Below are 57671 nucleotides of genomic sequence, written 5' to 3' on the forward strand. Positions count from 1 at the left end.
TGGTTGCCCTATAGATAGGGGGTAGGCACGGGGGCACTACCCCTACAAATTTATCTGAATCATTTAGGATTGCTATATAGCAATCCTAAATCAGTTGTACAAATAAGTAGGGGTAGTGCTACCCCTACTCCCCGTGCCTACCCCCCACGGATCGGGGCAACCACGGGGGGTTTGCCCCTACAAAAATTACACAATTCATACGGATCGGGGCAACCACGGGGGTTTGCCCCTACAAAAATTACACAATTCATTTAGAATTGCTATATATCTCAACCTATAATCTGCATTCAAAATTTTGAGGACTGCCACAAAATCTTCCTCGCGTCCTACCAACCTACAGTCTTTAGATAGAACTTAATCGAGCTAGATTCTACTACTATCGACAACGACTGATAGGCGAGGAAACTTCATGAAGGCAGAGATATCCATAGTCTGGAAAAAGATTCAGAGCATGATCGACGGCTTTATGATCATGCTGCCTAATATTGTGCTGGCGTTAATTGTCTTTGCAATTTTTTACTTTGTGGGTAGGCAAATTAAGAGAGTGGTCAGGCGAGTTACCCGCCACCACCACCAAGCTCGAAATTTGGGGCTGGTGTTAGGACGGTTAGCCCAGAGTGCGATCGTTCTAGTTGGTCTATTTATTTCTCTTTCGATTATAATTCCCACATTTAAAGCTGGGGATTTGATTCAATTGCTAGGAATTAGCGGGGTGGCGATTGGTTTTGCCTTTCGCGATATCTTGCAAAACTTCTTAGCCGGTATCCTAATTCTGTTGACGGAACCGTTCCGAATCGATGACCAGATTGTGTTTAAAAACTTTGAGGGAACGGTAGAAAATATTGAGACGCGCGCTACAACAATCCTCACCTATGATGGTCGCCGGATTGTCATTCCCAATGCCGAATTGTTTACCAATTCGGTGACAGTGAATACCGCTTTCGATAAACGCCGCACGGAATACGATTTTAGTATTGGTTACGGCGACGATATTGATTGCGCCAAGCAGTTAATGCTGGAAGCATTGTACAGCATAAAGGAGGTGTTGAAAGATCCTGCACCCGATGTGCTGGTGCTTGAGCTAGCAGAAAGTACCGTCAAGATCCGCGTTCGGTGGTGGATTGCTCCGCCGCGCCGCATTGACGATATGCGATCGCGCGACAAGGTAATTTGTGCTATTAAAAAAAAGCTTGTGGAAAACGGCATCGATTTGCCTTATCCCACGCGACAAATTTTGTTTCATGACCAAACCGAAGAAACCGATGGCGATCGCTCCCAGCAGCGCGAAGGATGGCCCGCAGGCAAAAGTAATGTTCCGAAACCTCGTCGTATGGGCCGCTCTTTGCGAAAATTTACCCAAGGGCGATCGCAACTTGACGGCAACGGGCAATCTTAACCCCATCACAAGTCATGAAAAATATCAAGTTGAGAAAACTTTGGGATTCGCTGCACTTCGCTCGTGCAACCGGAATTGATATAACTCGCCGAGTGATCCAAGGAGTAACAAACCAGAATTGATATGATGCCTAATTTTCAAGCAAAAACCACAGTCCGATTGCCATAAACTAAAACACGATTTTGTAAATGATATCGCACGGATCTTGCTAAGACAACCCTTTCTAAATCTTTACCTTTGCGAATCAAATCAGAGACTTCATCGCGGTGACTCACGCGCACAACATCTTGTTCGATAATCGGGCCCGCATCTAAATCGGGTGTAACATAGTGGGCTGTTGCACCGATAATTTTTACCCCTCTTTCATAAGCCCTTTCGTAGGGATTTGCACCCACAAACGCGGGTAAAAATGAATGGTGAATATTAATCACATTGGGAAATTTTCTGATAAAGTCTTGACTCAAAATTTGCATATATTTAGCCAAAACTACTAAATCAATCTTATATTTTTTAAGAAGTTCTAACTGTTGTGCTTCTTGAAGAGCTTTATTGTCTTTAGTAATGGGAATATACTCAAAGTCGATACCGTATTGTGCGGCAATGGGCTTTAAATTTTCATGGTTGCTGATTATCAGCGGAATTTCACCTCGGATTTCTTGCGCTCGCTGTCGCCAAATCAAGTCTAATAAACAGTGATCTTGACGGCTTACCCAGATTGCGATGCGTCGAATTTTATGAGAGAAATGCAATTGCCAATTGGCTTGTAAGTCCTTGGCAATTTCACTAAAAGTCGGTGTTATTTGTTCGGTGGTTAAGTCAAAATCATCTAATTGCCATTCTAGCCTGCTCAGAAATAATCCGGCCGTAAAATCTGTATGGTGATCTGCGTGGATGATATTGCCGTTGTGGGAGGCGATAAAATTGGCAAGTAAGGCGACAAGTCCCTTGCGATCGGGACAGGAAATTAACAGGGTTGCTGTAGGGCTAGTCATAATATAATGACAAAAGTGTCTTGCTGAGTTTATTGAGAAAAAAGTGATATCACAGGAGTTTATTGATACTGAGATGTTGCACCATTCTCCATTAGCCTTTTATGAACAGGCAAGATGCCTGTTCCACAAGAAAATTTATATTTTGTGGAACAGGCATCTTGCCTGTTTCGATGGGCTTACGGGCGGGCTCTTCGGCCCAACCCCTACTCCCCACAAAAGATTTTAACTAAGAGTGGAACAGGCCGAAAAGCCTGTTTCTTATATTGGTGCAAGATGTGAATTTAAACTGATATCTTACAACAATATCAATCAAGGACTTTCGCGCGGGGTGGGGGCGGGTTTTTTAGTCTTTTGGTATCCTTGAAAGCTATTGAGTAAGCAGCCCCTTGTATGTTAAAAGAGGTAGATTGCGATTTACTGTTGGGTGGGGGCGGGTTTATTCAGATTGTTGGTAATTGTTAGATATTGTTGGTGAACCCGCCCCTACAGGTTGTTGACCGCCGGTGCAATATCTTAGTTTAATTGACACTCAAGCGGGCTAAAGCCACTGAGATTCTGCTGACAGAATAGCTTTAGTTATTACTAAAGTTTGATTCTCGCTACGGTGGTCAAATACCGTCTACTTAGTCACCCAAATCAAGTTTAGGTTTCTAGCTACTTTTGTCGTTTTAACGTTTTCTGAACCATCACGCTTGCCAAAATGCGGTACGCTCAACAACCTGCTATTGCTTGCCCTTTACTGTCATACTGTCATCAAGCTTGCACTTGACCGTTGTTTCCAGGGGCGGGAATTTCTCGCCTTCTAGGATGTCTCAACACGTAGATGCTCGTTCTTACTCACTTCTCGAACATAATACAATATTTCAACCAAAATAGAAACAAAGAAAAACACGGGGACTGAAGTCCCCGCGTCGCTTACCTCTCAGGGCTGAAGCCGCTGAGTTTCCCGCATCCGGTATGAATTTTTATGAATCACAGAGGACACAAAGAACACAACTGACAACTGACAACTGACAACTGCCAACTAACTTCTTAAAATCCCATCGCCCCAGCTACTGCATCCAAAGTCGGAGCAATGCCGCTTTTAAATTGATTGTTGCTGTGATTAATTGCGGTATCCGGGTCTTTCAAACCGTTACCAGTTAGCACGCAAACCACCGTCGCCCCAGTCGGAACTTGGTCTTTTACCTTCAGCAAACCGGCCACAGAAGCTGCACTCGCCGGTTCGCAGAAAATTCCTTCCTGTGATGCTAACAAACGGTAAGCGTCGAGAATTTCGGCGTCGGTGACTGCTGCAAAACTGCCGCGGCTGGCTTCGGAAGCTGCGATCGCCTGTTTCCAGCTAGCAGGGTTGCCGATCCGAATTGCTGTCGCCAGGGTTTCTGGGTGCGCCACAGCTTGGCCCGTTACCAACGGCGCAGCCCCCGCGGCTTGAAATCCCATCATCTGCGGCAAGCGCGAACATTTTTTGGCTTGGTGGTATTGACAAAAACCCATCCAGTATGCTGTGATGTTTCCCGCATTTCCGACGGGAATGCAGAGCCAGTCTGGGGCGTCGCCTAAAGCGTCCACCACTTCAAAAGCGCCGGTTTTCTGACCTTCCAAGCGGTAAGGATTGACGGAGTTGACCAATGTCACCGGATAATGGACAGCCATTTCGCGGACAATTTCTAAGGCTCGATCGAAATTTCCCCCAATCGAAATTACTTCCGCACCGTAAAGCAAAGCTTGCGCCAGCTTGCCCAAAGCCACGTAACCTTCGGGAATCAACACGAAAGCTCGCATTCCCCCGCGTCTGGCGTAGGCGGCGGCCGAGGCCGAAGTATTGCCGGTACTGGCGCAAATTACAGCTTCGGCACCAGCTTCCTTCGCCTTGGAAATCGCCATTGTCATCCCCCGGTCTTTGAAACTACCAGTGGGGTTGAGGCCGTCGTATTTCACCAAGACGCGCACGTCTCGACCGATGAGAGAGGCGATCGCAGGTGCTGGAATCAGGGGAGTATTGCCCTCTTGGAGGGTCACTACCGGCGTGGTTTCCGTCACCGGCAGGTAGGGGCGATAAGCTTCGATCAAGCCGGGCCAGCCGTAGCGTTTCGGCTCGGCTGCGCGGGCAGCGGAGTTAGCAGCAGAGTTAACAGCAGAGTCAGTAGCAGGTAGAATCAGGGTCACGATGTCAATGGTTTTAGGCAATGGCCAAGGAATTTACACTAATTTTAGCTCGATCGGTTAATTTGATGTTTAATACGATCGGTTCAGGTTAAAGTAACTTAATGGTGTGAATGTGTAGATATGTCTACTCAATTACTAATGTCAAATAATTCATCCACTCTTTCCCGGCCTCAAGTCGCCGCGAGCAACCCCGAAATGGCTAGTTCTTCTACCCTATCGACCAGTTTTGCCCGCAAAGTAGATTTGGTGAAGTGCCCCTACCAAGCCGATCAGCAAGTTAAGTTCCTGCACTTGCAAGCAGAAATCGAATCCTTGCTGCTGGAAGTGCAAAGCCTCAAACAGCAACGCTCGATCGCTGGCTTGCGGGCTCTCGACCCGATTTCTGGCAGCAAGAGCAATTAGCAGACAATAGCGCCTAATGCTAATTGTCCTGCCCCTGTGTTATAAAAACGAATGTTTTGCTACCCGCAGTGTTTTTTGCCAAAAGTGCTAGAAATTCCTAACTGCGGATAGCGATCGCTAGCATTTGCTAAAACGCGCTTGCCTACAGCTCAACTCGTCTGCTGCTTGCTGGCAACGAGCTGACATTTTACTGCGCTTTTTTATGCGCTAATTTTGTTAAGCCATGCTCATGGCATACGGAGAATCGAAATCAATTTATGACAGCATCGATCGAAAAACCACTAAATTTGACATCCGCAAGTGACACCTCCAACCTGCGCCTCAAAGATATTCTCAAAACCCTGCCGCGGGAAGTATTCGTCAAAAACCCCCGCAAAGCTTGGACAAAAGTCATCGTCAACGTTTTGCTAGTTGCTGTCGGTTACTTGGGCTTAGCAGTATCGCCTTGGTATCTACTGCCCCTAATGTGGATTTTCACAGGAACCGGATTAACCGGTTTTTTTGTGATCGGCCACGACTGCGGTCATCGGTCATTTGCTAACCGCCGCTGGGTCAACGATTTAGTCGGACATCTCGCATTTCTGCCGTTAATTTTTCCGTTTCACGCATGGCGGCATGGACACAATTACCACCACAAGCACACCAATAAACTTGGTGAGGATAATGCTTGGCAGCCGATGACAGCAGAAGACTACGCTGCCGCGCCCAAGGCTTTACAAATAGCTTATAGTTTAATATTCGGTCGGATGTGGTGGATTGGCTCGATCGCCCACTGGGCAAAAGTGCACTTCATGTGGTGGCGCTTCAAAGGCCAACAGAAACAAGAACAAGTTCGGTTTTCAGTTTTTGTCGTTTTAATCGGTGCTGCGATCGGATTCCCGCTTTTAATTGCAACCACAGGCATTTGGGGATTTGTCAAATTTTGGTTAGTGCCCTGGCTGGTTTACCATTTCTGGATGAGCACTTTTACGATCGTCCACCACACAGCCCCAGATATTTCCTTTAAAGAACCCGAAGAATGGGACGAAGCCCAAGCGCAACTATCGGGAACAGTTCACTGCGATTATCCCCGCTGGGTAGAGTTTCTGTGCCACGACATTAACGTGCACGTTCCCCACCACCTTTCAACTGCTATTCCCTGGTACAATTTGCGCCTCGCCCACAGCAGCTTAAAGGAAAATTGGCAAGATCATCTCTACGAAACAGAATTTTCTTGGTCTTTAATGAAGCGGATTGCCGACAACTGTCACTTGTACAATCCCGCTGGCGGCTATCAAACATTGCAGGAATTTAACGCTAAAACAAAGTAAGTTTTAAACGCGATAAATGCCAGAAAAACCCGGTTTGTCAAATACAACCGGGTTTTTCGATATTACAATCCGTAGCCTTTGTCAGGGGAGGAATGCGCGCCCTACTGTCAATATCACAATCCCTACCATTATTAAATCAGTCATTCCCAATCTAAAATCTAAAATCTAAAATCTAAAATCGAATGACTTTCAATCCTAATAACTGTCGCAACGAAAGCGAAGTAGAAAGCAAACTCATTGTCAGCTATCTGCTACCCAAACTAGGCTATACGCCCGACACTTGGCACCAAGAAATAGCATTTGGGAATATTCGTCTCGACTTCCTCTCATTTGCCACCCAAGTTATCCCCATAGTCATCGAGACAGACTCACCGATGAGTGTAGTCATGGAGGCTAAACATCCGAAGGAAAATTTAGACCGCCACCGGCGAAAACTAACTCGCTATTTAACAAGTTTGAGCATCCGCTACGGACTAATAACTAACGGTAAAGAAATTAGAATTTACGAAAGAATCGCCGATGATATTGAGCTAGTCTTTAAGTGTGCTGGACAAGACATTGAAAATAGAATTGATGAAATTATCGCTTTAATTGGCAGAGATAGTTTAAATTTTATAAAAAATCCCGATAATCTCAAACTGGAAGATAGTAAAATTAATTGGGTTAGTCCTGAGTTAATGAGCGAAGTCCCAGTACAGCCCAACAATCCCGCCCCCGCAGAACCTGAGCCAAGTCAAATCTCTGAACCACAACAAATACCTGAAAATTATCCAGTTAAGCCTCAAGTTAAATCCGATGTAACCGTTATCCCAACAACTCAAAATACGATGAAAATCATTGCAGTTTACCACAATAAAGGCGGCGTTGGCAAAACTACAACAGTAATCAATTTAGCCGCAGCGCTGAGCAAGAAAGGTAAGAGAGTCTTGGTGATAGACTTAGACAGTCAGGCTAATACAACCTTTGCGACAGGTTTAGTTAAATTTGAGGATGAAGAACAAGACGATTTGAAAGATAATAATATCCTTCAAGTTTTGCAATCAGAAGACTTTTTCTCGATTGCACAAGTAGCTCGCAAGTCTAATTTTTGCCATCCAGAAATAGATGTGGTTCCTTCCCACATTGATTTAATGCAATATGAAATGGAACTCAATCAACTAGATTACAGCCGAATGATTTTAATTCAGAAACTAGCAGAAGTACAGAATAAATATGATATTGTACTGATCGATACGCCGCCATCTTTGAATTTTTATGCTAGAGTTGCCCTAATTGCGGCGGATTATTTAATTATTCCTTCTGACTTAAAACCTTTTGCCAATCAAGGACTGATTAATGTCAAGGACTTTATCAAAAAAGTTAATGGATTCAAAAAACAAATTGGCAAGAAACCACTAGAAGTTTTAGGCGTACTCTCTTGCAAAATTTCAACTAATAGTAAATTTGTACAGTACAGTTTGCCCAAGCGGAGGGAGGCAATTCCCAAACGCTACGGCTTTGAAATCATGGACAGCGTAATTTACGAGAGAGACGATTTAGCAAAGTGTGCAGAACAATTTCAAATCGTGGGAAATATGGAAATCGCCGATCCCATTTCAGTGCTAGACTTTAAGCCAGATTCCATCGCATCTCAAGAATTTGAAATGCTAGCACTCGAAGTTTTGGAAAAAATAGGTAAAAACTAATGAAAAAATTATCTCCGTCACTGGTTGCAGTTAAAAAAATTACATCCGCAGTTCCCCGTTCCAATTTTGCCGAGGCTGATTTGGACAAATTAGCGCGACTGATTTTAGAGTCAGGAGGATTGATTAATCCGATAATTGTCCGCCGAAACGGTATGGATGCTTACGAAATAGTAGACGGAGACTTTGAATACTATGGGGCGGCGAGAGCAAAGGAAATAGAACCTCAAAAAGGCGAGACAATCGGAGCATTTATCCTGGAAGAAGAAAATGAAGAGCTTCTACTGGAACAACTTAAAATTCTCAGAAAAACCGCAATCAATGAGAATCAAAGTGTAAGTGTGGTTCCGCAACAGTCCTCCAGTTTTGAACAGCGACTGACAAATATTGAAACTCGATTGGAAAACAGAATCACGGAATTAAAAGCCGAGTATACGCGGGAAAAACAGGCGCTGATAGAGAGGGTTAAAGATGTTGAAAGCCGGATTCCCAAGCCAGTTCCGCTGTTGGAAGCACTCAACACTCAAGATAAATTCAAATTGGCTACAAATTTGAAAAATGCTGGCATAAAAGCTCAAACAATAGAACAAATCATCAAAGAGCGAGATTTGGAGCACTTTGCATCTTTTGAAAATGTGTTGGAACGCATGAAAGGTAAAGGGTTAGGCGAGAAAACAATGATTAAGCTTATTGACAAGTGGCAAAAATATTTATAAGCTTTCAGCCATCTCAATTGCATTTTTGGGGCGATCAAAGCCCGCCCGACAAAAGTTGAAAAACCCGATATGACTCGGCGGTTGAAACCGATCCTACACAAACTTTCGTCCCTCTCGGTTGAGACTAAAGAATAAGGGCGATATTAAAGGTGGCTTTCGTATAAATCGAAATTGCGATCGCAACTCGCAACGTCAGCCCGATCACCCGGACGGCCAAAAAAAGTAAAGATGAGTAAAGCAGTGTATCATTGGTGTCCCGCAGGCAGTTAAACTCATCACAGTTGCTTTTTTTAGGAATTGCAGTAACTTTTGCCGATCGCCCGGGCTGTCACCGCACAGCCAGCCGCACAGGTACAGCAGCAAAGCGATATCTCCCCCAGATAACCGAGTTCGATCGCAGAGTTGGAAGACTCAGCCCAAGAAACCCTTTAACTTACCACAGTCTGGGTAAGGTGTTTGTCTCGCACCCTACAATTAGAGTTCTTGGGTTAGTCCTGCAGCACTTAAAACGCAGGCTGTAAAGTGCAAATATACATAAACACCTACACACCCGAATTTAATGAGAAAAGAGGAATTGTAACAAGATGGAGCGATCGTCCGATCAAAACCGAATAGTTGAATATTTGCGAATTAAGCCAATTAGTCACAGCCAGATTTACACTTCCCAAATTGCAGTACCAGAGCCTCAGATGGGAGAGATTCCCCGCGAACGCCGCGAAGCTATCAGGAGAAGTCTCATCGAGCAAGGCAGCAACTTGATTCCTTTAATTGTGCGCCCCACTGAAGCTTACAGCAATGAAGAAGAATATGAAGTTGTCTGCGGATCAGATTGGTGTATTCTTGCTAAAGAACTCGGCATCGAGCAAATGTGGGCGTGGGTATTTGAAATGACCGACGAGGAGGTAGCTGTTGCTCAAGCAGAAATGGAACATTTAGCTCCGCAACCGACTCAGAAACCTGCACAAATTGAGACTCTACTGCAACAATTTGAGCTATCATTTCAAAAAAAGGTAGATAGTCTAACAAAACAAATAGAACAATCTGTTAAAAAAAATGAAGAGCTGCTAAAAAAACACGTAAACGCTCTCACTGAGCAGAACTTTGAGCGTAACCAAATAGAACAGATTAAGCATTTGCTCGAACAAGTGGAAAAAGCATTTCATGAAAAGGTAGATAAAATGGCTAAAAAAGTTGAACAATCGAGCAGCAACCGTCCGCCAACCTCTGCTGTTATTTCGGAGGTAAATCTTGCAGGCGCTTTGAGACAGTTGGATGAACTGGAAAAACTGCTGTCAATAAAATTAGAACGCACAGTCCAAACAATTAATCAGTTTGTTTCCGACGCCATTGAAGACGTAGAAAATGACCTGAAAAATCAAATTGAAACGCTCCGTCGCCAACTGGGAGCCGCAGCGACTCACTCAGAAAGACAGCCAGAGGCACCGCCGAAGAAGCAGTCAAAAATGCAGCCGAAGAAGCAGTCGAAAGCACAGCAGAAACCTCAGTTACCGCAGTTGCAGTTAGAGTTGCCGTTTCCGTCCCCGTCCCCAGAGGATGACTACGAAAGTCTTTCGCTGAGACGGTTGAAGGCGATCGGCAAAGACCGGAAAGTGCGGGGCTACGCGCGCATGAAACGACCGGAAATTCTGGCGGCTCTCAGGGAAGCTGACGGTCAATAAAACGATAATTGCTAATAGTTAAAGACTAATTATTCGGTGTTCGATCGCATTTTTGGGCAAAAAGTGCGATCGGGCTTTCAGAATAGTCCTCGGCAGAGATATGAAAAGCTTGCTAAAATAGACACACAACCTCTTACTCCTCACCCAGCAGCCATGTCCGCAACCGCAGAATTAGCTACTACCCAAGAGATACCAGAACAAGAGATACCGGAAAACTTTATCTTTCCTCCCGGCGATTTATACAGTGATGAACATTCCGTAGAAACAGAACTGCACCTGCGACAAATAATCCTACTCCTCCAATGCCTAGAATGGCTGTGGCGAGATAGAAACAATTTCTATGCTGCTGCCAACCTCACCATTTATTACTGTTCCAATCAACTTAAATCCAAGGACTTCCGAGGCTCAGACTTTTTTGTGGTACTCGGAACTGAACGCAAAACTCGGAAAAGCTGGGTAGTTTGGGATGAAGAAGGAAAGTACCCCAATATTATCATTGAAATCCTGTCTCCCAAAACAGCGGATATAGACAAAAACTTTAAAAAACAACTCTATCAAGATACTTTTCGCACTCATGATTACTTTTGGTTTGACCCAGAAACTTTAGAATTAGCTGGGTTTCATTTAGTTGACGGGGAATATGAAGCAATCGCACCGAACGAATTCGGGCATCTGCGGAGTCAACAACTCGATTTGAGTCTCGGAATTTGTGGCGGAAAATTGCGTTTCTTTACAGCAGAAGGAGAGCTTGTCCCGACTCCTCAAGAATTTGCAGAATGCGAGACTCAACGGGCCGACGAAGAGGCTCAACGAGCAGGACAAGAAGCTCAACGAGCCGATCGTCTGACCGCGAAACTGCGAGAATTAAATATTGATCCCGATACAATTTAGCGATCGTCCTTTCATTCAATTTTCCTGTATTGTAAGCTGGTTTAGGCGATCGCATATCCCGTATGTTGCCGAACATGATAGGGATGAAACCCTAAAACTATCTTGTCTTTAGGCACTCCTAATTCTACAAGTTCTGGGGTAATTCCCGTTTCTATACCATCTTGTTGAATCCAAATTTGGCCGTCCCTAATTTCCACATGAACGATACACCCGTGAATTCTTTGAGGCCCTTGCCAACCTTCGTGGATCAGTAAAAAATTGTTTTGTTCGCGGTCAACAATAACGCTGCTTTTAATTTCTCCGTTGCCGTAAGAAATCTGGGCATAACTATCTAAAACATTGCGACAATTTGGCGATATTCATCTAGTCTATCCATCTGACAATTGTCTCGTTTAATGAATCAAAAACTATTAGTTTAAATCTCTTGTTCTCTAACAAAATCTGCCCGATAGGTTCAGAAAAGATTTCTGCATAAACTTCTGCACGAATTGCCAGATATATGATCCGTTCTGGTTCCGAAAGCTCTAGGATATCTTCGTAGACAATATACTGTCCAACAGCTTCTTCTAAGTCATGAACGGGTGAAACACTCACGAAACTTTTTAATTTTACAGCAATTTTGCGACCTTGCTTTTCGGCAGCAAATAGTTTCTCTGCACCCAAATCGACGTTGAGAGTTCGTTTGCCAATTTTTAAGGGTAGCGGATCGTTTGTTATCGTCCACCCGTCCTTTTCCAGGGCTGTTCTAACATTATTGTGGTAGATGTCTTTTGCTGGCATATTCTATTCTAAGCTGAACCATCAAATGTCACCCTAATTATAGAATAACACAAGACTTTTGAAAACTGATAAATCATCTATTCAAACTACTTATTGCCGCGTGTATCTGTGCTTCACCCCAATCGGAAAATACTCCGCATCACCCGTCTCCGTTAATGTCACCACAGGTAACTGATATTCGGGCGGCACATAATTAGCAAATTCGCTGTTAAGCCGCCGCAATTGCGCGAGAATTGAAGATGCGATCGCCTGTTTCATCTCCTCGTCGCCCTCCACACCCGCTGCTAATTCCACAACCACCGATAAAAACCGATTTTGATCCGAATCCTCCTTGACTTGCAGCACAAATTTTCCCGTCACCCATTCCCGGATGGTGGGAACTTCTAAACCTACGGTGACATTTTCCGGGTAAATGTTAGCACCGAAGTAGGAAACGGTAAAGTGCGTTAGCGAAGCCATCGAAGAGGATCGCCCAAATACATAGACAAAGGGCAAGCAGCGAATTCCTCTGGGGAAATCAGAAACTTTCATACCGGCTGCTTGCTGCAAACTTGCCACAGGGTTAAATCCCCATTCAGCCAAAAAATTGAGCATTGCTTCGTAAGAAATTAAACCGCCATTATCGGAGATGTGATAGCGTATTAGCGGGATACCGTTGTCGCCCGAAAATAACAGGGTGCCGTCATTATTCACTTCAAAAAAGCGGCTTTTCGGATCGTACTGCACCAGCGTTGGCAACCGTGATTCCCCGAATAAATTTCGTGCTGCTTCGGGATTGTTTGCTAAAAAGCGACGGATGCAAATGCTCAGCGGTGTCTCGTTGCCTAAAACGCCCGCATCCGCAGTACCGTAAAGGCTCGCAGAGTTGTAATATAGATTGTCAGAATTAGTGCGATCGCTCACCAAACTCCGCCATTCCTCGCTAAACACTTCCCCCGCAAACACCATCTTAATTCGATATTTTTGCCACTCCACACCCCCAGCAATTCCGCTATCAATCACATCCTTGATAAACGGCGGATATCCCAACAAAACTACTTGCTCAAAATGCTCCCCCAGTTCCTGCACAACTCGAAATATTTCAGTCTTATTATTCCCAGGCGTCACAACTGTAACGGGATAGCCCTTACTCGCTAGATAGCGGCAGCAATTTGCCGTGTACATTCCGCCTACCCAAGTTCCCAACGCAAAGCAAATCACAGCTAAAGTTGAGCGAGTGTCGGCGTAAAAACTGTCGTGAAATATTTGTTCAAAACGAGCAGCAATTTGCAACTCGTCGCTGATAAAACGCGGCCAAAAGGTCGGGTTTCCTGTCGAACCAGATGAAACAGCAATGAAATCGCAAGTTTCTAATTTGCCCTGGTAGCACAACTGAGGTAGCGGGTGACAGCGTAAATAATTCTCTTTGGTAATTAGCGGCAATTTTTGGAAGTCTTCAAAGGTTTGAATTGAGGCGGGATTGATGTTAAGTTCAGCTAGGAAAGTCTGGTAAGCTGGTACTGTGGCAGCGACTTTTTGAAAAAGCGCGATCGCCCCGGATTCGGCAACTCGATTCTGCTGGTGTTGCAATCGTTCCTCAAGCGGCGCCCTCAAAAACTCTTCAAACGCCCCAATTGCTCGCTGACGCTGTTCTGGCTGCATGATTTGCTCCTTAAAATGGGTATTTTGCACCTCGATCGCTCAAAATTCAATTAGTAGCGCTAACACCCGATCGCACATTGGGCTGGACGCTAAAAATTTGAACACATTTTGAGGTCGATCGAAAAAATGGCGCAGTAGATAAACTTCCATAGCACGAAACCGCTGTTTTCACAGTGACATCCTCCTGCACCAAATCAAAGATTATGGTGTAGGCTTCCCAAGAATCACTTCCTAGGTTTCCTGGTTGCTTTCTTGCGAGATTTCGCCACTTGCCTAGACTGAGTTGCCTCAGTCCCCGGTAGATCGGCTGCACAGGCGCTTTCGATTCCCGTCTGTCCAACGGTACTAATGAGGCATATTCCTCGGTTTCTAATATTCTGACCTGCTGCCACATCTCTATTCGTTGTGTATCCACAGTGAGGACAGCTATGAACTCTAACACTCAGGTCTTTTTTGACGAACCCGCCACACTCAGGACATTCTTGAGAAGTCCCTCTAGCATCAACTTCGGCAAAGAATTTCCCACGCTTCCAGCACACATACTTAACGATGGTTCTGAATTGTCCAAAAGCAGCGTCAAGCATATGCTTCCCAAACATCCCTTTGGCACTGATGCGGTAATCCAAGTCTTCCATGAAAACCATATCACCAACATCACAAAGGGCATGGGCTTGCTTGAAGTGGAAGTCTTTCCTCGTGTTGTCAATTTGATGGTGAAGTCGGGCAACTTTAAGGCGTTGTTTTTCGTAGTTTTTAGACCGCTTACTTTTTCTCTTCAGTCTGCGTTGCAGCACTTTCAGCCTACCTTGCAGACTTTTAAAGAACTTTGGCGGTTTTACAAGAACACCGTCACTTGTTGCCAAAAATTTCTCCAACCCAATATCAACTCCAATGGGATGACCGTAGGGTGTTGGGTCGGGAACGTTGACATCACATTGCAGCGAAATAGATGCGTACCATTTATCGGCTTTCCTCAAGATTCGCACTTGTTTGACCACAAACCCTGTCGGGATAGGTCGATGCAAGTTGATGGGAATCGCCCCAGTCTTGGGCAGTTTAATGTGCAAATTCGTCACCGGATTCTCTTTAAATTGAGGAAACAGCAACGACTTAAACTGCCCATACTTCTTGAATCTGGGGAAGCCGAACCCTCTCTCCTGGAAATATTCCCACCCTCTATGCAACTGCTTAATAGCTTGCTGGAGAACTTGAGAAGGAACCTCACTCAACTTGGGAAATTCTTTCTTAGCTTTCGGCAAGTTGTTAAGCTGTTGAATTTCGCCTGGGAACTTCAGCTCCGAAGAAATGATGTACTCTTTCTCCAGAGAGCATCTGTCAATCGGACACTTACGACTGTCACACCAATCTTTTATCTCTCTCAGTGCATAGTTAAATGCGCCTCGACAGATTTCCATCCACTCAATGAGTTGTTGCTCTTGAGCGGAGTCTGGATAGATTCGGTAGCGGTGTGTAAGTGTCAGCATTCCAGTATTATAAAGTGTTTACTGGTGAGTCGTGTAGCGTTAAATGTTAATTTAAGGGATATCGAGTCCCATAAAATTAACTTGGGGGAGTCCATGTATCCCACATCAAATCAGAGATTATGGTGTGGGTCTTATAGCTCACCCCCTACTCCCCCAACCCCCACGAAAAAATAAACACTCACACACTATGGCAAGATTAATTCAGCGATCGCCCAAAACTCCCAGTCTCAGTCAAGCGTGAAAATCCGACGCAGCAAGTTCCCATGAACAATCCCATCTACCCCGGCATAACTCTCAACAACCACTACCGAATCGTCCGCGAATTGGGACACGGAGGCTTCGGGCGCACCTACCTCGCTGAAGACGCCCACCGATTTAACGAACCCTGCGTTTTAAAAGAATTTGCGCCCCAAGTACACGGAAGTTACGCTTTACAAAAATCCGAGGAACTGTTCGAGCGGGAAGCGGGAGTGCTCTACAAGCTGCAACACAATCAAATCCCGCGCTTTCGCGAACTCTTCCGCGTCAGTATCAGCGATCGAGGCTACCTATTTCTCGTCCAAGACTACGTGCCCGGCCAAACCTACCGCTTTCTGCTCGACGCCCGCAAGCGTCAGGGTTTGCGGTTCATAGAAGCAGAAATCAATCAATTGCTGCTGCAGATTTTGCCCCTGCTCGAATACATTCACTCTTTGGGAGTGATTCACCGCGACATCTCCCCGGACAACCTGATTCTGCGGAGTTCTGACGGGATGCCCGTGCTCATCGACTTTGGCGGAGTAAAACAAGTCGCCGCCACCGTAGAGTCTCTTTTCGCTGAGGCTAACGGCACTCCCGCCCCCGCGACTCGCATCGGCAAGCTCGGCTATGCTCCCGTCGAACAGATGCAGATGGGCATCGTCTCTCCCCACAGCGATTTGTACGCTCTGGCGGCCACGGTTTTGGTGTTGCTGACGGGGAAGGAACCCCATCAGTTGCTCGACAGCCAGACGCTGAATTGGAACTGGCGGGCGGAATGTTCTCTGTCTCCGAATTTGTCCCTGGTGCTGGATAAAATGCTTGCTCAACAGCCGAGCCAGCGTTACTCCTCGGCTCGCGAGGTAATGCTCGCTCTCTCCGGCAATCCGCCTTTACAGCCTTTGCCGCCAGCCCCGCAGCCAGGGTATTTTGCGCCCACGCAGCCGCCGGATCTCTCGCCTATACCCGTACCCGCCCCCACGCCAAAACTGCCGGGAACTCCGGTGCGAGTTGCTGCTATTGGCCATCAGCAAAAGATGCCTGCTTGGAAAATGGTTTTGTTCGTGGTGGCGGTGCTCTCAAGTATGGGGGGAGTTGGCTGGTTTGCGGGCAATTCTTTGTTAAATCTGCAATCAAAAGTGCAGAAAGTTCCCCAGCCTTCAAGCCCGAAGCAGCAGCAAGAAGATGCTTTGCAAGATCGCTTTGTCAAGCTCAAAATTGACGATCGATTTTATAACGGTTACGTCAACCTTGTGGACGAGACTTTCTATGCCAAATACCCGGAATTGGGGGGACGATTGTTAAAAGAAGGCGAGGAAGATCGCCAATGGCGCGAAAGGTGGCAGAAAATCGGCGACGAGTTGCTCGACAAGCTGGAAAATCTCAGCAGCGACGCTAGAGCGCGGTTGGGCACTTACGACACCACTGATATCGATCGCTGGAAAACTGAGGTTAACAAGCTGAATTTGAGCAGTCGGGCTTTGTACGATTTGGCTGATGCTAGGTTTTTTTATTGGTTTCCACAACAGCCGCGCGATCGCAATATCATCGGTTTGCCGATCGGACAAATTTGGCAAGCAATTACCGCCGACGAACTCGAAGCCTTACAAGCTGGAGCAACTGTCGAAAGCGTTGAATTTGACCGCCTATCGAACAGCAAACGCCTCACAGGCAATCTCAAACCCGGAGAAGGGAAAGCTTACATTGCCAGGTTCGCTCTCAATCAAACTTTGCGCGTGAATTTGCAAGCACCGCGCAAATCTACTCTACTGTCAATTTATACTCCGGGGCGGACAAAGGGCGCGCGAGCTTTGCTGGAAGATGCAGAGGGGCTTAGTTGGTCTGGATTGCTGGATGATACGGGTTTTTATGAATTCGTGGTAGTTTCTCAAGCATCTGAGCCGATCGCTTACCAGTTGAATCTGACCGCCGAATAACTGCTATTGACAATCAAGCATCCAGGATACAAGCCCCCGCATTCATCCGTCCAGAAATAAAAAACCTGTATCCGATAAAGGAGCCCCCGAATTTATCCGTGGGGTCGCCTCTAAAATCTAAAATCTAAAATCTAAAATCTAAAATCGATTGACGCTCTCTATCCACCCGCGTAATAATAAGGTAATACCGATCAGGTAAGTTTTCCTGTTCAAACAAAGAATATGCTGAGATTCGCGATCGTAGCTTTAGTGACTTTTGGATTAGTATTAGTGACTGCACTAGGTTTACATCCGGCCAATGCGACAGTCAGCACTCCCGAATTTTATGCTTGGAACTTTGCCTCTGTAGGCAGTAGCGAGCTGGTTTGTAAAAAGACCGTGGTAGTTCCGCAAGACCAGATAATTCCGTCATCATCCATGCACGCTGTCAGTATCACTTCTGCAATTGTAGATGAAAAGTTTTGCGCGAATTCCACTAAGCCTGTAAATTAAGGCCGTGGATAATAGGATTTCGGGTTAGAGAACCATAATTAAGTTCTCCGTTAGTCGATTTTAGATGTTAGATTTACTTCACAGATGAATCTGGCAGGTTGAACCTTAATCTAAAATTTTTCTTTCTCCAGGACTGTTGTCTGAAAGCAAGTATCCTTTTTTGGATGAATCAGAACGCAGCGTCCTGATTCATCCATTGAGCGAAAACTCTAATTGTCAGTAAAAACACGGACTAATTATGAACAATTAACCGGACATTATATAAGTGATAGCCTGAGTAATTTCCCCCCTCGGCGCATTGAAACTCTTGGCTATTTTCTTTTATGAGAAATATTGGGTCTTTTGTAATAAAAGTTTATCAAACGAGTCGGGCGCAGCAGTTTTCGGCTCTTGAAAGAGAGCGAAATCTTCCCAATTTGGGCAGTTCTTTGATTGTGACTTAACAACCGAGGGGAAATATTCAGCCATTTGGCTAATGGTTTATTGGCTAATTAGCTGAATCATTAATTTGCTAGTTTGAGTATGCTAGAGTTAGTCAGGTTCAGATATATAGTGGCATCTGTTATCTAATTATCATGCTCAAAATTTTGGTGATTGAAGACGACGAATTAATCCGGGAAACTCTTCTGCAACTCCTGGAATCTCACAGCTACCGGGTCATTGCGGCCGAAAACGGTCGAGCTGGGGTGCAGATGGCACTTTCGGAGATACCGGATTTAATTTTGTGCGACGTGCAGATGCCGGAACTAGACGGTTATGACGTGTTGCGGACGCTGCGGCAAAACTCGCTAGCTGCAACAATTCCATTTATTTTCCTCACGGCTCAAAGTGACAAAACCGATTTTCGTCGGGGGATGGAATTGGGGGCCGACGATTACCTGACAAAGCCGTTTACCAAGGCTGAATTGCTGGGAGCCATTGCTTCTCGCGTCTTGAAGCGGCAAACTATTACTCAACCGCTGACAGTCGCGCTTCACCAAGCAGAAGCCAGACTCAAAGATTTAGTTAACGACTCCACCAAGGTTACAACCCTCTCTCCTGAAAAGTTTGCTCTCGAAGCTTTGCTGCGCCACGCTTTGGAACAAGGTGAGTTTCAGGTATACTATCAGCCGCAGGTGAATATTGCTACCGGCCAAGTTATCGGCGCGGAAGCTTTAGTGCGCTGGCAAAATCCCGATCGAGGTATAATTTCTCCCTGCGAATTTATTCCCTTAGCAGAAGAAACAGGTTTAATTATTCAGATTGGCGAGTGGGTACTGCTTTCAGCTTGCGCTCAAGCCGCTAGTTGGCTGGCGGCGGGGTTTTCGCCCTTTACAATATCAGTAAACTTGTCGGCCCGGCAGTTGTCCGACCCGGAACTCAAGGCGCGAATAGTGCAAATATTGGAAACTACAGGCTTGGAGCCTGCGAATTTAGAATTAGAAATGACCGAAAGCGCTTTGGTGGAAAATGCGACAGTAGCAGGCGCTACTTTAAACGAACTAAAAGCTCTAGGAATTCGGATTGCTATTGACGACTTCGGCACCGGTTACGCTACTTTAGGATATCTCAAGCAATTTGCTTTTGACAGCTTAAAGATCGATCGAATTTTCGTCCGTAATGCCAACGAAGATACTCAAAATGCTGCTATTACTACAGCAGTAATTTTACTGGGTCACAGTTTGAATATGACTGTAATTGCTGAGGGAGTGGAAACAGAAGCAGAACTAGATTTTTTGAAACAACATCAGTGCGATATCATACAGGGGTATCTGTTCAGTCGCCCCGAACCAGCAGCGATAATTGAAAGTATGTTGGTTGCCGACCCTAGTTTGTTCGCGCCGCCCCCAGCAGCACCTAGTCGCGTTGTCCCTTTTGTACCTGTGTCCGAACCAGAAAAATCTAAAAACCTTTCAATGTCGCGTCTAGGAATAGTGTAAGTGTCACCAATATTTCTGTATAATAGAAAAAAATTCTTTCTTTTACGTTCTATTTTCTGCATAAAAGTTGACGCTACCTCCTAAAAAGTTGTAGCTTTTGATGATAGGCGAATCAAAGAAAGTATTGTTCCCCATATTGCTCTACTGCTTCCCCTTTTAGGCGCTAGGCGCCCCTAATTGGAATATTTGAGAAAGTGTGGCGTCTTGAAATTGCGAGCCTTTATCAAGTGGCAGGAGGTAAACTCAATTAAGTTCCTACTTTGGGACTGGCAGTTTCAAAAACTGTCCAACTGGAATTGGTGCAAGCCTGTCATGGAAAGAATATTAGTGGTGGACGACGAAGCAGACTGTCAAACAGTCTTAGCAATGTACCTGGAAAGTCAAGGATATCGGGTGGAATGCGCTAATTCAGGGGTTGAGGCGCTCTCGATTTTTGAAAATGCCCCCCCAGATTTGGTAATTTCAGATGTCATGATGCCGGAAATGGACGGGTTTGAGTTTTGTCGCCGTTTGCGAACTACCCGTTTGGGACAGTTAGTCCCCTTTATATTTTTGTCGGGTCAAGGCGAGTTGGAGTCAAAAGTTGAAGGTCATTCGATCGGCGGTGACGATTATCTGGTAAAACCTTTTCAGTCTGAAGAAATCTTAGCTAAGGTAAAGGCGCAGTTAGAGCGCTCTCACCGCATTCACGCCGAAATTGTCCGACTGCTTCAAACTTCTAGCGGTAGGGCGGTGGAACCACCATTGGTGGCAGTATTGCCAGCACCTGCACCTTTGCCTTTAACACCAGCCGAGGAAAGAGTTTTTTGGGAAGTGATCCAGGGTTATACTAACAAACAAATTAGCGATCGGCTGTTTATTAGCCCCCGGACTGTGCAAGCTCATTTAGGCAGCATTTTCAGCAAATTACAGTTAGATAATCGTGCCCAGCTTGTGAGATTTGCCCTAGAAAGAGGATACAAACCACCTCAAACTTAGCTCGGATCTAAACTTAGGGTGCGCCAGCCAGGGGATTTTAGATTTTAGATTTTAGATTTTAGATTTACTCCACAGATGAATCTGGGAACTAGAGTCTAAAATTTTTCTTCCAAATTCAAAACACAATAAGGAAAATTAGTGCTCACGCAAACCCCCGGCCCCAAATTCGTACCTCGCAAGTTGGCACGTTCCAAATCAGCCTGCCGCACATTATTCGCCGCATCAATATTTGTCCCGGCCAATTGAGCGCGAGGAAGCCTAGTATTTGACAAAATAGCATTCTGCAAATTAGTATCCCGCACATCCGCGAAAGACATATCCGCTCCGCTTAAATTCGCACGATTCAAATTAACTCTAAACAGCAGCGAACGTCTCAAATCGGCATTCGACAAATTAGCTTGCAACAGATAAGCTTCCCCCAGATTCGCATTAAAAAGTTTAGCACCGCGCAAATCCGCACTCGTCAGATTCGCCCGGCCCAAAAAAGCATTAGACAAATCCGCATTTCGCAGATTAGCACCATTCAATTCAGCCCCGTACATTTCGGCATTAACTAAGTTAGCATTGGCCAAATTAGCATCACTTAAATCCGCTTCCAACAAATTAGCTTCATAGAGATTTGCTCCGCTTAAATCGGCTCCTCTTAAATTAGCTCTGTACAAGCTAGCCTTGAACAAATCAGCATTTCTCAAGTCACAGCCTTCGCACTCTTTAGTTTCCAGCAATTGCCTAACATGATCTGGATTTTGAGCCTTAACCGGAACTGCCAGCCCAAACAAAGCTAAACTTGCCGTTACAGTTGCCAAGAGTTTAAGTTTCACAAACAAACCTCACTGCTACTTCAAACAAATTATACTAGCAAACTATAGACTTTAAACCCATATCCTTCTCTCTTTCCTCTTGCTCTGCGTTCTCTGCGCCCTCTGCGGTAAATCTTCAAAAAAATGATTCGCAGCCAAGGATATAGACCTGCTTCCAGCAAGGCGGGCAAAGCCCGCCCTACTTAACTTAATTAAGCTTCATCTAAAGCAGCAACACCAGGCAATTCCTTACCTTCTAGCAACTCCAAACTAGCACCGCCACCAGTAGAAATGTGGCTCATTTGTTCACCTAAATTCAACTGTTCCACAGCCGCCACCGAGTCACCACCACCGATAATTGTGGTAGTACCAGTTTTAGTAAGTCCAGCCAAAGAATGAGCAATACCTTCAGTTCCTACAGCAAACTTCTCCATCTCAAACACGCCCATCGGCCCGTTCCAGATTACCGTTTTGCAATCGGCCAAAGCATCTTGGAAAGTTTTTACTGAATCCGGGCCGATATCCAAACCCATCCAACCGTCGGGGATGCTTTCTACAGGAACAGTTTGAGTGTTAGCCGCCGCATCAAACTTGTCAGCAACTACCACATCAGTAGGTAACAGAAAAGTAACTCCCCGTTCCTTCGCCTTAGCTTCCAAAGACTTAGCCAATTCCAGCTTGTCCTCTTCCACCAAAGACTTGCCCACGTTCAAGCCGCGAGCTTTGTAGAAGGTGAAAACCATGCCACCGCCCAACAGCAGTTTGTCGCACTTTTCGAGCAGTTTTTCAATGACTCCAATCTTGCTGGAAACCTTAGAACCGCCGATTATAGCAGCTAAAGGACGCTGAGGATTGTCGATCGCACTGCCGAGATATTGCAGTTCCTTCTCCATCAAAAACCCAGCCACAGAAGGACTCAGATACTTAGTAACGCCCTCAGTAGAAGCGTGAGCCCGGTGAGCCGTACCAAAAGCATCATTGACATACAAATCGGCCACAGAAGCTAACTTCTTAGCAAATTCTGGGTCGTTTGCCTCCTCCTCTGGGTAGAAGCGGACATTTTCCAGCAACAGCACATCGCCATCTTGCATCGCCGCGACTGTAGCAGCGACTTCATCACCGATGCAGTCGTCAGTCTTTTTGACCTCTTTGCCCAACAATTCCGACAGGCGCACAGCAACCGGCGTCAAGCGCAACTTCTCCGTTACACCCTTGGGACGGCCGAAGTGGCTGCACAAAATCACCTTAGCGCCCTTGGACGCTAAATCTTGAATTGTCGGCAGAGCCGCCCGGATGCGAGTATCATCGGTGATATTGCCGTTGTCGAGCGGCACGTTAAAGTCCGCCCGCACCAATACCCGTTTGCCCGATAAGTCCGATGCCGATAAATTTGCTACAGTTTTTTTTGTCACAGGATTAACCTCCTAATATGTGTGTTTTTGTCGAATTCCGTTGAAATGGCGGCACTGGTAACTTGCACCCCGGCCTCGGACGCATTCAACCGCGCCCGTACAAAAAACGGAAGATGGAACAAACGGCACTGATTGGCTTAACCTAAACATTTTATCGGAGTCCGTGTCCCGGAGATGTGCAGTATGTTCAAGACAGTCTTATTTCCTGTCGATCAAAGCCGAGAAGCCCGCGAAGCTGCCGAAAAGGTGGTCAATATCGTAAAAACCTACGGTTCTCGCTTAGTTATTCTCTCGGTAGTCGAGCCCCCAGCCGAGGAGGCCGACGCCCCCGCGCGCGAGGTGATGACTTCCCCCGAAGCAGTCGCCAAACTTCTTTCTGAGGCCCAATCGATGTTTTCCCAGCAGGGAATTGAAGCTGAAATCATCGAACGGGAAGGCAAACCTGCTTTCACGATTTGCGATGTGGCGGACGAAATTGGGGCCGATTTGATTGTGATGGGCTGTCGGGGGATGGGTTTAACCGATGATGGGGCGTCTGACAGCGTTACCAGTCGGGTAATCAATCTGTCTCCTTGTGCAGTTTTGATTGTGCCTTAGTCAGTTGTCAGTTGACAGTTGACTGTTGGCAGTTGACTGTTCTTAGTTGTTAGTTGTCATTCAAGAACTAACAACTAAGAACTAACCAATAACAACAGTCAACAGTCAACTAACCAATCACAACTAACCAATAACAATAGTCAACAGTCAACAGTTAACAGTCAACAGTCAACAGTCAACTAACTAATGAAAATTCACTGGTATCCCGGTCACATTGCCAAAGCTGAACGGGCATTAAAAGAACAGCTAAAGCGGGTAGATGTGGTGCTTGAAGTCCGAGATGCCCGCATTCCATTGGCTACTTATCACCCCCAAATGCCGAGCTGGGTGGGCGGCAAGCCGCGAGTATTGGTCGTCAACCGCATGGATATGATTACGCCTCGATCGCGCGAGGCGTGGGAAACATGGTTTGAGGCCCAGGGGGAAACTGCGTATTTTACTAATGCCGAGCACGGTCACGGAGTAGACGCTGTGGCGGATGCGGTGCAGAATGCTGGGGTGCAGCTAAATAAAAGAAGGTTCGATCGAGGTATGCTGCCCCGTCCAGTCCGGGCAGTGGTAATGGGATTTCCCAATGTGGGAAAATCTGCTTTAATTAATCGGCTGTTAGGGCGGAGAGTGGTAGACAGTGCCCGCAGAGCTGGAGTAACTAAATCGCTGCGATGGATTCGCATTTCTGACGAAATTGAATTATTAGATGCCCCCGGAGTGATCCCAACCCGAATTAACAATCAAGAAAATGCCATAAAATTAGCTATTTGCGAAGATATTGGCGAAGCAGCTTACGACAATCAGGTAGTAGCAGCAGCTATGGTAGATTTGCTGCGAGGGCTGGAGGCGACTGATGAGACTTTGATATCAATATCTGGTTTCAAATCCAGGTATAAATTAGATGCAGCCTCTAGTAATGGTGAAGATTATCTGCACGAGGTAGCAAAAGACAGGTATAAAGGAGATGTCGAACGAACGGCGCGGCAGATGTTAAACGATTTTAGAACTGGTGTTTTAGGTCAACTTACTTTGGAGTTGCCGCCGGCTTGATCCGATTCGTACCATACAACTAATCAGAAAGGGTATTCAATAGAGAGTTGCTGACGCGGAGAATGGCAACTTCGTCTCCTATGTGTAATATTTTTTCTGGTGCTTGAGGTGCGAGTCGCGTGTTAACTATCAGCCGACTAAAGTGATTTAAATGCCCTTTTTTTACCAAGTCAGGCATAATTTCCTTCTGCTTGGCTGTTAGTATATTTTTAAAATTGAGATCGCCTGCTTTCGCCCCATAATTTCGCGTAGATAGGATAAATGGCTGAGCGGGATTAATAGCTTCAAATATTACAGTCCCTATTTTCAACCTAACAATTTCATCGGCTTGTGGTAAAAGTTGATCTTCCCAAAAAGCCGGGACATCTCCTATTTCAATATTAGCTCGCAAGCGATGGCGCATCTCGTTAACGCAAACTCTCGGAAACCAAGATGCAACTTCGGCAATTGTTTCGGTACTGATAATGCTTGGCCCTGGTGCAGCGGTATTGTCGGGAAAACCTGTCAGCAAGTTTTCAATTAACTTGACAGGGAAACCGAAGTAGTTGCTCAACCAAGATTCTATTGCCAAGCGTTCTCTATCTACATGAAAAAATATTTCTTGTTCGGTGCCTTGAATTTTCAGGCCGGCAATTCTCTTTTTGATGTCAAAGGATAACCGTAGAAAACGGACTCCGCTGTTGTGCTTAGTGCTAACCAATTCTCCTGCTGCATCGCAGATTGCAAAAGAGCGATCGCCTTCTAGAGCTCCGCTGGCTAGAATAGTTGCTTGACTGACTGCTATGCCGTCAAGGGACTTGACCGGATAGATATGAATGCTGGCGACGTAGGACATTTCGAGCCATTGATAAAAAATAGTCGTTTTAGATACATTCTAGCATCCCTGTCCGCAGAAGGATGACCGCCGTTGACTTTACTAAATAAAATAGGAATGAAATAAAAATGGGCCACTTTTTTGAAGTTTACATTGTGCGGGAGCAGCTTGCAAAGAAAAATCCCAGAAGTCTGACTGAGCTTGTGGTAGATATTATGGTATAAAATAGAAAAAATTGAACCGAGTTACAAACAATGAATGAAAGCGAAAGTAGAAGCATGATTTCGCGACGCAATTTAATGTTGAGGGCTGGTGCAGGGATGCTGGCGGCAAGCTTTGCACCTGCGTTTTTACAAGCCGAAGCAGCAAAGGCCGAGGCAATCTCTGACATTACTCCTACTGACATTACTCCTAACAGTGCTCTTAAGAAATTGATGGCGGGTAATCAACGCTACCTTCAGCAAAAACGGACATTTCCCGACCAAGCTCGATCGCGAGTTGTAGAAGTAGCCCAGGGTCAACATCCGTTTGCAACCATCCTGGCTTGTTCTGACTCGCGCGTTACTCCCGAAATTATTTTCGACCAAGGATTGGGGGATTTATTTGATATCCGAGTAGCTGGCAATTTTCTAGACGATGTGGTTCTCGGTAATATAGAATATGCCGCCTTAGAATTAGGCGTGCCACTATTAGTAATTCTGGGCCACGAACGCTGCGGTGCTGTCAAAGCAGCTTTAGATGGCAAAGCTGTTCCGGGTCACATTAGCACTTTGGTGGCGGCGATTAAACCTGCAGTTGATTCGACCAAAGGTCAAAAAGGCGATGCCTGGGATAACGCAGTCAGAGCTAATGTGAAAATGAATGTAAATAAGTTACAATCCTCCTCGCCTATTTTAGCTAAAGCAGTGAAAGCGGGCAAGCTTAAAGTTGTTGGGGGCCGCTACGATTTGGATAGCGGCAAAGTAGAGATAATTGCTTGATTTTGCTGGGAATTTTTACAGTTTGTAGGGGTAATGCCCCCGTGCTTACCCCGTCCGGTTCGAGGGGCAACCACGGGGGGATTGCCCCTACAAATTATTTGGTAACAAGAGGGGCAACCACGGGGGGATTGCCCCTACAAATTATTTGGTAACAAGTTTAAAGTAAACCCATTTCTTGCAGTCCCCGGCGCAGGCGTTCTGCTTCAAAGGGGCGGCGCTGTTCGTGAAGGGCGATCGCTCTTTTGAATTCTGCTAAACTCTCTGGCATTTTGCCAATTTTCAGCAAGGCTACTGCCAAGTTTTGATGAGCTTCCGCGTGTTCGGGATCGATTTTTATCGCTTGTCGGTAATAGGCGATCGCATCTGCTAAATTTCCGGCTGCCTTCAGCGTCAGTCCCAAATTGTAGTGACCTGTTCCAAAATTAGGGTCAATTTTTAAAGCTGCTTTGTAAGCTTTTTCAGCAGACTTCAAATCTCCTTCATCTTTGAGCAAATTGCCCAAATTATTGTAAGCGCCCAACTTTAGCGGCGGGAACACATCTGTATTAATTGCCGCTTGATAGTGTTCTTTTGCTTTAACAAATTGCTGCTGCTGGCGATAAGCAATTCCCAAATGATAGTTGAGTTCGTAAAGAATAGAATCATTAATGGTCTCCGCAGTCAAGCCTTTGGTTAATAAATTAATTCCCCGCCCAATTTGCCCGGTTTCTACATACAAAGCGCCTAATTTGCTACAAGCATAAGCATCGTTGGGATAATAAGCGAGATAGCGTTCCATTGCTGCTTGAGCTTTTTGGAATTTACCTTTTGCTGCGATCGCATCTTTTTGATAACCAGAGTGCCAAATCGCCACATCGGGGAGAGAAGCTATTGTCCATTTTGGTTCCCTCTGCAAAATCTCAGCCACGCTGTCGTCTACCATTGCGTGGTAAGGGCGAGAAAAGCGGATGTCGAGGCGATTGCGAAATAAGCGCGACACTAGGGAATAGGGAGATTGAGAGGCACCGATTTCTTGACGGATGAGATTGATTAGCAGCAGCCGATCGCTCGCAATGGCCTGCTTTATTTGAGGTAGAATCTCCGGTACCAAAACCTCATCGGCATCTAATACCAAAATCCAGTCGCCCTGGGCGTGCTTCAGACACTCATTGCGCGCCACTGCGAAGTCGTCGCACCATTCAAAGTCATAAACCCTCGCCCCGGATTCTCTGGCAATTTCACGGGTGCGATCGCCCGATCCCGTATCCACCACCACCATTTCGTCAACAACACCCTTAACGCTGTCCAAAGTCCGCGACAGTGTTGCCTCTTCATTCTTCACAATCATGCACAGAGTCAGATTCATCGGGCGCAAACTTTCCTCATTTCACAGAAATATTGTAATTTTTTTAACTACCAAAACACAAAAAATCCCAGAAAAGATTCTCCTATTTCCCTTTTGCTTTGAGCATAAGTACCTTTCTTGCCTCGAAAAAGTGGGTTAACTCTTTTGAGATATTAAACAGCCTCAAACTCCGACGATTCATGAGAAATCCTACCACTTTCGGTTCCTCCCTGCGGTAGAGGTAAGTCCCCGATAGCGGTTGTTATTCTAAGAACATAAGACAAGGGACGAGAAAAGTTTAAGTATTCAGGAGAAAGAGAAATGGGAATTATTGCTTGGATCGTTTTAGGACTGATTGCCGGTGCGATCGCCAAAGCCATTTATCCGGGAACTCAAGGCGGCGGTTTTCTGGCAACAACAGGTTTAGGAATTTTGGGCGCGCTAGTGGGAGGTTATCTAGGTCAAGTCCTATTGGGGACGAGCGGGGGAGCATCCTTCGGAGTAATTAGCCTACCCAGCATAGCTTTTGCAGTCGTCGGTGCGATCGTTCTACTTTTCATCTGGGGATTGTTAACTCAGCGTGCAGCATAATAAATATTGCCAATTCCCAGTTGATCGACTTTTAGGGTATTCATAAACCCGGTTTCTTCGAGAAACCGGGTTTTTCAGTTGTGTGTAGGATGCGTCAATCGATTTTAGATTTTAGATTTTAGATTTTAGATTTTAGAGGCGAGCCCACGGATAAATGCGGGGGCTCTTCTGATTTTCGATTTTGGATTTTGGATTGATTCCACGGATAAATCCGGGGGCTGTACCATCAAGAAATTCTTGGTCAGCCTACTTTTACCAAGCCCGGGTTAAAAACCCCTATCAGACTCAGCGCTTGCAACGGTTCAAGAGCAAAACTTTCGTCTCAACAGAGGGGGACTAAGAATAAAGGGGTAAAAAGCCCGGACTTGGTATCATAAAACTTCATTAAGATTGTAAGCATCAATAAACAATGGTAGTATCAGATAGTCAAGAAAGTCCAATCCAAAATTGTTGCGCTAGTTAAAAAATGGAGAGTCGGGATGCAACTAGCAGAGAGGCACATCATTAAATCTACGGAACACCGTTTCGCCCAGATTGATGAATTAGCTTTTAAATCCAAGAATCTCTACAATGCCGCTAACTACGTCATTCGTCAGAGTTTTGTCTATGGATGGGGTTACATTAATTACAACGAGATGAACCGTTTAATGAAGTCTCATCAAGCCTACAAGGTTTTGCCAGCCAAGGTAAGTCAACAAATCTTGATGATATTGGACAAGAACTGGAAATCGTTTTTTGAAGCAGTCAAAGCTTACAAAGTTGATTCCTCTAAATTTACTGGTCGCCCGAAACTACCGAAGTACAAAGATAAAGTCAAGGGTCGAAATATTCTTGTCTATACGATTCAGGCGATTAGTAGCAAGGAATTGAAGAAAGGAGTTATTAAGCTTTCGGGTACAGAAATCTCCATAAAAACCAAAATAAAACCCGATCGAATTTGCCAAGTTAGGCTGGTTCCCAAATGTGATTCCTATGTAATTGAGGTAATTTATAATGAACCGGAGTCCACCGTCGAACAGATTAAAAAAGAAGCTGTAGCTAGTATCGATTTGGGACTAAATAATTTAGTGGCGTTAACTTCAAATCAGTCGGGTTTTACCCCTCTCCTGATTAACGGGCGACCATTGAAATCGCTCAATCAGTTCTACAACAAGCGTAAGGCACAACTACAATCTCAATTGAAAGGAAGTAGCAAGACATCATCCCGTATTCAACGCCTAACTCGTTGTCGCAATCAAAAAGTAGATAATTACTTGCACTCCTCCAGCCGGCTTATAATTAATCTTCTCATCGCACGAAAAATTGGGACGCTAGTAATTGGAAAAAACCTACAATGGAAGAGCGAGATTAGCTTAGGTAAGCAAACCAATCAGAAGTTCGTAAGTGTTCCTCATTCCCGATTAATTGAAATGTTAGAATACAAAGCTGAATTGGTTGGGATAACGGTGATTGTTCAAGAAGAATCCTATACTTCTAAATCGAACTTTCTAGCTTTAGACCCAATCCCTGTTTATGGGAAGACTGGCGCTAATGATGTCGAATTTAGTGGCAAGCGAATTAAGAGAGGATTGTACAAAACATCGGTCGGTCAATTAATCAATGCGGATATTAACGGATCTTACAATATTTTGAGAAAAGCAATCCCAAATGCGTTTAGCAATGGGATAGGGAGCTGCGTAGTTCAGCCGAGGCGGGTTAATCCGCTCAAAGTAAAAGTGAAAGGGGAGGGATTCAACGCCTCCCATGTCATGCAATAAATGACTATACTTTTACCAGCTATCAATTAATCAATCCGCAAAGTGAAAGGCAAGCGAACATAAACCCCCTGCGGGTCGTTCATCGACTTAATCACAGCCAATTCATCTTGCATTTTCTTAAATTCGGCCGTTAGCGGGTCGAGTTTGGCGGCTGGTTTCAAAACGTGAACGCCGGAAATTTTTTCCAAAATTCGCTCCTCCAAAGTGCGGCGTTTGGGATATTCTTCCACCTTCCAATCGTCGCCGAGTTTAGCTTGCTTCGCCGCCTCTCTGACAGCATCTTCAAGCCCGCCAATTTCATCGACTAAACCCAACTGTTTCGCGGCCGTACCAGACCACACCCTGCCTTGAGCAATTTCTTGTACCTTGTTTTTCGGCAGTTTGCGGGAGTTGGCGACTTTAGTAATAAATCGATCGTAAATGCGATCGACTATCCTCTGAATATTCGCCAATTCTTGAGGATTTTTCGGACGGGAAACCGTGGTAGTATCCGCAAAGCGGCCGGTTTTCACCACGTCCCAAGTTAGGCCGTTGTTAGCGGCCAACTTTTCGGCGTTGAAAAGCATTCCAAAAACGCCAATAGAACCGGTAATCGTATTGGGTTCGGCAAAAATGCGGTTGGAACCCATCGAAATCCAATAGCCGCCGGATGCTGCCAAATTGCCCATTGAAACAATAACTGGTTTCTTTTTCCCCGTCAGCATCACTTCGCGTGCAATGACTTCGGCCGCCGTCGCGCTGCCTCCGGGACTGTTGACGCGCAAAACCACTGCTTTTACGTCGTTATCTTCTCTAATTTTCCGCATTTCTTGAGCAATGCGATCGCCTCCTACTTGAGTCGGGCCCCCTTCGCCGTCTACAATCTCTCCTTCAGCGTAAAGTATAGCAACTTGGTTTTTCTTGTTAGCATCAGTTGAGTTTTTATCCTCAGCAATTTTCGCGTAGTTTTTCAAACTAATTTGCTTGAAAGATTTGTTTTCGCCATCTGTTCCTGTGAGTTTTTTGAGTTCGGTCGATATTTCGTCAAAGTATACAACTTTATCAACTAACTTGCTTTTGAGAGCTTCGTCAGCCATCAAAGTTCCGCCATTATCTGCAAGCGCTTGCAGTTGCGGAACAGTCACTTTGCGACTCGGGGCGACAGTTTGCAGGTATTCTCCCCACATATCTCCGAGCAACTTTTGAGTTTGCTGGCGATTTTCGGGACTCATTTTTGTAAGCAAAAACGGCTCAACGGCTGACTTGTATTTGCCGACGCGAGTCACTTGCACTCCCAGGCCGTATTTTTCCAAAGCACCGGTGAAAAACATTGCCTGACTACTAAAACCGTTGAGTTCCAAAGCGCCGTAAGGATTGACTGCAATTGTATTAGCAACGGAACCGAGGTAATAATCTCGTTCATTCCAGTCCATTTGGTAAGCAAAAATGGGTTTTTTGGCATCTCGGAAACGCTGCAATGCCCCTCGAACTTCTTTGAGATTGGCAAACCCGCTGCTGCTCGACTCCGAGCTGCCTTCAAGATAAAGGCCAACGATTTTCGGGTCTTTTTTCGCATATTCGATCGTGTCTAAAACAGTCCGCAGCGTCACTGTATCGCCGGAATCTTCCGAAAGCACTTCTTCAATCGCCGCGCCAGTGCTACGGCTCGGTTTGCTGTCGGTAATATTTAAAGAAAGGTCTAATACCAATACCGACTTATCTTTAACTTGCGGGCCCGAATCTTTGGACGACGATGCCGCCATAGCAATTAGCAGTACCAGTCCGCCCAATCCGATGCTGCCCAGCAGCAACATTCCTAGGAAGGTTCCCAGTAAACTTGCACAGGTATATTTTAGGAAATCTTTCATTAGATAATTGGTAATTAGTTATTAGTCAGTAGTCAGTAGTCAGTAGTCAGTAGTCAGTCAGGGCAAACGCATCTAAATTGCCGGGAGAATAGTAGTAGTGTTTTGAGGAATAGCCACCGCTATCGGCAGTCAAATCTCTTTTCAATAAACTACAGCTATCGATAATAGTCGCAACAAGCACGGTAAAATTCCCGCTTGTTGACATGATGCGTTTGCCCTGAGTAGTCAGTAGTCATTAGTCAGTAGTCATTAGTCATTAGTCATTAGTCAGTAGTCATTAGTTATATAACATCCGGTTAGAACGGAATGATACCGAGTGTGCAAGTGTCCCGCTCGCACTGCACTCGGCAAAATATTATTCCGATGCCACCGGAAACGATTTTATTGGTCATTCCTGCAAGTAGGATGTAGTAATTATCCCCTGTCGTTAGTTATTAGCTAATGACTGTTGACTAATGACTGCTGACTAATGACTGCTGACTAATGACTTTTGACTGCTGACTCACTTTTATCTTAACCTTTCCAAAACCCCAGATTGTTTTAGCTCATCCAAATTACCGCAGCCCGTACAGAACATCACGGTAGCGATTTCTGCAATTAACACCTCAGCTAGAAGGGCTGCGGCTGATTCCGATTCCGCTGCAGCTTGTAGAAACGGCCGCGCCAGTCCCGCAATATCCGCGCCAAGCGCGAGAGCCTTCGCTGCATCCAACCCATTCTGCAAGCCCCCAGAGGCAATCAGAGGAACATCCGGCGCTACGGCGCGGGTGCTGACAATGCACTCGGCTGTCGGTATTCCCCAGTCGGCAAAGGTTGCGCCTAACCTGCGCTGCTTGCTATCTTTAGCTCGCTCTCCTTCTATTTTCGCCCAAGAAGTGCCTCCGGCCCCGGCAATGTCGATCGCACCTACCCCGGCGGCGAGCAATTTCTTTGCCATCTTTCCTGAAATACCGTTACCGACTTCTTTAGCAATAACTGGTACTGGTAATTGATCGCACAATTTTGCAATTTTTTCTAGCAGTCCTTTAAAGTTAGTATCGCCTTCGGTTTGAACGCACTCTTGCAGCGGATTGAGGTGCAAAATTAGGGCATCTGCTTCGAGAATATCAATAATTTTTTGGCACTCTTCCAAACCGTAATTGTAGTTTAATTGAACGGCTCCGATATTGGCAAACAGGAGAATATCGGGAGCGCGGCGACGGACGGCAAATGTAGGAGCGAGTTGAGGATTTTCTACGACGATTCGCTGGGAACCGACTCCCATTGCTAGTTTGTATTCTTGAGCGACATCGGCGAGGCGATAATTGATAGTCTGGGCTAATTCTGTGCCGCCGGTCATTGAGGAAATTAGCAGGGGAACGGCTAGTTTTTTGCCGAGAAATGTGGAGGTTAAATCGATTTCGGTGCGATCGAGTTCTGGCAAACAGCAGTGTTCAAAACGGTAGCGTTCGAGGCCGCTGGTAGTTTCGCGAAATTGTACGTCTTCTTCGAGGCAAATCCGCAGGTGGTCTGCTTTGCGGGTTTCGGTTTGCGAGGGGGAGGTTAGCGGCAAGTTCACAGTTGCTATTTGGGGAAAGAGTTGTGATATCATTTCCGGTTACACCGGAATGATGTTGACTGTTGACTGTTGACTGTTGACTGTTGACTGTTGACTGTTGACTGTTGACTGTTGACTGTTGACAGTGAACTCGAATTTACTATTCCGATGCTAACGGATTTGATATGATTTGGGAATATAGCAATTTTATTTCATTTTTGAGATTTTTTTATGAACCGCAGAGAGCGCAGAGGGCGCAGAGGAGAAGAAAGGAGAGATGTTCGCAAATGCTGTAAGGGTTGGTGTATTATCCAGGAACAGTCAGCGGCATTCCGTTATCTGAAGCTTTCAACTTGAGTAAAAAAGGAACTGCTTTTTGTACCCAGGCTTTGACTGACGGGTAATTTGGTGCATCTTCTCCGAAACAAATGTCCAGCATATCTGTGTGAATTATCCCCGGATTCACAGGAACTGCTGCCATACCTGCGGGCAATTCTTGAGCGAGCGATCGGGTAAGTCCTTCTATTGCCCACTTGGAAGCGCAATAGGGCGCGACTTCCGGCGAAGTTGACCTTCCCCAACCAGAACTAAAGTTGACAATTATGCCGTTTTTTCGAGCAATCATTGCCGGGACAAAGTGGCGAATTACATTAGCCGTACCTTTAATGTTAACATCAATTACCTGCGAAAATTCTTCGTGGCTGATATTCCAAAGAGGCGCGAGATGATTAGCTACGCCTGCATTATTAATTAACAAATCTGGCGGATCATTTTTTGCCAGCATTTCTGTTGCCCAAGCTTTTACTCGATCGTCGTTGGTGACATCCAAACAAGTAAAATGGTGGGGCGCACTATATTTTTGGTTGAGTTTTTCCACCGCTTCGGAAGAACGGGCGCATCCCAAAACTGTATGTCCCAATTCCATAAACTTTTCGGTCATGGCAAGACCAAGACCGCGACTGACTCCGGTAATTACAATTAATTTTGTCATAGATTTGCTCCAAGTTTGACATTAAGTAATACAATACATATTGACTGGTGAATTGACAAATAGATCGCAGGGAGAAAGCATGAAAGTAAAAGCAGCAGTTGCTCGCAGTGCCGGCCAACCTTTGAGTATTGAAACGGTGGATCTGGATGGGCCGCAGGCTGGAGAGGTGCTGGTGGAAATTAAAGCCACGGGTGTTTGTCACACTGATGCTTACACTCTTTCCGGTGCCGATCCTGAAGGTTTGTTTCCGGCTATTTTAGGCCACGAGGGAGCCGGGATTGTCGCAGAAGTGGGGGCGGGAGTCACGAGTGTCAAAGTGGGCGATCGGGTAATTCCTCTCTACATTCCCGAATGCCGCAACTGCGAATATTGTTTGAGTCGCAAAACTAATCTCTGTCAAGCAATTCGCGTGACTCAAGGCCAGGGAGTGATGCCCGACGGCACGAGCAGGTTTTCCATAGACGGGCAGAAACTTTACCATTACATGGGAACTTCTACCTTCGCTAATTATACAGTATTGCCGGAAATTGCAGTAGCAAAAATTCGCGAAGATGCTCCTTTTGATAAAGTTTGTTTAATCGGCTGCGGCGTAACAACTGGCATCGGCGCTGTCATAAATACTGCGAAAGTCGAGCCTGGTTCTAATGTGGTAGTTTTCGGTTTGGGCGGCGTGGGTTTGAATGTAATTCAAGCGGCTCGCATGGTGGGAGCTAACATGATTGTCGGCGTAGACTTGAATCCCGACAAGCGAGAGATGGCGGAAAAATTCGGCATGACTCACTTTGTCAATCCCCGCGAAGTGGAAGGCGATTTAGTGCCTTATTTGGTAGATTTAACCAAAGGTGGAGCTGATTACAGTTTTGAATGTATCGGCAACATTAATGTGATGCGCCAAGCTTTAGAATGCTGCCACAAAGGTTGGGGCGTGAGCGTAATTGTCGGGGTAGCGGGAGCCGGTCAAGAAATTAGTACCCGCCCGTTTCAGCTAGTAACTGGCAGGGTTTGGAAAGGCACGGCTTTTGGCGGGGCAAAAGGCAGAACTGATGTGCCTAAGATTGTTGATTGGTACATGGACGGTAAAATTGATATTGACAGTCTGGTAACTCAGGTAATGCCGATCGACAAAATCAACGAAGCCTTTGATTTAATGCACAAAGGCGAAGTAATTCGCACAGTTTTGACATTTTGAACAAAAATCTTTCTCTCTTCCCTCTTCCTCTGCGCCCTCTGCGCCCTCTGCGGTAAAAAAAAATCTAATTAAAAAATGAAATAGAATTAACATGATATCAGACTCCCTAAAACTGCACAAAGAACAGAAAAGTTTCGGTGGCAAACTAGGCTTTTACAGCCATCAATCCTCAACCTGCAACAGCGAGATGAAATTCGCAGTTTACCAGCCCCCCCAAGCTTTATCTCAACCCGTACCAGTTTTGTATTTTCTATCAGGTTTAACCTGCACAGAAGAGAACTTTATGGCAAAAGCGGGGGCGCAACAATTTGCGGCAAAATACGGGTTAATGCTGGTTGCGCCCGACACAAGCCCGCGCAATACTGGTATCCCCGGCGAAGATGACGATTGGGATTTAGGAAGTGGTGCGGGTTTTTATGTTGATGCGACAGCCGCACCTTGGAATTCTCACTATCGGATGTACAGTTATGTGGTTGATGAATTGCCGAATTTAATCGCCGAAAATTTTCCAGCGATACCGGAAAAACAGGGAATTTTCGGTCATTCAATGGGCGGACACGGGGCGTTAATTTGCGCGTTGAAAAATGGCTCTCGCTATCTTTCAGTTTCCGCTTTTGCGCCTATTTCCGCGCCAATGCGCTGCCCTTGGGGACAAAAAGCTTTTGCAAACTACCTCGGTGGCGACAAAGATATCTGGAGGGCTTGGGATGCTAGCGAATTGGTGCTTGAGGCGCAATACAACCGTCCGATTCTGATTGACTGTGGCACGGCTGATTCGTTTCTTGCTGATGGGCAGTTGTTGCCGGAAGTGTTCGCGGAAGCTTGTGCAAAAGCGGGACAGCCGCTAACTTTAAGAATGCAGGAAGGTTACGATCATAGCTATTATTTTATAGCTACTTTTATGGAGGATCATATTCAATTTCACGCGGCTGCTTTGTGTGAGTGAACTTTAGTTTGTAGTAAGGACTTTAGTCCTTAAACCTAATTTCATTGTGCAGCGCACTCCAGGGGACTAAAAGCATATCAGCTATTTGCGATTGTCCTCTAGACCTGTAGATATCCATAGCTTTCTCAAAATCTTCAATTCCCCCCTGTAAATCTCCTGTTCCACTTCGAGCAGTAGCACGAATCATGTAAGCTTCTACAAAGTCAGGATTGAGATTTATTGCTTGAGTAAAAGCTGCAACTGCTTCCTCGTACAGCCCCCTGCGACCGAGGTCGAATCCTTGTTCGTAAAATTCTCGAGCTTCCATAGCATTTCTTAATTATCGATGTAGTTAATTCTGGAGTGTCGATATAGAAGTTTTTAAGCCGATGAAATAGAGCAGACGGGTGTAAGGACACCGCAGTCCAGTTGATGGTTTGTAGTGAGGAATTTAGTTCTTAAAAGAAGGACTGAACTCCTCACTACAAACGGTTAATTAAGATCAATCGGAAATACCCAGTCTTGATACTTGCTGTCGCGATTTTCGATAATCCCGGTTAGTTTGTCCAAAATCTTTTCGGTGAGGGGTCGGTTTTTGGGCAAGTGATAGTTTTCTACTCGCTTAATTGGCGTAATTTTGGCTGCGGTTCCGCAGAGGAAAATCTCGTCTGCAATCAACAGTTCTGATCTATCAACGGGTCTTTCTATGACTTCAATTCCTAAGTCTCTGGCGATTGTGATTACGCTGTCTCTGGTAATTCCTTCGAGAATATCTTGCTCGAAACCGGGAGTAACTAATTTACCGTTTCGGGCCACAAATATGTTCATCCCTGAAGCTTCGCTGACTTTTCCCTGAGTGTTCATCATAATTGCTTCGTCGAAGCCGGATTCTACTGCTTCTGTTTTAGCTAAAGCTGAGGTGATGTAGGCGCCGCTAATTTTACCTCTTAAGGGCAAACTGCGGTCTTCTTGGCGGTACCAAGAGCTAATTCTACAGTTGACTCCTTCTTTGGGCAAATAGTCTGAAAGTTCTAATCCGTAGACAAAAAAGTCGGTTTCTACGTTGTGCAGTCTGGGGGCAATTCCTAAACTGGATGTGTAGATAAAAGGGCGGATATAAAATGATTTTGTTGGTTTGTTTTTCTGTACAAAATCAATAATTATTTGTTGGATTTTGCTGGCAGGTAAATCGCAGTGGAGGAAGCTGGCACTTTGACTTAATCTTTGACAGTGGCGGTCTAATCTAAATAGCAATATTCGATCGGCATTTTGGGGGTCGGGAATTCCCCGCAACCCGCCTAAAACTCCGGTTCCGTAGTGCAGTGCGTGGGTGGCTATGGAAATTTTGGCGTCGGTAAATGGGAGAAATTGGTTTTGAAAGTAGGCAATTGGTAGAAAACTATCCATGATTCAAGCTGGCGATGAGTTTGGCAGTCCGCGAGGAAAGCTGAATTTGGTTATATTACCATAAGTTATAGCATTTGAGATTTGAGATTGAGAATGACTGATTTCATAAGGGTTTGAAGCTTGCCTACAGTTAGATTGTTTTTTTAGACTGATATTATTCTTTTGTTGTGATATCAATTTATAAAATAATATCAAGAGCGGTCACTTTGGTTGATAATTGTTTTGGCAAAAAGTGCGATCGACTACAAACAAAAATCAACCAAGGGGCAACAATGGCACGTAAATGTTTCATCATTGAAATGGGGATGGGTATAGACCAGCACGGGCAGGAACCGACTGTAGCCTGTGCAAGGGCTGTACGGAATGCGATCGCCCACAATGCTTTGCTGGGGGTCTGGGAAGTGGCAGGTTTGACTGACCCGAATCAGATGATTGTTGAGGTTAAGGTGGCTGTTCCTTACCCGGAACAGGTGCGGGAACAGGAGGTGTTGGCGGTGCTCCCTTTCGGCAGCAAAACTCTGATTGTGGAGCAAGGGGGCATGATTGTGCCAGGAAGGGCGATCGCCTCTCTGAATGATAAAAATGATGAAATGCTAATCGCTGTGGCGGCTGTGAGTGTTTTTGTGGACACTGAGGACTAATTAATTTTGTGTTGTTTGAATAAATCTGCGGTGAAATTCGATCGCCCGATCGCACTTGCTTGTTTCCGCGATCGGGCGATCGAACGCCTGTCTGTTAAAAAATGATTAATTTAGACTAAATTGTAGGGTGCCCCGGAGAGAGCGCATGAAATACCCTAGAAAATCTGAGGCTCTGAGGCACCCTAGAATAGGTCTGTTGGATGGTAAGGTTTATTTGCGCCTACCTACTTAATTTTGAACTTTTAATTAATAATTTTTAATTTCTCAGGCGGCCGGGTATGTAAGCCATCCAGCAAAAACCTACGATTAACAACAGCCACGTTGCTGTAATATTGCTGCCCAACAAGTTGCGGATAAAATCTTCCATTGTTCTCAAAAATTATAGCGTTTAAAAGAATTTATTACTGTTCCTTCTCGGCTCACAAAAGGTAGAGTCCGATCGCGTTTTACGCTATCGCACTCTACCTCCTCTACCTCCTATTTGGGCTGGCTGGTATCTGCCAACATTTGGTTAACCATTTGCAAGTGCGCTTGAAGGTTCGGCAACTTCTGGGTGGCCCAAGCCTTCAACTCGGGATCTTGTCCCTGTTGAGATTGAGCTTGAAACAGAGCAATAGCCTGATTGTGGCTCTCGATCATAGCCTGCTTGTAAGCAGTGTCAAAACTTCTACCGGAGAGTCCCGAAAGTCGCTTCATCAAAGCTGTGTTCTGCGTACTCATCTCGGTTGGCAATTCAACCTGCTTTTGCATTACTAACTGCATCAATTCTTTATTTGCTTGAGTGTGTTCCTCAACCATTTCTTGCCCGTATTGTTTCACACTAGCACTAGAACCGCGCTGCACTGCCAATCTGCCAAGTTCCACTTCCAGCATACCCAGTTGACCTGCTTGCATGACAAAGGTTCTGTCTCTGCTGCTGAGAGAATTAGGCGAGGTTTCGCCACCTGTTGGAGTGTTGGGAGAACGGCCGGGAGTGTTGTTGGTGGGGGTATTTGGAGAACGGCCGGGAGTGTTGTTGGTGGGGGTATTTGGAGAACGACCGGGAGTGTTGTTGGTGGGAGTATTTGGAGTGTTGGGAGAACCGCCAGGATTGTTGTTGTTGTTAGGATCTGTAACAGGAGGTCCCGGAGAATTAGGATCGTTTAAGTCGTTATCAGCAAGCTCAAAAACTCGCTCGCCCGACTGGTTGAAGCCGTTAGTCTGGCGGTTTAATTCTGCGAATCCCGGCACAGCTATCAAGGAACTAACGCCGGCAATTCCGGCAACTGTTACCAATTTTTTGAACAAATTTTTGCGATTGAGTGAAGTCATGAATTTCTAAGCCTCTAAGTTGTTTTCAAAAGTCCGCGCGTGTGAAACTATCTCGTAGGGAATCGCCCGAAACTACCGATGGGAGGGTGTACTGCCTTTCCGAAACAAGTTGATCAAACCAAAGGCGCCCAAGGCACCCAGCCACCCGAAATTGTTGGGGCTATCGCGCCGAGCACTCAAAACTCCAGAATTAGTATCAGCCGGCGTCGATGTGGTATCGGTTGTACCGGTTGTACCAGTTGTGCCGGTGCCTGTCGTACCAGTTGTACCAGTTGTGCCGGTGCCTGTCGTATCGGTTGTACCAGTTGTACCAGTCGTATCGGTTGTACCAGTTGTACCAGTCGTACCAGTTGTACCCGTGCCAGTCGTATCGGTTGTACCAGTTGTACCAGTCGTACCAGTTGTACCGCTTGTACCCGTTGTACCGGTGCCACTCGTACCGCTTGTACCGCTTGTACCGCTTGTGCCGGTGCCAGTGGTATCGGTTGTACCGCTTGTACCCGTGCCAGTCGTACCCGTTGTACCGCTTGTACCGGTTGTATCGGTACCGCTTGTACCGCTTGTACCCGTGCCACTCGTACCGCTTGTACCGGTTGTATCCGTGCCAGTCGTACCCGTTGTACCCGTTGTACCCGTTGTACCAGTGCCACTCGTACCGGTTGTACCCGTTGTACCCGTTGTACCCGTGCCGCTTGTACCCGTTGTACCGCTTGTATCCGTGCCAGTCGTACCCGTTGTACCGCTTGTACCGGTGCCAGTCGTACCCGTTGTACCGCTTGTACCGGTGCCACTCGTACCGCTTGTACCGGTTGTATCCGTGCCAGTCGTACCCGTTGTACCGCTTGTGCCTGTCGTACCGCTTGTACCCGTTGTACCGCTTGTACCGGTGCCACTCGTACCGCTTGTACCGCTTGTGCCTGTTGTACCGGTACCGCTTGTACCGCTTGTACCGCTTGTGCCTGTGCCGGCGCTACCGCCAGCACCGCCGCCAGCACCGCCGCCAGCACCGCCCGACTGGGCTGAAGCAGGCACTGCTAAGGAAACCGTTGCTAAACCTAAAGTACAAGCGCTTGCTAAAACAACTTTCAACAATTTAGAAGATTTCATGGTAATGCTTGCTTTTGCATAGAGTGCTGCGATCGCTTGTGATGCCAAAACCGCAGGGTCAAATTGACAGCGTAACGTGCAAATTTTCTAACCTTCGCTGCGGAATAATGAAGGTAAGGGGGCAAATTTAGTCCCGTTCCCTTGATGATTTTTCCCTGATTAATTACACCGCTACGTTAACAGTTTATAAGCTATTACTTATGCTTCAACTTCGCCATTCATCTTTAGGAATATTTGACAAAATGGCTTTTTATTTCAGGTGGTGGATGAAATTTGATTGAGCGGCAGACTAGCTCTCTAAAAATTTGTGTACGGGGGATAAAAAGCGGGTTGATCTGAAAAATTTTGGGTTGAGTAACGAGACATATAAGCATCAACCCGGTTTCTGAGACAAGCGGCCGCTTCTTCCTATAAATTTTCTCCGGCGGCTGGTGCTTTGAGCCAGAAATTATTGATTTTATCACCATCAATTTTGGCTTAGCACTGCGCCAGATGAGTTAGTTTAAAAATTTTTTGATCGCTATTTTTCCTTAACTTGCTGCTGGCAATTTGGGCACTGGCAGAATACCGTTCAAACTTTCCCAGAAACTAAATTATCTCAAAACGCCCGACAGATCAGAGTCGCCAGAACACCTGCAACCCCCTAGCAGCAAGGCTTTGGGCTGGGATTTGAGTTGCCTCAAACAGGAAAGCGAACTGAGGGCTATCCGAGTCTATCCCCCACGAGATTAAATTAACCAGCGGCGGCCCACTCGTGAGAATTGCTTGTGAGTGCGATCGGCTAAACTCTGAGATAGTCAAGCGAAAACTATGCCAGAGAGCGCTTGTTCTCTAACACCTTTCCCAAGCGGACTTTAACTATGCTGCATCGAATTATTACCAGAATTCGCTATCTAACGTTAATTGCTTTTTCTAAGTTCGCAAGTTAAAAAGCCGAAATCATATTAATCGATGTTTAAGCAAGGAAATTACCCAAATCCTGCCCAACCAGCAACCGCAAGCCCCTTGCCTTCGAGGAGCAGAATAAATTTAATATTACATCTGTCCTCAGAATGAGAAAAATGCGGTTTAAAACTTGCTTTTAGAGAGAGGAAAGTAGTTGCTTCTCGTATATAAGATTACATTTATGTTTAATAATTAGAGGTCATTATGCCAGAACAACAATTTGACACCTTACCTTCGGAAGCACAAGAACTCCCCCAAGGAGCTAAACAAATTTTTCAGGCTGCTTTTAAGAGCGCTAGCGAAGATGGAATGAGCGCAGATGGTGCTACTAGCGTTGCTTGGAACAGTGTAAAATCTGAATATGTTCAAGAAGGTGGCACGTGGCATCACAAGGGTGATGATACTAACCAAACCCGCAAATCTGTACAGTCTGGTGGCAATTAGTTATCACCCTTTAGTAATATCGTGTCCGCTAACATAACCCCTATTCGCTGTGTAGTGAGGGCTTCATTCCTCAAGTTTTGATGAGAACGAAGCATCCTCACTACCCACCAATCGCAGTGACGTTATGCTAGCGGGCATGATATCATGAGTCATTAGCAATCTACTCATCACTTGTGGTTAATGCTTGACGTTGATAGCTGTTGGAGATAGCTGTTGGAATCGCGGTGGTACACAAGTTAATCGAGCCTGTTCATAGGCTGGCGCATATCCCATTGCAATTCGGCTAAAACGAGCAAGCTAAATACCATTATGGCTCCCGTAAATAGGAAAAGCCAACCCCCCGTGTAAGGTAAAATTAATATTCCCAACAGGTGAAATAAACTTGCCGCTAAAAGCGCGCGCGATCGCACTGCGAATCCAGTCCCCAAATACCCAATTCCGCTCATTCCCAACCACAGGGGACAGAGATTCGCCAATACTTTTCCCCAACTGAGAAAAATTGCTAAATCGGTCAGCAGCAATCCTAATAACATTAGTATTACCCAACCGTAAAGCACCCAAATCAGGCGTTCTATTGTGACCCAAGAGTATGTCATGCTTACCATTGCTGCTGTACCTACGAGGCTGAGCGCTGACCACAAACCGGCTTGCAGCATCCAACTCACAGAAAAAAATTGTGCTGTGCCGAACATGGCTATTAACAGCAAGCTCCACAGCAAGCAAGTTCGATCGAGACAAGTATAAAATTGTGAATAAAATCGATCTTTGCCAAGGGGAAACTGAACCTGCCAAAGCCCTTCTAAATCCTGAAGTTCGATGTTAATCTGTTTCCGGCGCAGAGGGGGAACTGAATAATTAAAAAAGGTCATATCTGACACTATTAAAATTTACAATTATTTGCTTAGGTACTATCTCACCAGCAATCGCTCTAATTGCAATCTGTCAATCGGATTAATCTAGTTAATTGGATAATCTGCCGGCAGTAATAGTTATTCGATCGCACAAGGTAAAACAGGAATAGATAGATTGTACAAGTTGAGAAAATAGCTCTTGCGACAGATGGCTGGAATATTACTTATTCGATACTTTTAAAATAGTCAACTTGGTTACAGAATTTATGCTCACTTCATCCCATCCTCTGAAACAGGTATTCCACTGCCCGGAAGAATCGGATTTTTACGCGCACTGCTTGGAAAGTTTAGTGTTAAATGCTAGTGACAATTCTCGACTTATCGTAGAGTTTGGTTCAGGAGAGGGAAGTCCTGTTATTAAGTCTTTGCTGAGAAGTGATTTTGATGGGACAATACAGGGATTTGAGCTAAATAATGTAGCTTGGAAAATTGCTCAGTCTCAAATTAAGCAATATGAACTGAGCGAACGATACACAGTCAACAATTGCTCTTTTTTTGATTCGCCTTTATACGAGTCGGCGGATTGTGTCATCTCAAATCCGCCTTACTTGCCGGCGGTGGATGATAAGATTTACCAGCCGCTGTTGCACGGAGGGAGTGATGGTTCGACAATTGCTAAGAAACTTTTGTCTTTGGGCAGCGACGAAGTTTTGCTGATGGTTTCTAGCTATTCTAATCCTGTGGGTTTGATCGATTATGCCTTGGATCGAGGCTACTCGGTTGCGAATTTTGAAATTGCACCTTTAAATTTTGGCTATTATAGCTCGGAACCCAAGGTGAAAAGCGCGATCGCCACTCTCAGAGAACAGGGAATGGCTTTTTATTCGGAAAACATCTATCTGCTGGCTGGAGTTTTGTTTAAGAAGCACCAAAAGTCGCAAAGAGATTTGTCGATCGAGCTCATTAAGTTAATGACAGCATTCTAAAATACAGGCCTGGTAAGGTGCATCTGGGATGTTGCACCATTGTCAGCAACAGGCAAGATGCCTGTTCCACTATGGTTAGCAACAGGCAAGATGCCTGTTCCACTATGGTCAGCAACAGGCAAGATGCCTGTTCCACAAGAAATACACTCTTTGTGGAACAGGCCGAAAAGCCTGTTCCTAAAAGGCTTATTGAGAACGGTGCAAGATATAGGGTGCATCAGTCTCTGACCCACCCTAGGATATAGCTGTTAATTCCGTTCTGCAGCTTGGATCGATCGCACTACAGCAGCCCCAGCCCGATCGCCGATCGACTTCTCCTGATCGTACCCCAACACCAGCTCCCACGCCTCCTGCGGGTATCTGTCAACCAGCGGGATCGCCACTTCATCCAACATCCAGCGGCCGTGACGCTCATCTTCTTTGATGTGCAGTTCCCAATAACCCATCGCAGCCTGCGAGAGGCCCAGACGCTGGGCGGCGGCTAGATAATTGCGGTAAGCGACAGGCCCCGCCACCTCAAAATAAGTTAGTCCGCCGTTGTAGCGCAGAAAATGGCGCTTGCGTTCCGTCAGCAGAAAGTTGTGATTAATGCTTGCGAGCACTTCCCAAGGCACTAAATCGAAGTACGCTTCCGGTTCCGTACTCATATCGAATTCAGCCAGCATTTGAGCAAAAAAGGTCGAATGCTTGCGGGGGAGGCGACCGCCACCGTATTCTTCGATCAGCACTCGCGTAAGGGTACACTGAATTTCGTTGCCGGCACCGCCGATGATGCGAGAAACACGGCTGGCTTCCACTAAACCGTCGAAGGAGGCGATCGCCAGTAGGTGTTTGTATCCCTCTTCAGTCATCTGTTCCCGCAAATAGCGATCGCTCTCGTTCAAAGGAGGATCGACATCGGCGGCCGCGCGATCGCGCAGGGCTTGCTTGACATCCGGCAATTTTTGCAGCGCTGCAACGTCGATTTGCGCGATTTCCCACTGCTGCCAAGGTTCCTCAATGCGATCGCGCACGGAACGCAAATAGTGCGATCGTTCGTTATTGTAGCGGCGCAAATCGTCGTACCAAAACAAGTTGAGGCGGTTGATACGGTAAAGTATGCGCTGCAAGAAGCGGTGAGCGGCCTCATCGCCCGGTTCCTGTTGGTAAGCTGCTTGAATTGCAAAGGCGATCGCGCTTTCAAAATCGCTGACAAGTAACGGTTTTGTCGCCACCGTCTTGTCTAAATCCTCGACTTCTAGCAAATTGACAAATTGGCGATCGGCTGCTTCGTAATTTGGGGGTGCCGGTTGCTTTTTGGGAAGACTCGGCGAGTCTATTTTGGGGAGTAAATCTGCCGTGTTTTGCATGGAATCAACTTATGTTATGACTTTGATTATTGTGCTGCCTGCCCAAACAGCCAACCGTTGCAGATTGCTGAGGATTCTGGCTAATTACTTTCAAGATAGCGAATCTGTCAGCCGCATACACCCTTCCATTGATAGAGATTTTATAGAAATCAATTTGGTCACAACTGCCCCGATTCATTCCGAAAGCAGGGTGACTGACGGAGACTTTATCAAACTCCCCAAAGTAATTGGAGCTAATATCTGGGCATCTTTTGGAGCCGGCACTGCTTGCCGCCACGCTTTGATACCTCCTGAAAGGACAACAACATTCAGGCTAATATCCTTAATCTTATTAGTCTCATTTCCCGCAGCTTCTTGGGAATACCGAGCGAGTTTTTCCAACTGTTTGTATGCTTTAACCGATCGCCCTCCTCTGGCACAATAAAGTACAATTATCGGCTGAGGTCGATCGGATTTAACCCTAGCTTTGACAATGGATTGAATCTGCTTGACACCGAACCCCATCTCAATATCAATTATGGGAACAAGGGGACTTTCACCGATGCGATCTTCCGCGTATTCTTCGGGCGATCGCACATCGATCAAAATCACTGGTTTTAACTTATTCTGCTGCAATTGGGCAACAGTTACTTGTTTCGTATTTAAACTGGCGATAAAAGTTAGGATATCCATGTGATGAAATAGGGCAACTGCACCCACAGAAGCAACACTCGTCAAGCCCAAACCCATAATTGCCAGCAAAAAGCGAGAATAGCGATTAATACCTGGTTTTGCATTTTTATCTAGCATTTTTAATCATCCTTGAAAATGGATAGAACATTTGTCCGACATATCCAGCAGGTATAGAATCACAGATTCCATATTGATGAGGCATTTTTTTGGCTGGCATATAGATAGTGCCAAATAGCAAATCTAACAGTGGCAACTGAACAGCAAAGTTTTTGTTGTTTATTCCGGGAATTTTACTGTGATGCCAGTGATGAAATTGTGGGGTGGCTACGAACCATTTTAGGATGCCAAATTTTAATTTAATATTAGAATGAATTAAGAAAGCGATCGCCGCCGAATAAAGAGCATAAACCACCAAACTCTCCTTGGTAAATCCCAACCAGTAAAGAGGCATAATTTTGCAAATCTGAGTAAAGAGTTGCTCGCAGGGATGCACCCGCACTGCTGCTAACCAATCCATATGTTCAATGCTGTGATGGACTGCATGGAATTGCCAAAGCCAGGGTACTTCATGCAGTAGTCTATGAGCGATATAATATGCCATATCGGAAACGATAACTGCTTCTGCCAACTGCAACCATACAGGTTGAGAGGCTACTTTGCTTTGCAATTCCGGGTTGAGTAAATTAGTCATCAGCGACAAAATTACAGTCACAACAATAGCGCCTAATCTACCAATAAAGTGACCTGTAAAAAAATATGTGGCATCGGTTTCCCATCCGAAACGAAATATCTTTTGCTTGTGCAAGGAAAAGATTCTTTCGAGGGGAATGAAGATGCAAGCTAAGATGATGAAGCCTTTGACAATTTCAGGTAACATGAGATTATCATTAATGTCGATATTTACTTAAGCACGTCGCTACTACCAGCAGCGCAGACAGGATTACCATTCTGAAGGATAGGAGCAGACGGTTGGGTATTTCCAGGAGAATTTGCTCCACACAGAATGGAGACAGTAGTCTTCCCTTTGTTAGCTGCTTGGGAAACAGGTACTAAAAAGACAGCCCCGACATAGCTACGAAGATTATTGCTGCGGGCTACACCATAACTAAACGCAGCATTTTTGGTAGATATGGTTGAATAGTTATAGTTTGTTGTCTGAGTTTTAATGCCGAGGCCTAGGGCATTAACGGAATTGGAAAATGCGCCATCCTCGACGTATATTGCTTGTTGACCTTTGTTCATTGAGCTAACATATTGTTTACCTTCTGATTGCTTCGCCTTGCCACCACAACCGACAAAAGAAGGGAGGGCGATCGCACCAACTATTATGCTGCCCAGAGGAAAGTAAATAAAAGTGATCCTCAGTAAGATTCCTACCCATGATTTACGTTTTTTGTCAGGGAGAATATTTTTTTCTGAATATTCCGCTTTTTTATCGAGTGCATCGAGTTGAGGGTTTGTCTTAAGCTGCATGGTTGTTCTCGATACTGCTTGTTTGTTGAGTGCATCGAGTTGAGGATTTTTTTTAAGCTGCATGGTAGTTGTCAAAATGTGTTAGCAGAGTAGTTTTCAAGTGATTGACATACTCCCCAGCGTAAACACATGGGGATTCTATAGCAATCCTAAATCATTCTCATAATTATTGTAGGGGCAATCCCCCCGTGGTTGCCCTATAGATAGGGGGTAGGCACGGGGAGTAGGGGTAGCACTACCCCTACAAATTTATCTGAATCATTTAGGATTGCTATAGAGTCAAACAGCGAGTGCAGGCGTAGCTTGTCTAATATCGCCTAATCGAACAGTCGATGCCAAGAAAAACAAGCAAGTTATTTTTAGCGTCGTTTTCATCCAGTCCATTGAGTGCGGTGGGGCTTGCAAACCTCACCTACTGCGCCTTGCTTCTACTCTATTTTTATTAAATCACGTGCCTATTTGAGAAGTTGAGTGAGTTCTCATCGACTTCTCATCGACTTTTCTGGGACTTACGCAACACACACCTGTGACAGAAACCGGGTTTCTGGCCAAGACTTGGCAATCAACCTGAGATTTTTCCTCAGAAACCCGGTTTCTCTGGAGTTATCCCAGGGTTAGAAACCGGGTTTCTGGCCAAGACTTGGCAATCAACCTGAGATTTTTCCTCAGAAACCCGGTTTCTCTGGGCTTATAGCCGATCGCCAAAATACTCCTGATACAACCGACATCTCGGAATGCAATGATTTCCATCCAATTTCACCAACCCCATACTATTTAACTTAAACCCCAATTCTGACCTCAATCTAACTGGCTGGGAAACACTAACAATTTCTCTCATCGCCTCCATTAATTCCGAATATTTCTCTAAATTCCATAAATGGCGCCGCAAATGATCGCTGTAAATTCCCGCTTCAGTTGCAGATTCTTTCACTAACCGATCTAAAGTCACATCTTGACGCGAAATATGATACATTCCTAGCCGCACTAAATAAGGATTTCCGCCCACTAACCCCATCAATTCTGCAACTTCATTCCCACTCCACTTCAAGCCGTGCCGTTTAGCCAAATCTTGCACTTGCTGCGAATTAAACTCAGGTAATTCAATCGGTAAACCCACATTAAAAGGAGATTTATTCACATCCAGCGGGATATAAACTTCTGTGGAATGCACCACAATCAAACGAAACTTTTTCCAAATATCTCGCCGTTTTGCTTCTTCGTGCAAAGCTCGCAATAAGCCAAAAAAATCATCAGCAATTTCCGGTGATTCAAACAGGCGATCGCTCTCATCCAAGCCTAACGTCAGAGGTTTTGAGGATTCAGACAGCAAATACTGTTCAAAATAAGCCTTGCAGCACTGATTGCTGCCAATCAAATCGGCTAATTCCCAACACTTGGGCAACTGCTCCAGCATTCCTAACTCTTGACCGATGCTAGCACAAAACCACTGCAAAAATGTATCTGAATTAGCGAATATTTTCCGATTTGCTAGCTGAAAACTGAGCGCTACCGTGCGAGAACCTTGCGCTTCTGCGTGATGCAAAATCCTCGCCATCAAGGAAGTTTTGCCCATTTGTCTGGGTGCTTTTATGCGGATCAGGGCTCCCGGTTGGGCGATCGTCTCGTAACAGCGGGATTCGATGGGAGGGCGATCGATATAAAAACAAGAAGTGAGTTCAACTTGTCCTCCCGGCAATTCTGGCGGCGCTGCTGGCAGGGGTTGAATTATTGACTGTTTGGTGCTAGTAATTACTTGCCATTCTACAGCCAATTCATGGTCGGCAGTTAACGATGTGCGACCTTCTTTGATAAGGGTTAAAATTTGTGATATTAACTTAAATGACTCGCCAACACCGCGCCACAGCCAGGGCTGAATCCCTGCTAGATAGCTTAGTAAATCAAAGGAAAGCGGTGTATTTAATTCAACTAAAATCGGTAAAATTGCGGGTTTATGAGCAGTTAGATTGTGCAATTCCTTGGCTAGCTGCACTTGTTCCAATATCATTTCGCTAGCGGCCGATTCTTCGGAAATCAGCAACAGCAAATAATCGCAACGCTTTAAATATGAGCCTGAGTCGCTGCTGTTGTTAATAAAAAAGACTTCGTGGCCTCCCGCACTCAAAGCTTGGTGTAACTGCTGGGAAAGGGTTTTGTGTGAGGTCGATCGGGCGATCGCCACTTTTGCCCTCACCAGCACTACCTCCTCTGGCTCTGAATTCGCCTCAAAATCGGCTATATCGCGCCATTCCTGCCCCAATCCGCGACAAATTTCGATGAAATTGGCATAATCCACAGGTTTGCCATTCAGAAAATGGCTGACAGTAGATTGGGCCATCCCTAAATCCTCAGCCAGGATTTTCTGACTGGGGAAGCCATTTCTCAGGAGACAGGATTTAACTGCGCGAATGCACTCTTCGCGCACCCTTAGCGATCGTGGCATTGCTTATCACAATCAAAACACTGAAACCATCATAAATGCCAACCGCCCCTAAAGTCGATGAAAAGTCGATGAAAAGTCGATGAATTTTCAAATAACTCAGTCGCCAACTCAAATAGCCACCTGATTAGATTAGAAATAACAAGGTTGAATCCCATCAAAACGAGGTAAAAGCATTGTGTATTCTATCCTAATTTGGTCGCTGGCCTCAGCCACTAATCAACCAGGTTTCGCCTTCACCCCGCCCCTATTCTGGTTGCTGCTCGGAGTTGTGCTTAGTGCGATGGAGCTATTAATCATCAAAACTCAGCCCCAAAAATACAGATTTTACCTGCTAATGATGGGAGCTTCGGCTGTAATTGAATCATTTATTTTGTGGAGAGGTTCGGTAGCATTTCAATTTAGTTGGGCGAACATAATGTATGAAGATTTTGACTGGCAAATCTTCTACTGGATGGGGATAGCTCTCGCGCTGAGCATCTGGATTAGACCAATTTTTATTGTTCGCAAAAAGTTTGTCATTCCCGAAGCAACGGAAGCGACAACAATCTCCGAAATTTTCCCCGGAGAAACCGGAATGGTGATTTATGAAGGGGCTTCGTGGAAAGCCCGCAATGAAGATTCCCAAGGGGCGATCGCACCCAGACAAAAAGTTTATGTTTTGCGCCGCGAAGGAAACACGCTGATTGTTGTACCTGACAGATTAATTCACATCAACAGCTAAATCTCAGCTCTTTTATGACTCGGCGATTGAAATCGCTTCTACACAAACAAAGTCCGCCTTCGCGGACTAAGAAATCACCATCAACTGTCAACTGTCAACTATCAACTGTCAACTATTTACCAGGAGATTCACTATGTATCACTATTTTTTGACGGTATTGCTTGCCATCACCGGAGTATCCTTAGCCAGCAGCGTAAAAATTGTCCGTCAAGGAGATGAGGCGTTAGTGGAAATTTTCGGAAAGTACGATCGAAAAAAACTCGAACCGGGTATAACCTTTTTGATTCCCTTTGTCGAGCAAGTCGCCTATAAACAAACTCTGCGCGAGCAAATTTTAAGGCTGTCACCGCAAGAATGCACAACGCGCGATCGGGTTGCCGTCACCGTTGATTTTATTGTGTACTGGCGAATCATTGACTTAGAAAAAGCGTCCTACAAGGTGCAGAATCTCAAGGAAGCGATGTTAAATATGCTGATTCTTTCAATTCGGACTCACCTTGCTAAATTATCTGTCGAGGAACTCTACACGGCTCGACATGAGATTAATAATGCTTTAGTGGAAGAGTTGGATACAACGACAGATCCTTGGGGGGTGAAGTTTACGAGGGTGGAATTGCGCGATTTTGCGATCGGCAGTAAAGTGATTCAGCCCACATCCATTGACCGGAAAGAAGTACAAAAGCTGCGAGCTTAGAGATTAGTATTTCCCCCTTTTCCTCGTTACCAGGCTCTGCCTGGTAACGCAGATCCAGAGGCTCTGCCTCGCCGACTTTAATTCGCATTGTATATACCATTTAAGGAGACAACACCATGACTAACAATCCAGAATCAATAGTTCGCAATGCAGCTTCTCGCGGTTGCGGATGCTTATTACTTATAGCCGGTATTGGAGTAATGAATGGGATAGCTCTGCCATTTTATCTCACTAATACCAATAGAAGCAAGCAGTCAGAAGCAAAACAGTATGTGAACTCAATGAACAAAGCTCAGCAAGCAGATTTTGCCGAAAAAAGTGTTTTTTCGCGTTCTGTTAATGCTTTGGAACTTGGGATAAAAACGGAGACAACAAATTACAAGTATTCAGTTCGCGCCACAAAGCAAACTGCCTTTAATTATGGAGTCTCCAAGCAACCACAACTTAAGAGTTATGTCGGCGGTGTCTTTCTAGTTCCTGTTAAAAAAGTTGAGCCTAATGCTGCTAAAGATGGAATAACAACAATATCCATATTCTGCCAAGCTGATTCTCCCGGTACAATTAAACCAGCGGAACCCACCTATGAAAATGGTAAACTTGCTTGTGGGCAAGGGACAATAGAGGTAACAAAATAGGGTTTGATTGAGACCGTAGCATGGTGGAGTTAGCCAATCACTGGATTTAAGGAAATGGTCAATTTAAGGATATAAAGTCATGACTAACAAGCAAGAATTAATAAAAAAAATAATCTGTGACGGTGGTAAAGTATTATTAATTTGTATGTTCATCGCATTAATTGATCTTCCATCAACTCTATCATATCTATCTCAGAGGAATAAAGCTAAGGAATCAGAAGCAAAAATGTATGTTGGCTCCATGAACCGCGCACAGCAAGCCCTACTTATAGAGAAAAGTGCTTTTGCCACTTCTGTTAATGCTTTGGGACTTGGGATAAAAACGGAGACAACAAATTACAAGTATTCAGTTCGCGCCACAAAGCAAACTGCTTTTAATTATGGAGTCTCCAAGCAACCACAACTTAAGAGTTATGTCGGCGGTGTCTTTCTAGTTCCTGTTAAAAAAGTTGAGCCAAATGCTGCTAAAGATGGAATAACAACAATATCCATATTCTGCCAAGCTGATTCTCCCGGTACAATTAAACCAGCGGAACCAACTTATCAAAATGGTGAAAGCCTTTGCGGTAAAGGCACAACACAAGTGACCCGATAATCTAACTATAGGCAAGATTATTCCTCGTCGTCACGCTCTGCCTCGCTGAATTTAATTGAGATTTTAAGGACTAAAAGTCTTACTACAAACAAAGAGGATAGCATAATATGAGTCAACCAAATTCTAAGTTAGCTAGTATTGCATATAAGGCTGGTAGATGCTTTTTAGGCCTTTTGATATTTGTGGGGATATTTTATGCTCATCTTTTTATGGTTTTTCGTCCCGATAAAAATGGCAGCACTACGAAACTACCCCGGCTTTATATTAGGTCAATGAACGAACATCAGAACGCATATTTTGCAAAACAAAGTGCTTTTGCAACTTCTTTAGATGCTTTAGGAAGTAGCTTGACAACAGAAACATCCAACCACAAATATTCAGTGGTGGCTACTAAAGAAGCAGCCTTTCTTTATGGAGTATCCAAGGGAAAAGAATTTAAAAGTTGTGTCGGCGGTGTCTTTGTAGTTGCTGTTAAAGAAATTGAGACATATACTGCTATAGATAAAGTAACGACAATATCTATAATCTGCGAAGCTGATTCTCCCGGTAGAATTAAACCAGCCGAACCAACTTATCAAAATGGTAAAATTGCTTGCGCTAAAGGCACAACAGAGTTTATGTCTAAACTATTTTTAGTAAACGCAAGATAATGCCGATCGCTTACCAGTATCAAATCGCCATTTAATTGAGCTTTCAAGGACTAAAGCTGTTACTACAAACAGAGAGGATAAAATACCATGACTCAACAATATTCTAAGCCAGTTAGCATTGCATATAATGGTTAACGCTTTTAAAAGCTCTACTGCTGGAGACTTCCGGGTTCCACCTCAAAATGTTGATAACAAGGCTCCTGCTAACCAAAAGACCAGTATAACTATCATCTGTGAAGCTGAAAAACGAGGGATTATTAAACCGCAGTTACCCAAGCTGGAAAAAGGCTACCCTATCTGCGGTAAGGGAACAAAGAAAGTCACTAAATAGGGACTTTAACCGGGAAACTTAGGTAAAACTACAAATAATGAGGATAGAATACCATGAGTCAAGAAAATTCTAAGTCAGATAGAAATTCACCTATTTATGCTGGCTGTGGATGTTTAGTGCTTTTGATATTGCTTTGGCCACTAACATTTTATGCTTTCGAGCTTCCATCATTCTTGAAGAGCGCCAATAAAGCAAAGCAAGCGGAAGCAAAACAGTATGTTAGCTCAATCAACCAAGCTCAGCAAGCGAACTTTTTAGACAGACGTAGTTTTTCCAATTCAGTTGAAGCACTGGGGATTGGTCTTAAAACTGAAACAAGAAACTACAAATATTCAATTCGCGCCACCAACCAAGCAGTATTTAATTATGGAATCTCCAAGCAAGAACTTAAAAGTTATATCGGCGGTGTCTTTGTAGTTCCTGGTAAAAAAGTCGATGCCAAAGTTGCTAAGAATGAAATGACAACAGCATCCATCTTGTGCCAATCAGATTCTCCCGGTACAATTGAACCAGCGGAACCAACTTATCAAAATGGCAAGCTTATTTGCGGTCAAGGCACAACACAAGTGCCCCAATAATCTAATTAAAGGCAATATAATGACAGTGGATTACCAATATCAAATCGGCGGCAGTCTCCCGCAAAATGCACCTACTTATGTAGTGCGACAAGCTGACTCAGAACTTTATCAAGCCCTGAAAGCTGGAGAGTTTTGTTACGTGCTCAATTCCCGACAAATGGGCAAATCCAGTTTGCTGGTGCGAACTGTACAAAAGCTCTCGGCTGATGGCATTGCCTGTGCTACGATCGACCTTTCGGACATTGGAAACCAGCAAGTCTCTCTAGATAAGTGGTACGGCGGCGTCGCTTACAAACTCTTGTGCAGCTTCAACCTGTTTAACCCCGTCGAGTTTATGGCTTGGTGGCGGGAGAGAGAGTTGATGTCGCCGGTGCAGCGCTTAGGAGAGTTAATTGAAGAATTGCTGCTGGTCAAAATTTCTCAAAACCTGGTCATTTTTATTGATGAAATTGATAGCGTCCTGAGTTTCCAAGAACCGCTAGACGATTTTTTTGCATTAATTAGATGTTGCTACAATAAACGCGCTCACAATTCAGAATACCAGCGCATTACATTTGCTTTGCTGGGAGTAGCTACGCCATCGGATTTAATTAGCGATGCAACTCGCACGCCCTTTAATATCGGCTTACCTATTGAATTGCACGGTTTTAACTTACAAGAAGCTCTGCCTTTAGCAAAGGGATTTGAGGGAAAAGTAGAGAATCCTCAAGAGGTTTTAAAAGAGATTTTGGACTGGACTGGAGGGCAGCCATTTCTGACTCAAAAGCTTTGCAAGCTGATTTTGCACCATGTAAAAAGCTTAGCGTCCGCTTCTATTATATCAGATTCAACGGATGAAAGCAAAACTGAAAATTTTACTCCAAATCAATTATTAATTAGCGAGATAGTGCAATCTCATATTATTGATAATTGGGAATCATCCGATGAACCGGTACACATCAAAACAATTCGCGATCGCCTTCTCAGAAGTCCGCACCGCGCCAGTAGGTTATTAGGACTATATCAAAAAATATTGCCACCCTGCGATCCCCCCCAACCCCCCTTAATAAGGGGGGCTGTTTCATTCTCTTGTAGGGGCAATCCCCCCGTGGTTGCCCCGATATCTGAAACCCCGACCCGCTCGTCTATGGGCTGGGCGGGCACGGGGGCACCGCCCCTACAAAACCCTGGTTTTTCTGAGAATGAAACAGCTCTGCCCTTAATAAGGGGGGAGAAAATGCCAGAATTACCCTTGTTAAGGGGGGCAGGGGGGATCTGCGCCGATGATACTCCCGAACAAACCGAACAGCAACTGAGTGGAAATCAGCAACCTTCAGAACCCCCCGATTGTAGGGGCGGTGCCCCCGTGCCCGCCCTGGTAGGGGGAATCTGGGCCGATGATACTCCCGAACAAACAGAATTGCGACTGAGCGGATTAGTAGTAAAACGAGCCGGGAAATTAACCGTATCCAACCGCATTTACGCAGCTATATTCAGCCATAACTGGGTAGAAAAAGCACTTGGCGACTTGCGCCCCTATGCTGAATCCCTAACAGCATGGATAGCTACAAATTGTCAAGACGAATCTCGCTTGTTGCGCGGTCAAGCACTGGAAGATGCCCGACAGTGGGCGGCAAATAAAAGCTTGAACACCCAAGATTATCAATTTTTAGGTGCAAGTCAAGAAGCGGAATTTGCCAAATTGCGCGATCGCGAAAAACAAACTCAAGCTGAAATTGAACAACTGCGCCGCGAAAAAAAGTTACTAGAGGAACTAAGCGAGGCACAAAAGCAGAAAAAAGTGATTGCAGCTAAACTTTGGCGCGAGCAACAACTGAGAGTGCAAACAGTTACAGGAGCCGCAGTCATATTAATATCAATCCTGATAGTAAATTTTTGGGTAAAACCGTCCATCGAAGAAAGAAACCACAAAATTCTCACTCTCAGTTTGCTATCAGAAACGCTATTTGCTGCGGATAAAAAAGACGAAGCTCTGCTAGAAAGCATCAGAGCTGTTACAGAAATGAAACGATCGCTCGGAGTGAGTTCAGATATTCAGATGCGAGTGGCGATCGCCCTCGAACAGGCAGTTTACAACTTTCGGGAACGCCGCCGCTTGCAGACTCAAGCCAGTACCCTTGCTTTCGCGAGTTTCAGTCCCGACAGTCAAACAATTGTGACTGCTACCGATGATAATTATATCAAACTTTGGCAAAATAATGGAACTTTGCAAGCAACATTGACCGGGCATACTGATAAAATTATCAGGGCAATTTTCAGTCCTAGCGGTCAGATAATTGTCTCTGCAAGCGACGACCAAACTCTCAAAATTTGGCAAAGAGATGGCAAATTGATTCATGATTTAAAAGGACACCGCAGTCAAATAACAAGCGTTTCTTTTAGTCCAGATGGTAAAATCATTGCTTCAGCAAGTGCCGATGGAACAGTTAAACTCTGGAAAATAAACGGTGAAAAATTGTTAAGTTTAAAAGTGGAGCGAGGTTGGATAACCAGCACGAGTTTTAGCCCAGACGGCCAGATAATTGCTGCGGCTGCTACTGATGGCACTGTTAAACTTTGGAGTTTGAGAAAGATTGTGGAAAAGTTGCAAAAACAGCAGTCAATTGAAGCAAGCACCGATATCAAATTGCTCAGAACTTTACAGATTGAAAGTGATAAAATAATGAGTGTAGCTTTCAGTCCAGACGGAGCAATGCTGGCGACTGCAAGTGCTGGGGGAACTGCGAGAATTTGGAGCAAAGACGGCACACCGCTAAGTATTTTCAAGCATACAAGTGGAGTGACAAATATCAGCTTTAGTCCCGACAGTCAAATGTTGCTATCTGCAAGCACAGACAAAATGGTGAGGCTGTGGAACATTGACGGTACATTGCTCAAAACTTTAAAAGGTAATAAGGATGCTGTTTGGAGTGCGAGTTTTAGTCCAGACGGCAAAGCGATCGCTACTGCTAGTGCTGACGGTACGGTGATGCTGTGGAATTTTAATCTTGACGATTTGTTGCTGCAGGGTTGCGATGGAGCCCGCAATTATTTTCAGACAAATCCGATCGCAAATCCAAACAATCGCCACCTCTGCGATGGGATTGGAACTCAGTCGGAACTCACGCAAAAAAAACCTGGTTAAAATTCAAAATCTTAAGTTTTGCAGCAAAGTATCTAGGCAGAAACTGGCTTTTTGACCAAGATTTTCTTGATGGTACAAGCCCCCAGATTTATCCGTGGAATCAATCCAAAATCGAAAATCGAAAATCCTCAAGCCCCCGCATTTATCCGTGGGGCCAATCTAAAATCTAAAATCTAAAATCTAAAATCGATTGATCGCCCCTGCGTC

General features: G+C 45.2%; 52 protein-coding genes. 28 read left to right on the forward strand and 24 right to left on the reverse strand.

Annotation, left to right across the window (positions count from 1 at the left end; translation table 11 throughout):
* Positions 1-409 precede the first annotated feature (409 nt).
* The gene (locus QT990_RS20360; protein WP_333144692.1) at positions 410-1396 is read left to right on the forward strand and encodes a mechanosensitive ion channel family protein; all 987 of its coding nucleotides are present in this window, start codon (positions 410-412) and stop codon (positions 1394-1396) included.
* A 137-nt stretch (positions 1397-1533) separates the two neighbouring features.
* Here the strand turns inward: QT990_RS20360 and purU are convergent, their stop codons facing one another.
* Both purU and thrC read right to left on the reverse strand, forming a co-directional pair.
* Positions 1534-2388 (reverse strand): formyltetrahydrofolate deformylase, encoded by an 855-nt coding sequence (gene purU, locus QT990_RS20365; protein ID WP_333144691.1) that lies wholly within the window; start codon positions 2386-2388, stop codon positions 1534-1536.
* Between the two features lie 1032 nt (positions 2389-3420).
* Positions 3421-4557, reverse strand: coding sequence for a threonine synthase (gene thrC / locus QT990_RS20370; RefSeq protein ID WP_445252036.1), 1137 nt, complete (start codon positions 4555-4557; stop codon positions 3421-3423).
* Positions 4558-4677: 120 nt separating this feature from the next.
* Here thrC and QT990_RS20375 point away from each other — a divergent pair, with 120 nt between their 5' ends.
* The 6 genes from QT990_RS20375 to QT990_RS20400 all read left to right on the forward strand — a co-directional run bounded on the left by QT990_RS20375 (position 4678) and on the right by QT990_RS20400 (position 11237).
* Positions 4678-4959 carry a hypothetical protein gene (locus QT990_RS20375; RefSeq protein ID WP_333144689.1) on the forward strand — a complete coding sequence of 94 codons (282 nt, stop codon included), beginning with the start codon at positions 4678-4680 and terminating at the stop codon, positions 4957-4959.
* Positions 4960-5216: 257 nt separating this feature from the next.
* Positions 5217-6269 carry a fatty acid desaturase gene (locus tag QT990_RS20380; protein ID WP_333144688.1) on the forward strand — a complete coding sequence of 351 codons (1053 nt, stop codon included), beginning with the start codon at positions 5217-5219 and terminating at the stop codon, positions 6267-6269.
* A gap of 182 nt (positions 6270-6451) precedes the next feature.
* Entirely contained in the window at positions 6452-7954 is a 1503-nt protein-coding gene (locus QT990_RS20385) for an AAA family ATPase (protein WP_333144687.1), read from the forward strand.
* Positions 7954-8667, forward strand: a complete 714-nt coding sequence (locus QT990_RS20390) for a ParB N-terminal domain-containing protein (RefSeq protein WP_333144686.1) — start codon at positions 7954-7956, stop codon at positions 8665-8667. Before QT990_RS20385 ends, QT990_RS20390 begins: the two co-directional genes overlap by 1 nt.
* Before the next feature lie 584 nt (positions 8668-9251).
* Positions 9252-10346, forward strand: a complete 1095-nt coding sequence (locus QT990_RS20395; protein ID WP_333144685.1) for a Rho termination factor (modular protein) — start codon at positions 9252-9254, stop codon at positions 10344-10346.
* 153 nt (positions 10347-10499) lie between these two features.
* The gene (locus tag QT990_RS20400; RefSeq protein WP_333144693.1) at positions 10500-11237 is read left to right on the forward strand and encodes a Uma2 family endonuclease; all 738 of its coding nucleotides are present in this window, start codon (positions 10500-10502) and stop codon (positions 11235-11237) included.
* Positions 11238-11278: 41 nt separating this feature from the next.
* On the opposite strand, the gene QT990_RS20405 is transcribed toward QT990_RS20400, so the two are convergent.
* From QT990_RS20405 to QT990_RS20420, 4 genes are all read right to left on the reverse strand, one after another.
* Positions 11279-11596 (reverse strand): XisI protein, encoded by a 318-nt coding sequence (locus QT990_RS20405; protein WP_445300662.1) that lies wholly within the window; start codon positions 11594-11596, stop codon positions 11279-11281.
* A gap of 4 nt (positions 11597-11600) precedes the next feature.
* Positions 11601-12017, reverse strand: coding sequence for an element excision factor XisH family protein (locus tag QT990_RS20410; RefSeq protein ID WP_333144684.1), 417 nt, complete (start codon positions 12015-12017; stop codon positions 11601-11603).
* Positions 12018-12107: 90 nt separating this feature from the next.
* Complete coding sequence (locus QT990_RS20415) at positions 12108-13658, reverse strand: phenylacetate--CoA ligase family protein (RefSeq protein ID WP_333144683.1); 1551 nt, start codon at positions 13656-13658, stop codon at positions 12108-12110.
* A 224-nt stretch (positions 13659-13882) separates the two neighbouring features.
* Positions 13883-15142, reverse strand: a complete 1260-nt coding sequence (locus tag QT990_RS20420) for a transposase (protein WP_333144682.1) — start codon at positions 15140-15142, stop codon at positions 13883-13885.
* Positions 15143-15405: 263 nt separating this feature from the next.
* On the opposite strand from QT990_RS20420, the gene QT990_RS20425 reads away from it, so the two are divergent.
* The 4 genes from QT990_RS20425 (at position 15406) to QT990_RS20440 (ending at position 20705) form a co-directional block, all read left to right on the forward strand.
* Entirely contained in the window at positions 15406-17316 is a 1911-nt protein-coding gene (locus QT990_RS20425) for a serine/threonine-protein kinase (RefSeq protein WP_333144681.1), read from the forward strand.
* Between the two features lie 222 nt (positions 17317-17538).
* The gene (locus tag QT990_RS20430) at positions 17539-17808 is read left to right on the forward strand and encodes a hypothetical protein (protein ID WP_333144680.1); all 270 of its coding nucleotides are present in this window, start codon (positions 17539-17541) and stop codon (positions 17806-17808) included.
* 575 nt (positions 17809-18383) lie between these two features.
* On the forward strand, positions 18384-19727 hold the full coding sequence (locus QT990_RS20435) for an EAL domain-containing response regulator (RefSeq protein ID WP_333144679.1): 1344 nt from the start codon (positions 18384-18386) through the stop codon (positions 19725-19727).
* 312 nt (positions 19728-20039) lie between these two features.
* Entirely contained in the window at positions 20040-20705 is a 666-nt protein-coding gene (locus QT990_RS20440; RefSeq protein WP_333144678.1) for a response regulator, read from the forward strand.
* A 95-nt stretch (positions 20706-20800) separates the two neighbouring features.
* Here QT990_RS20440 and QT990_RS20445 read toward each other — a convergent pair whose 3' ends face one another.
* Positions 20801-21526, reverse strand: coding sequence for a pentapeptide repeat-containing protein (locus QT990_RS20445; protein WP_333107284.1), 726 nt, complete (start codon positions 21524-21526; stop codon positions 20801-20803).
* Positions 21527-21717: 191 nt separating this feature from the next.
* A complete protein-coding gene (locus QT990_RS20450) occupies positions 21718-22917 on the reverse strand; it encodes a phosphoglycerate kinase (protein WP_333144677.1) in 1200 nt (399 codons plus the stop codon).
* 183 nt (positions 22918-23100) lie between these two features.
* On the opposite strand from QT990_RS20450, the gene QT990_RS20455 reads away from it, so the two are divergent.
* Together QT990_RS20455 and ylqF are read left to right on the forward strand one after the other, a co-directional pair.
* The gene (locus QT990_RS20455) at positions 23101-23514 is read left to right on the forward strand and encodes a universal stress protein (RefSeq protein WP_333144676.1); all 414 of its coding nucleotides are present in this window, start codon (positions 23101-23103) and stop codon (positions 23512-23514) included.
* A gap of 186 nt (positions 23515-23700) precedes the next feature.
* Positions 23701-24555: a ribosome biogenesis GTPase YlqF gene (ylqF, locus tag QT990_RS20460; RefSeq protein ID WP_333144675.1), complete on the forward strand. Its 855-nt coding sequence runs from the start codon at positions 23701-23703 to the stop codon at positions 24553-24555.
* A 19-nt stretch (positions 24556-24574) separates the two neighbouring features.
* Here ylqF and QT990_RS20465 read toward each other — a convergent pair whose 3' ends face one another.
* Complete coding sequence (locus QT990_RS20465; protein ID WP_333409484.1) at positions 24575-25390, reverse strand: MOSC N-terminal beta barrel domain-containing protein; 816 nt, start codon at positions 25388-25390, stop codon at positions 24575-24577.
* Between the two features lie 233 nt (positions 25391-25623).
* Between QT990_RS20465 and QT990_RS20470 the strand changes: the two genes are divergently transcribed.
* Entirely contained in the window at positions 25624-26349 is a 726-nt protein-coding gene (locus QT990_RS20470; protein ID WP_333409483.1) for a carbonic anhydrase, read from the forward strand.
* Positions 26350-26506: 157 nt separating this feature from the next.
* Here QT990_RS20470 and QT990_RS20475 read toward each other — a convergent pair whose 3' ends face one another.
* Positions 26507-27694, reverse strand: a complete 1188-nt coding sequence (locus QT990_RS20475; protein WP_333279856.1) for a tetratricopeptide repeat protein — start codon at positions 27692-27694, stop codon at positions 26507-26509.
* Between the two features lie 300 nt (positions 27695-27994).
* Here QT990_RS20475 and QT990_RS20480 point away from each other — a divergent pair, with 300 nt between their 5' ends.
* Positions 27995-28264 (forward strand): GlsB/YeaQ/YmgE family stress response membrane protein, encoded by a 270-nt coding sequence (locus QT990_RS20480; RefSeq protein ID WP_333144671.1) that lies wholly within the window; start codon positions 27995-27997, stop codon positions 28262-28264.
* A gap of 479 nt (positions 28265-28743) precedes the next feature.
* Positions 28744-30021 (forward strand): transposase, encoded by a 1278-nt coding sequence (locus QT990_RS20485; protein WP_333409482.1) that lies wholly within the window; start codon positions 28744-28746, stop codon positions 30019-30021.
* 26 nt (positions 30022-30047) lie between these two features.
* Here QT990_RS20485 and sppA read toward each other — a convergent pair whose 3' ends face one another.
* The 4 genes from sppA to QT990_RS20505 form a co-directional block, all read right to left on the reverse strand.
* Entirely contained in the window at positions 30048-31868 is a 1821-nt protein-coding gene (gene sppA / locus QT990_RS20490; RefSeq protein ID WP_333409481.1) for a signal peptide peptidase SppA, read from the reverse strand.
* A gap of 46 nt (positions 31869-31914) precedes the next feature.
* Complete coding sequence (locus QT990_RS20495) at positions 31915-32073, reverse strand: hypothetical protein (RefSeq protein ID WP_333107298.1); 159 nt, start codon at positions 32071-32073, stop codon at positions 31915-31917.
* A gap of 303 nt (positions 32074-32376) precedes the next feature.
* Complete coding sequence (gene fni, locus QT990_RS20500) at positions 32377-33459, reverse strand: type 2 isopentenyl-diphosphate Delta-isomerase (protein WP_333306825.1); 1083 nt, start codon at positions 33457-33459, stop codon at positions 32377-32379.
* Between the two features lie 253 nt (positions 33460-33712).
* Positions 33713-34396, reverse strand: a complete 684-nt coding sequence (locus QT990_RS20505) for an SDR family NAD(P)-dependent oxidoreductase (protein WP_333409479.1) — start codon at positions 34394-34396, stop codon at positions 33713-33715.
* Between the two features lie 79 nt (positions 34397-34475).
* Between QT990_RS20505 and QT990_RS20510 the strand changes: the two genes are divergently transcribed.
* Positions 34476-35585 (forward strand): S-(hydroxymethyl)glutathione dehydrogenase/class III alcohol dehydrogenase, encoded by a 1110-nt coding sequence (locus QT990_RS20510; RefSeq protein ID WP_333465686.1) that lies wholly within the window; start codon positions 34476-34478, stop codon positions 35583-35585.
* 91 nt (positions 35586-35676) lie between these two features.
* Entirely contained in the window at positions 35677-36531 is an 855-nt protein-coding gene (gene fghA / locus QT990_RS20515; protein WP_333144666.1) for an S-formylglutathione hydrolase, read from the forward strand.
* Between the two features lie 22 nt (positions 36532-36553).
* On the opposite strand, the gene QT990_RS20520 is transcribed toward fghA, so the two are convergent.
* Both QT990_RS20520 and QT990_RS20525 read right to left on the reverse strand, forming a co-directional pair.
* Complete coding sequence (locus QT990_RS20520; protein WP_333052830.1) at positions 36554-36838, reverse strand: tetratricopeptide repeat protein; 285 nt, start codon at positions 36836-36838, stop codon at positions 36554-36556.
* A gap of 164 nt (positions 36839-37002) precedes the next feature.
* Positions 37003-37917, reverse strand: a complete 915-nt coding sequence (locus QT990_RS20525) for a branched-chain amino acid transaminase (RefSeq protein WP_333465687.1) — start codon at positions 37915-37917, stop codon at positions 37003-37005.
* 272 nt (positions 37918-38189) lie between these two features.
* Here QT990_RS20525 and QT990_RS20530 point away from each other — a divergent pair, with 272 nt between their 5' ends.
* Positions 38190-38558, forward strand: a complete 369-nt coding sequence (locus tag QT990_RS20530) for a Lin0512 family protein (RefSeq protein WP_333168719.1) — start codon at positions 38190-38192, stop codon at positions 38556-38558.
* Between the two features lie 477 nt (positions 38559-39035).
* Here the strand turns inward: QT990_RS20530 and QT990_RS20535 are convergent, their stop codons facing one another.
* Both QT990_RS20535 and QT990_RS20540 read right to left on the reverse strand, forming a co-directional pair.
* Positions 39036-39869 carry a DUF4142 domain-containing protein gene (locus QT990_RS20535; RefSeq protein WP_333144663.1) on the reverse strand — a complete coding sequence of 278 codons (834 nt, stop codon included), beginning with the start codon at positions 39867-39869 and terminating at the stop codon, positions 39036-39038.
* 72 nt (positions 39870-39941) lie between these two features.
* Positions 39942-40976, reverse strand: a complete 1035-nt coding sequence (locus QT990_RS20540; protein WP_333144662.1) for a hypothetical protein — start codon at positions 40974-40976, stop codon at positions 39942-39944.
* Between the two features lie 1149 nt (positions 40977-42125).
* On the opposite strand from QT990_RS20540, the gene QT990_RS20545 reads away from it, so the two are divergent.
* Complete coding sequence (locus tag QT990_RS20545; RefSeq protein ID WP_333144661.1) at positions 42126-42365, forward strand: ChaB family protein; 240 nt, start codon at positions 42126-42128, stop codon at positions 42363-42365.
* A 236-nt stretch (positions 42366-42601) separates the two neighbouring features.
* Here QT990_RS20545 and QT990_RS20550 read toward each other — a convergent pair whose 3' ends face one another.
* Positions 42602-43234 (reverse strand): hypothetical protein, encoded by a 633-nt coding sequence (locus tag QT990_RS20550; protein WP_333144660.1) that lies wholly within the window; start codon positions 43232-43234, stop codon positions 42602-42604.
* A 248-nt stretch (positions 43235-43482) separates the two neighbouring features.
* Here QT990_RS20550 and QT990_RS20555 point away from each other — a divergent pair, with 248 nt between their 5' ends.
* A complete protein-coding gene (locus tag QT990_RS20555; protein ID WP_333279881.1) occupies positions 43483-44202 on the forward strand; it encodes an SAM-dependent methyltransferase in 720 nt (239 codons plus the stop codon).
* A gap of 248 nt (positions 44203-44450) precedes the next feature.
* Here the strand turns inward: QT990_RS20555 and QT990_RS20560 are convergent, their stop codons facing one another.
* From QT990_RS20560 to QT990_RS20580, 5 genes are all read right to left on the reverse strand, one after another.
* Positions 44451-45551: an iron-containing redox enzyme family protein gene (locus tag QT990_RS20560; RefSeq protein WP_333141956.1), complete on the reverse strand. Its 1101-nt coding sequence runs from the start codon at positions 45549-45551 to the stop codon at positions 44451-44453.
* A gap of 174 nt (positions 45552-45725) precedes the next feature.
* Positions 45726-46340, reverse strand: a complete 615-nt coding sequence (locus QT990_RS20565) for a rhodanese-like domain-containing protein (protein ID WP_333141957.1) — start codon at positions 46338-46340, stop codon at positions 45726-45728.
* The gene (locus QT990_RS20570) at positions 46330-47100 is read right to left on the reverse strand and encodes a sterol desaturase family protein (protein WP_333141958.1); all 771 of its coding nucleotides are present in this window, start codon (positions 47098-47100) and stop codon (positions 46330-46332) included. The genes QT990_RS20565 and QT990_RS20570 overlap by 11 nt, the downstream gene beginning before the upstream one ends.
* 23 nt (positions 47101-47123) lie before the next feature.
* Positions 47124-47759: a type IV pilin-like G/H family protein gene (locus tag QT990_RS20575; RefSeq protein WP_333141959.1), complete on the reverse strand. Its 636-nt coding sequence runs from the start codon at positions 47757-47759 to the stop codon at positions 47124-47126.
* Between the two features lie 625 nt (positions 47760-48384).
* Positions 48385-50136 (reverse strand): AAA-like domain-containing protein, encoded by a 1752-nt coding sequence (locus QT990_RS20580; protein WP_333465688.1) that lies wholly within the window; start codon positions 50134-50136, stop codon positions 48385-48387.
* Between the two features lie 175 nt (positions 50137-50311).
* On the opposite strand from QT990_RS20580, the gene QT990_RS20585 reads away from it, so the two are divergent.
* The 7 genes from QT990_RS20585 to QT990_RS20615 all read left to right on the forward strand — a co-directional run bounded on the left by QT990_RS20585 (position 50312) and on the right by QT990_RS20615 (position 57464).
* On the forward strand, positions 50312-50857 hold the full coding sequence (locus tag QT990_RS20585; protein WP_333141961.1) for an NfeD family protein: 546 nt from the start codon (positions 50312-50314) through the stop codon (positions 50855-50857).
* 133 nt (positions 50858-50990) lie between these two features.
* Positions 50991-51551: an SPFH domain-containing protein gene (locus QT990_RS20590; protein WP_333108465.1), complete on the forward strand. Its 561-nt coding sequence runs from the start codon at positions 50991-50993 to the stop codon at positions 51549-51551.
* Between the two features lie 116 nt (positions 51552-51667).
* A complete protein-coding gene (locus QT990_RS20595; protein WP_333465689.1) occupies positions 51668-52186 on the forward strand; it encodes a type IV pilin-like G/H family protein in 519 nt (172 codons plus the stop codon).
* 79 nt (positions 52187-52265) lie between these two features.
* On the forward strand, positions 52266-52781 hold the full coding sequence (locus QT990_RS20600) for a type IV pilin-like G/H family protein (protein ID WP_333465690.1): 516 nt from the start codon (positions 52266-52268) through the stop codon (positions 52779-52781).
* Positions 52782-52888: 107 nt separating this feature from the next.
* Positions 52889-53431 (forward strand): type IV pilin-like G/H family protein, encoded by a 543-nt coding sequence (locus QT990_RS20605; protein WP_333465691.1) that lies wholly within the window; start codon positions 52889-52891, stop codon positions 53429-53431.
* A 384-nt stretch (positions 53432-53815) separates the two neighbouring features.
* Positions 53816-54340, forward strand: a complete 525-nt coding sequence (locus tag QT990_RS20610) for a type IV pilin-like G/H family protein (protein WP_333465692.1) — start codon at positions 53816-53818, stop codon at positions 54338-54340.
* 19 nt (positions 54341-54359) lie between these two features.
* The gene (locus QT990_RS20615) at positions 54360-57464 is read left to right on the forward strand and encodes an AAA-like domain-containing protein (protein ID WP_333465693.1); all 3105 of its coding nucleotides are present in this window, start codon (positions 54360-54362) and stop codon (positions 57462-57464) included.
* Positions 57465-57671 lie beyond the last annotated feature (207 nt).

The sequence above is a fragment of the Microcoleus sp. T3_B1 genome (assembly GCF_036700445.1).
GTDB lineage: Bacteria > Cyanobacteriota > Cyanobacteriia > Cyanobacteriales > Microcoleaceae > Microcoleus.

Coding starts and splice junctions, on each gene's coding strand:
- QT990_RS20360 (WP_333144692.1), top strand. CDS start 410: ATGAAGGCAGAGATATCCATAGTCTGGAAAAAGATTCAGAGCATGATC.
- purU (WP_333144691.1), bottom strand. CDS start 2,388: ATGACTAGCCCTACAGCAACCCTGTTAATTTCCTGTCCCGATCGCAAG.
- QT990_RS20375 (WP_333144689.1), top strand. CDS start 4,678: ATGTCTACTCAATTACTAATGTCAAATAATTCATCCACTCTTTCCCGG.
- QT990_RS20380 (WP_333144688.1), top strand. CDS start 5,217: ATGACAGCATCGATCGAAAAACCACTAAATTTGACATCCGCAAGTGAC.
- QT990_RS20385 (WP_333144687.1), top strand. CDS start 6,452: ATGACTTTCAATCCTAATAACTGTCGCAACGAAAGCGAAGTAGAAAGC.
- QT990_RS20390 (WP_333144686.1), top strand. CDS start 7,954: ATGAAAAAATTATCTCCGTCACTGGTTGCAGTTAAAAAAATTACATCC.
- QT990_RS20395 (WP_333144685.1), top strand. CDS start 9,252: ATGGAGCGATCGTCCGATCAAAACCGAATAGTTGAATATTTGCGAATT.
- QT990_RS20400 (WP_333144693.1), top strand. CDS start 10,500: ATGTCCGCAACCGCAGAATTAGCTACTACCCAAGAGATACCAGAACAA.
- QT990_RS20410 (WP_333144684.1), bottom strand. CDS start 12,017: ATGCCAGCAAAAGACATCTACCACAATAATGTTAGAACAGCCCTGGAA.
- QT990_RS20415 (WP_333144683.1), bottom strand. CDS start 13,658: ATGCAGCCAGAACAGCGTCAGCGAGCAATTGGGGCGTTTGAAGAGTTT.
- QT990_RS20420 (WP_333144682.1), bottom strand. CDS start 15,142: ATGCTGACACTTACACACCGCTACCGAATCTATCCAGACTCCGCTCAA.
- QT990_RS20425 (WP_333144681.1), top strand. CDS start 15,406: ATGAACAATCCCATCTACCCCGGCATAACTCTCAACAACCACTACCGA.
- QT990_RS20430 (WP_333144680.1), top strand. CDS start 17,539: ATGCTGAGATTCGCGATCGTAGCTTTAGTGACTTTTGGATTAGTATTA.
- QT990_RS20435 (WP_333144679.1), top strand. CDS start 18,384: ATGCTCAAAATTTTGGTGATTGAAGACGACGAATTAATCCGGGAAACT.
- QT990_RS20440 (WP_333144678.1), top strand. CDS start 20,040: ATGGAAAGAATATTAGTGGTGGACGACGAAGCAGACTGTCAAACAGTC.
- QT990_RS20455 (WP_333144676.1), top strand. CDS start 23,101: ATGTTCAAGACAGTCTTATTTCCTGTCGATCAAAGCCGAGAAGCCCGC.
- ylqF (WP_333144675.1), top strand. CDS start 23,701: ATGAAAATTCACTGGTATCCCGGTCACATTGCCAAAGCTGAACGGGCA.
- QT990_RS20465 (WP_333409484.1), bottom strand. CDS start 25,390: ATGTCCTACGTCGCCAGCATTCATATCTATCCGGTCAAGTCCCTTGAC.
- QT990_RS20470 (WP_333409483.1), top strand. CDS start 25,624: ATGAATGAAAGCGAAAGTAGAAGCATGATTTCGCGACGCAATTTAATG.
- QT990_RS20475 (WP_333279856.1), bottom strand. CDS start 27,694: ATGAATCTGACTCTGTGCATGATTGTGAAGAATGAAGAGGCAACACTG.
- QT990_RS20480 (WP_333144671.1), top strand. CDS start 27,995: ATGGGAATTATTGCTTGGATCGTTTTAGGACTGATTGCCGGTGCGATC.
- QT990_RS20485 (WP_333409482.1), top strand. CDS start 28,744: ATGCAACTAGCAGAGAGGCACATCATTAAATCTACGGAACACCGTTTC.
- sppA (WP_333409481.1), bottom strand. CDS start 31,868: ATGAAAGATTTCCTAAAATATACCTGTGCAAGTTTACTGGGAACCTTC.
- QT990_RS20495 (WP_333107298.1), bottom strand. CDS start 32,073: ATGTCAACAAGCGGGAATTTTACCGTGCTTGTTGCGACTATTATCGAT.
- fni (WP_333306825.1), bottom strand. CDS start 33,459: ATGATATCACAACTCTTTCCCCAAATAGCAACTGTGAACTTGCCGCTA.
- QT990_RS20505 (WP_333409479.1), bottom strand. CDS start 34,396: ATGACAAAATTAATTGTAATTACCGGAGTCAGTCGCGGTCTTGGTCTT.
- QT990_RS20510 (WP_333465686.1), top strand. CDS start 34,476: ATGAAAGTAAAAGCAGCAGTTGCTCGCAGTGCCGGCCAACCTTTGAGT.
- fghA (WP_333144666.1), top strand. CDS start 35,677: ATGATATCAGACTCCCTAAAACTGCACAAAGAACAGAAAAGTTTCGGT.
- QT990_RS20520 (WP_333052830.1), bottom strand. CDS start 36,838: ATGGAAGCTCGAGAATTTTACGAACAAGGATTCGACCTCGGTCGCAGG.
- QT990_RS20525 (WP_333465687.1), bottom strand. CDS start 37,917: ATGGATAGTTTTCTACCAATTGCCTACTTTCAAAACCAATTTCTCCCA.
- QT990_RS20530 (WP_333168719.1), top strand. CDS start 38,190: ATGGCACGTAAATGTTTCATCATTGAAATGGGGATGGGTATAGACCAG.
- QT990_RS20535 (WP_333144663.1), bottom strand. CDS start 39,869: ATGACTTCACTCAATCGCAAAAATTTGTTCAAAAAATTGGTAACAGTT.
- QT990_RS20540 (WP_333144662.1), bottom strand. CDS start 40,976: ATGAAATCTTCTAAATTGTTGAAAGTTGTTTTAGCAAGCGCTTGTACT.
- QT990_RS20545 (WP_333144661.1), top strand. CDS start 42,126: ATGCCAGAACAACAATTTGACACCTTACCTTCGGAAGCACAAGAACTC.
- QT990_RS20550 (WP_333144660.1), bottom strand. CDS start 43,234: ATGACCTTTTTTAATTATTCAGTTCCCCCTCTGCGCCGGAAACAGATT.
- QT990_RS20555 (WP_333279881.1), top strand. CDS start 43,483: ATGCTCACTTCATCCCATCCTCTGAAACAGGTATTCCACTGCCCGGAA.
- QT990_RS20560 (WP_333141956.1), bottom strand. CDS start 45,551: ATGCAAAACACGGCAGATTTACTCCCCAAAATAGACTCGCCGAGTCTT.
- QT990_RS20565 (WP_333141957.1), bottom strand. CDS start 46,340: ATGCTAGATAAAAATGCAAAACCAGGTATTAATCGCTATTCTCGCTTT.
- QT990_RS20570 (WP_333141958.1), bottom strand. CDS start 47,100: ATGTTACCTGAAATTGTCAAAGGCTTCATCATCTTAGCTTGCATCTTC.
- QT990_RS20575 (WP_333141959.1), bottom strand. CDS start 47,759: ATGCAGCTTAAAAAAAATCCTCAACTCGATGCACTCAACAAACAAGCA.
- QT990_RS20580 (WP_333465688.1), bottom strand. CDS start 50,136: ATGCCACGATCGCTAAGGGTGCGCGAAGAGTGCATTCGCGCAGTTAAA.
- QT990_RS20590 (WP_333108465.1), top strand. CDS start 50,991: ATGTATCACTATTTTTTGACGGTATTGCTTGCCATCACCGGAGTATCC.
- QT990_RS20595 (WP_333465689.1), top strand. CDS start 51,668: ATGACTAACAATCCAGAATCAATAGTTCGCAATGCAGCTTCTCGCGGT.
- QT990_RS20600 (WP_333465690.1), top strand. CDS start 52,266: ATGACTAACAAGCAAGAATTAATAAAAAAAATAATCTGTGACGGTGGT.
- QT990_RS20605 (WP_333465691.1), top strand. CDS start 52,889: ATGAGTCAACCAAATTCTAAGTTAGCTAGTATTGCATATAAGGCTGGT.
- QT990_RS20610 (WP_333465692.1), top strand. CDS start 53,816: ATGAGTCAAGAAAATTCTAAGTCAGATAGAAATTCACCTATTTATGCT.
- QT990_RS20615 (WP_333465693.1), top strand. CDS start 54,360: ATGACAGTGGATTACCAATATCAAATCGGCGGCAGTCTCCCGCAAAAT.